A 50,422-nucleotide genomic window follows, 5' to 3' on the forward strand; every position below is an offset into this window, starting at 1 on the left:
GGCCAGTCTAAACCACAAATGCGTGGGTTCCTTTCATAAAATAGCCTACGATCTGATCAAGGGCAATCGGGATTTTGTCAACGTGGAAAAAAGTCTGGATACCCTTGGAATACCACAGGGTGTCATTTTTGTCGTAAAAGAAAACGGTGCGCGGGTGGGTGCCGTGGGTGTTTCCGGTCCCCCCGACAGCATACACTCCGTCGCTGAAGTAGTAAAGCTCACGCTGGAGACAATGCTGGCGTACGAGTCCCAGTACGAAAGCTTTCAAAAGTACAACAACAGCCGGGACATTTTTTGCCAGGCGCTCATGTATGGTGAACACATCTCCAAGGAGGTGCTGATCTCCCGGGCAGAGAAGCTGGGCATACAGGCCGACTGTCTGCAGATTTCTATTTTTATTGTTACGGAGCCCAAAAGTGATTTTACCCAACTCGTCCAGCGCAGTGCATCCAACCCCCTGGCCAGTGAGCAGGATATCGTGGCCATCAGCCGTAGCAACCGAATTGCGGTCTTTAAACACTTGGAGCGTGACAAGGGCCTTTTGGCTAATTACCGCTATATGGTGGAGGAATACTTAAAGTGGTGGCGCAGGGAGCTGATGGATATGGGGGTCCGGGTGCAGTTCAACATTGGGACCATTCAGGACAAGCTGATCCGTTACCGGGAGGCCTACCAGCACGCGGTATGGCTGGTGACATCCGCAAAGTGTCGGGAGGAGCTGAATTGGTTTTATGATTTCACGGACCAATATCTGCGCAGCCTTGTCCCCAACGAGGTACACCGCAGCGTATTCCAGACCTACGCAGAGCTGATCGACGCCAATACGCTGGAGTATTTCCCCGATCTGATCGGCACTCTGGAGTCGTGTAATTATAACTTTATTCAAGCTAGTCAGAAGCTGTTTATCCACAAAAACACAACCGCCTTCCGGTTGGATAAAATTAAAACATCTCTCAATATAAATCCTGTAAAAAATCCAAAAGATCGTGATTTTGTTAACAATCTTCTCTACTATCTCCAACAGTGCCAGTAATACCGCATTGTTTAATTGCCCAAATTTATTCTTTTAAAACTGGTTATAATAGAAAGAATACCCAAAACCTTGTGCTACTGGCACAAGGTTTTGGGTATTCTTTTGAGCTACCGGACATAGGAGTGCCCGACTGTTCCATGCTATGATTAATTAAGATACGCAGAAGTTCAATTCTGGAAGATGCATCACAAGGAAAAAGAAAAGGAGTAAAAAAGATGAAAAGAATGACCGCACTTGTATTGGCACTGTCCCTGGCACTGTCTTTGACGGCCTGCAGCCCCAAGGAGCCCTCAGGCTCCGACTCAAAATCCGAGCAGCCCGGCTCAGCTTCCAGCGCCTCTACCTCCAACCCCGGTACTGCCAGCGAGTTTGACCAGGACGTGGAAATCAATATCGCCCTGCATACGGCTGACGGAATTCACGACGAGGCTGTCAAGCTGTTCAAGACCAAGATTGAAGAGGCCAGCGGCAGCGCAATTACCGTCAATGTCTTTGAGAACAGCACCTTGGGCACCGAAGCGGAAAATGTGACCCAGCTGAGCACCGGTGAAATTGAATGCGCCATTTTGTCCACCCTGTACTCTGGCAATATCCTTGCCGAGTGGGATGCCACCGCCATTCCCTTCCTGTTCAAAAGCATGGAGGATGTAGAGGCGTACTGGTATAAATACTGGGATGAGATGCAGGAGCTGTCCATCTCCACCTCCAACATCCGCATGATTGATCTGCTGACACGAGGTAGCCGCTGTCTGTCCGCCGACTATGAGATTTCCGAGCCCTCCCAGCTAAATGGCTTCAAGCTGCGTCTGCCCGAGACCACCTCCTGGCTCACAGTATGGAAATCCCTGGGCGCTAACTGCACCGCGATCAACTGGAACGAGACCTACACCGCCCTGCAAAACGGCGTTGTGGACGGCCAGGAGAATCCAGCGGCTACCGCTTACACCGCCAACATCCAGGAAGTCAACTCCTATATGATGAAGACAAACCATGTATACCAGTATTTCTATTGGTGCTTCAACGAAGACTTCTGGCAGAGCCTGCCTCAGAGCTACCGGGACCTTATCCAGTCAACGGCCGATGAGTGCTCTGATTACTGTGCTGAAATTGCGGAGGAAAAAACCGCCTACTATGAGCAGGAGCTGGCCGCCGGCGGGATGACAATCGTGGACGTGGACTTTGACGCTTGGCAGCAGGCCGCCATCCCCGGCATCCAGCTTGCGGCCGAGCCGCTGAATGACACCGCCAAGGATTACGTCTACTCCCTGCTGGAAGGCTGATTGCGATAATTGGGGGTCCCTGTCTGCCGATGTCTCTCACGGTATGCGGGCAGGGGCCCTCTTCCGGACATGAATGAGGATAAAATTATGTTAGACAAGCTATCCAAACAGTTGATTAAGCCCATTAGACTGGGCGTCTTTTTAGTTATGCTGATCATGGTGGCTCTGGTGGTAACCCAGATCTTCTGTCGGTTTGTTATCAACATCAGTGTGCCCTGGACCGAGGAGATGGCCCGGCTTTGCTTTGTGTGGATTATTTTTTTGGGTTCTGCCATCGTGGAGTGTGAGGGCGGCCAAGTATCCACCACCATTTTTATCCAGCGGATGAGAAATACTCCCCGGTTTATACTGCTCACAGTCATCCATGCAGTCGAAATTCTGTTTAACCTGTGCCTGTTCGTCGGCTGCATTCAGTCCTGGAACACAGTGAAAATGATGACCTTTTCCACTGTGCCCATCTGGAATTACCAGCTTTTGTACATTCCTCTCATCCTTGCGGCCCCCGTAATGATCTTTTATCTTGTCGTCCAGAACATTGAGTTCTATCATACGATGTTTCCCAAGAAAGGAGTTGCCGGCTGAGCTATGGCGTTAAAACTTTTTGTCTTTGTCGTGCTGTTGATCCTGCTGTTCTGCCTGGGGTTCGGCGTGCCCTACGCCATCGGTACGGTATGCATGGTCGTGCTGGTAATGAACAACGGCTTCGCCGACTTCCCCTTCCACACCTTGGCTCAAAAGGTGGTCAATTCGGGAAACAGCTTTGTGCTCATGGCTATCCCCTTTTCCTGCTGGCTGGAAAGCTCATGAACACCGGCGGGATCACCAACCGCATCTTTCGCTTCTGCAACACCGTCATCGGCTGGATTCCCGGCGGGCTGGGCCATGCCAATGTACTGGCCAGCGTGGTATTCGCTGGCATGAGCGGCTCCGCCGTGGCGGACGCAGCCGGGCTTGGCAGCATTGAGATCAAGGCCATGGAGGACGCCGGGTTTGACAAAGGCTTTTCCGCCGCTGTTACCGCCGCCTCCTCTACCATCGGACCCATCATCCCGCCCAGCATTCCCCTTATCGTTTACGCCTGCGTGGCCAGCAACGTGTCTGTATCCAATCTGCTGATTGCTGGAATTGTACCGGGTATTTTGATGGCCATCGGACTGAGCATAGCCGTCTACATCATCTCCGTACGGCGACACTATCCAAAGATGCCTTTCCCCACGTTGCGTCAGATCTGGGATGATTTTCGCAAGGCGGTGCTCTCTCTGTTAACTCCAGTCATCCTGATTGGCGGGATGCTCTCCGGCGTGTTTACCGCCACCGAGGCCGCCGTTGTATCTGCTGTCTACGCCTTTATTCTGACGGTGTTCATCTACCGGGAGGTGAAGCTTTCCCAGCTATGGGGCATCATCATAGAGACGGCCCGGGAGTCAGCCGGTATCCTGTTTATCGTCTGTATCTCAAATATGTACGGCTATCTGCTTACCCGGGCCCAAATCCCCGCTCTGCTGGTCAAAGCGGTGTCCGGCTTTACCACCAGCCCCGTAGTAGTCTTGTTGATCTTAAACGTGATTTTTCTTATCATTGGCTGCTTCATGGATGCAAACGCGGCCATTTTATAATCCTGACCCCGGCCATCTGGCCTCTGATTACGGCAGTTGGCATCGATCCCACCCACCTGGGCCTCGTGATGGTGCTGAACTTAATGATTGGCCTGCTGACGCCTCCTGTTGGCATGTGCCTGTTCACTGTATCCAGGGTTGCCAACCTGCCGTTGGAGCAGATGATTAAATCGGTGCTGCCCTTCTATATCCCGCTGCTGGCCTGCCTACTGCTCGTGACCCTGTTCCCGTCCTTGGTGTTGTTCGTACCTGGACTGCTGGCGTAATCATCCCAAACGGCCCGTTCTGACGCCCATACCCGCATCAGCGGTCCGGTATTGATAAAGGAGCGTTTATTATGAGTGAACAAGTATTGTATCAAGAAGAACATCTGGCCCGTCTCTCCCTGGTCCAATGGGGCAAAGAGCTCTATGATCAGGGCCTGGTCAAAGGGAGCGGGGGGAATCTGTCCATCCGGCTTTCAGACGGTACAGTGCTGCTTACCCCCACCGGATTTTTCTTGGGCCATATGACGCCGGAGTGTATCAGCCGGTGTGACATGCAGGGCAACCTGCTCAGCGGCAACAAGCCTACCAAGGAAGTCCCGCTCCATTTGGCAGTCTACCGAACCCGGCCTAATGTGCACGCCGTGTGCCACACTCACTCCGTCTACGCAGTGGCCTATGCCAGCACCGTGGAGCCGGGCACCGTAATGCCTATCTGCACCCCCAGTGTGGCAGCCAAAGTGGGCCTGGTGGAGGTCAAGGGCTATGCCCACCCTGGCTCAGAGCAGCTGGGCCGCTTTGTGGAGGAGGGGCTCCAGCGCTCCAACGCCGTCCTGCTAGCCAACCATGGCGTGGTTGCGGTTGGAAAGGATATGGAGGCGGCTGTGTCTATGGCCAATGAGGTAGAGAACAACGCCATTCTGCTCGCCCTAGGCGCAGGCAGGCTGCATATCCTCTCGGAGGAGAACGTAGCGCATCTGCTGAAGAAAATCGCCCTATAATTGAAACACGTTTATTTAAAAGGAGGCAGCGGCATGGAGGCGAACTTTATGAAGGCCCTGGTTTTTCAAGGTCCTAAGCAATTTGAGGTGAAGGAGGTCCCCATCCCCCAATGTGGTGCAGACGAGATGCTTGTCAGAGTCCGCTTTGCCGGCGTATGCGGCACGGACAACCGAATCTATCAGGGAACGAAGGTAATTGCCGCGCCGCGGATCACCGGGCACGAGTTTTCCGGAACCATTAAGCGGCTGGGCAGCCATGTGAAGGGCTATCAGCTGGGGCAGCGTGTCAGCGTATATCCCATGCTTTACTGTGGCCACTGCTACTGCTGTCGGGAGGGCAGAACAAATATCTGCGTCAACCGCACCACCATCGGCTATGAGATCGATGGCGGCTTTGCTCAGTATGTCAAAATCCCCAAGCGGGCCATTGAGTGCGGAAATGTGGTGCCCATCCCGGACAACGTCTCGGACGAAATCGCCGCCATCTCGGAGCCCATCGCCGCCTCCTATCATGGGATGCAGCAGGCCGGTCTGCGGGATGGAGAGACGTTTGTCATCATCGGCGCAGGTCCTATAGGCCTGTTTCACACCCAGTTGTCCAGGAGTGTGAATCTGGCCCGCCGGATCGTCATTGAACCTATTCCGGAAAAGCGCAAAATGGCGCTGGAGATGGGGGCGGACTTTGTTATCCACCCTGCCGTCCAAGACGCCAAGGCAGTCATCTTTGAACAGACTGGTGGGCAGGGTGCCGACGCCGTCATCGTGGATGTAGGAGTAACCAGCGCCTTGGAGCAGTCCCTGGATTACGTCAAGAAGGGGGGGCGGGTGGTCATCTTTGCCGGTATGCCCGTAGGCAGCAAGATCACCATCGACCCTAACACCATCCACTACAAGGAGATCATACTCACCGGGTCTTCCTCCTCCTCTGCCATCAATCAGGCCGAGGTGTTCCGGCTGCTATCCTCCGGTAAGGTGAGCACCGACGGGATGATCTCCGGCTGCTTCCCCCTAGAGGAGTGGCGCACCGCATTTGAAATGAAGGCCAACTATGTCGGCGTAAAAACTATAATGGATCCCTGGGCCTAAGCCGGGGAAAAGGAGAGTATAATCTGTGAAAGCATTCGTTTCTGCACAGCTGACTCAGGAGGGGCTGGATCAGCTCGCCCAGTACGCCCAAATCAAACTGGGGGGATGGGGGCATACCGGAAAAAAGCTGACACCGGAGGAACTGGTGAAGGCCGCCTCCGACTGCGAGATCATGGTCATATGCTACTAGGAAATCAACGATTATGTCCTGGATCATATGCCCAACCTGAAGCTGATCGCCTGCTCCCGCGGGGGCGTGGAGAACATCGACCGGCAGGCCGTCCGGCGCCACAGCGTCTGGGTCACCAGCGCTCCGGGCCGGAACGCCAACGCGGTGGCGGAGCTGGCGGTTGGCCTGATGATCTCCGCTTTGCGTCATATCCCCAAGACCCATCACTACATTATGTCCCAGCAGTGGGACAGGGTCCCCTGGGACATCGCCGGCAACACGTCCTTCAAAACCTTCGACGGATACGAGCTGTGCGGCAAAACCATAGGTCTGGTGGGTTATGGGGCCATCGCCCGCCGGGTGGCTAAGCTTTTGTCCGGCTTCGACGTGAAGCTCATTGCTTATGACCCCTTCCTCACTCAGTGGCCAGAGGGCGTGACCAGTGTCGACTGGGAGAAGCTGTTCTCCACCGCCGATGTGGTCAGTCTGCACTGTAAGCTGTCCGATACCACACGGGGGATGGTAAACCGGGCCGCCCTGCAGCACATGAAACCTACCAGTATTTTCATCAATACAGCCCGGGGCGCCCTGGTGGACGAGGATGCCTTGTATGAGGCTCTCGCCGGCGGCCAAATTGCCTGCGCCGCCCTGGACGCCCAGGTCCATGAGCCTATGTTCCACGACTCTAAATTCCTGACCCTGGACAACATCATTCTGACCCCCCACATCGGTGGGGCCTCACGGGATATTATTGCCCAGCAGACCCGCATCGTGATGGAGGACGTAACCGCCTACTTTGAAACGGGGAAACCGATCCATGTCATCCAATGAGCCGACCTTCCTGGGCATCGACGTCGGGACAAGCAGCGTAAAGGCCGGCTTCGTCTCTTCCGACGGCCGAGGTCTGCTGCAGACCTCGGCCGAGTACCCCACCTTCTACGGCCAGGACGGAGAGGTGGAGCAGAATGCCTTCGACTGGTGGAACGCGGCCACTCGGGCGGTGCAGACGCTGGTCAAGCAGGCGCCTCATCTCGCCCGGGCGGTACAAGCCGTCTCTGTGAGCTGTCAGGCCCCCACCCTGTTTGGAGTGGACCGCCACGGGCGTCCAGTGGGGCGAGGCCTGATCTGGATGGACCGTCAAGCGGAACCGGTGTGCCGCAGGGTGCTACGGGAGCATGCGGAATATGTCCATCATTACTCCTGCAATCGGATCGACCCCTACTATATGCTCTCCAAACTGGTGTGGCAGAAGCAGTATCATCCCCAGGATTACACCCGGACGGACAGCTACCTTTCGATCAACGGCTGGCTCGTTTATCAGCTGACGGGAAGCCGGCTGATGGATGTAACCAACGCCAACCTGACGCAGCTTTTGAACGTCTACACCCTTAACTGGGATCGCGGCATCTTTAACCGTCTGGATCTCAATCTAGATAAGATGCCGCCGGTCGTCTCCTGCGGCACAGCGGCGGGCATCATACGCCCCGAGCTCGCCCGGCTGTGGGGGCTTCCGCCCCAGACCGTAGTAGCCTCCGGCTGTGTGGACGGGTCGGCCGCCCCGCTTGGGTTGGGCCTGTCCGCTGAGGGGGATGTCTTTGAGATGTCCGGCACCTCCTCTGGCATCGGCGTGATTCTCTCCAACCCCCGGTTTTGCCCCAACCTGTCTCTTATGAAGCACGTACGGGAGGACAAGTGGTTCTTAAAGGGGAGCACCTCCTGCTCAGGAGGTGCCCTGAAGTGGTACCGGGATCAGGTGGACCAGCTGGCGGACCCGGATTGCTTTCAAACCTACAGCCTTCTGGCTCAGGAATCCCCACCGGGTGCGGGCGGCGTACTGTTTCTGCCTTATCTCAACGGCGAACGTGCCCCCCTGTGGGACAGCCGCCTGTGGGGCGTGTGTCTGGGTTTTTCCAGCGCCACCAGGAAGAAAGACCTGCTGCGCGCCATTCTGGAGGGGACCGCCTACGCCCTGCGCACAATTTTGGAGGAGTTTCCAGCGAATCAAAAGCAGTCTGACGTTATTCTGGGAACCGGCGGAGGTTACAGCAGCGCACTCTGGTCTCAAATCAAGGCGGATGTTCTGGGACGGACCATCTGTGCCAGAAAAACCACCTTCGACGCAGCCGTGCTGGGCTCCGCTTATATAGCCATGGAGGCCGTCGGGGTCCCGGTACCGAAACCTCCCAGGGACACGGAGGAGGTTCTTTATCACCCGGACTCGGCGCTGAGCTCTGTTTACGGACGGAACTACCGGCAATTCCAAAAGGCGTATCAGGCCACCCGTGTACTGTTTCATGAGGAGGACGAACCATGATACTTTTAGCGGGCGTTGACGTGGGCTCCACCGGGCTGAAGGTTGCCCTCTATGTCCCTGATGGCCGCCGAGTGGGCTACGCCTATCGTGAATATGCCATCGACTATGGACCAAACGGGCAGGCCACTCTGAACCCTATGATTTGGTGGCAGAGTCTACAAAGCTGTTTTAAGGAGCTGTCCGCCCAGTTTGAGTTGAAACAGGTTGCCTGTCTGGGTATCAGCAGCGCCAATGCCATGGTTCTCACTGATGAACACTTTTCCGCCGTATTTCCGGCCATTATGCAGCTTGACAAGCGCGGGGCGGAGATGGTCGCCCAGGTAGGGCGGGAACTGGGTGACGACTGGCTGTTCTCCAGAACGGGCAACCGAAACGCCCCTGGCTATCAGTGGGGGCCAACGCTGAAATGGCTCCAGACGTACGAGGGTGAACGCCTAGCACAGGCCAAGCGCCTGTGTAATCCCACCAGTTACCTAGCGGCGCGTCTTACCGGAAAATATACCATGGACATAACTCGTGCGGCCACCACGCTATTGTATTGTCCAGAGACCGGGGTCTGGGATGGTGAGCTCTGGCGGTACTTCGGCCTGCTTGAAGTAGAGCAGCCTGCCCTGCTTCCCCCCCACGCTCTGCTGGGGCATACCCTCGATGGCTGCGGCCTGCCCCAGGGTATCCCTGTGGCAACAGGCGGAATCGACACTATTTGCGCCATGCTAGGACTCTCTGGCGGGACTCCGGGCGATGTCCTCATCATGGGAAGCGTGGGGCGGTTCGCCGCCGCAGTGTCCCAATGGGACTGCCGCTTTTTAAACACGCTCTCCTGGGACGGACACCAAAAAATAAGCATGACTCCGGTCAACAATGCGGGCACCGCTTTGAAATGGGTCCGCAGCCTCCTTCTTTCCGGCAGGGACATCCAGGACGTCAGCTACGACCAGCTCAACCGCTTGGCGGAACAGGTACCTCCCGGCAGCGAGGGGCTGCGTTTTTTCCCGTTCCTCAACGGAGCTAGCTGCCCCCACTGGAGTGAGGCTGTGCGGGGCACCTTTCTGGGGCTGGAGGCCTACCACACGCCGGGCCACCTGATCCGGGCCGTGATGGAGGGGGTCGCCCTGTCCCTGGGAGAAAATCAGGCTTTACTCGCTCAATGCGGCGGTCTGTGTGAAGACCCTGTGTATCTGGGCGGCGGCGGGGCAAAAAGTCTCGTTTGGAGTCAAATTCTCTGTGACGTGCTGGGGCGGGAGCTGCTACTTCCAGAGCAGGTGGAAACAGAGACTATCGGCAGCGCCCTCCTGGGAGGCATGGCCTGTGGCCTTCTCCGCCGGGAAGATGCCGCTCAATGGAATCAGGTGCGTAGCCGCTTGACCCCTGACTCCTCCCGCAAGGTGGAATACGCCGGCCTCCAGGCCCGTTTTTCTGCCGATTATGCGCTTTTGGAACGGCTCTACAAAGGCGGCGGCTGATCCGTCCCTTCCTTGCGCAGCCGGTATCCGCCCGGGACACATCGATGCCGGGGCATTTTTCTGTAGAGTCTCTCATAAAATACCCCACAGCCGAGGCTGTGGGGTATTTTGTGTCTCTCTGTGCCCTGCGCGTACGTCGCATCCTCTATGCGGCGGTGGGCGGAAAACCGCCTGTACAGGTCCAGGACAGCGTTGTCCATGATATAGGGCGTACCAAAATCGGCCGACGTTCCTGCTACCCAAGTCCAAGGCCAACTTCTCCGTCAGGGAAAAGGGCCGGTCCGCCCCCGCCATCAAAATGTCCAGGCTGTCCAGCTGGCACACCCCCGGCATCGCTCCCCCTGCTCCCGGGGGAAGGGGATCCCTAGCTGGCGGACCAGTTCCTGCTAAGTGCGGAAATGATGGAGGATATCCGTGCCCACAAGCACCCCGTCCAGGCTAAACAAAATTACTTAGATCATCAGTATACGCTCTTTCGAATCGAGCCTCTGCTAAAAAATTTCGCAACGCCCGGAGGCACGAATCAGATAAAGTCCATATGCTCCGTCGCTACGGGCTTGGCAGTCTCGTCGCCCTAGCCGGCAGGTATCCTGGGTATCCCCAGAGGGGGACGCCCACCACCCGATTGAAGGTGGCGGAGAAGTGGGTGATGTTCCGGCAACTCACCAGCTCGGCCACCTCGTACACTTTGACGTACACGTCACGCAGCAACTACTTGACCATGAGGATACAACAACGTGTCAGGTAACTTAAAACGGTGTAGTCCCTCTTCTTTTTAAACGTGTGGCTCAGATACCTCAGGGGAACGAACTCGTCCGGGGAGATACAAAAGCGCAGGATGCCCACCAGGTCCGTGGACGTGAGGGCACCTGGTTGGTTTTGCTGATTCACTTCATAGTGTCCAGAGTGCTACACAAGAAGTAGGAGTTGAGCTAGGCCTGGAGCATCCGAATCTAGGCCTGGTTCAGCTCCTGTTGATTTTCGATCATCGCCTGTTGGTCTCCTTCAGGGTGACCGCCATACTGTTGAAGTGCCAGGCCAGCTCCCCCCAGTTCGTCGTCCCAAACCCGACAGACGTACACAGACCGATTGTCCTGCACCACCTTCCCAATGTGCTGGCGCTCCCGCTCGATAGGCCAAACATCCGTCTGCTGAGCCGCAGACTCATGAGCACGGAGATGACCATGCGGCACCGGCGCCAGCCCAACGGTCAGCCCGGGCCGTGAGCAGTACACTCCCCGCCAGTAAGGAGTGGCTAGTAAATAAGTTTTTTAAGATTGGTCAGCAGCGTTTGTGAATATGCGACACGTTCCTAACTGAAAAGGTTAGGCGTTAAGCTGAAATCTAATAAAGAATAGGAAGGAGCTTTACAGATAAATCAGTTTCATAGAACTGATATTCCGACAAGTGGAATGACGGGGTAACGCCCGGAAACGCCTATTCTAAGACCACGTCGGGCATGGCGCAAGCGCAAAGACACATTAGTAGAGAAGTAGGCGGAAGTCCACCCTAACGGTCCACATCGAGGAAAGTGTCTCAGCGGTGGGGGTACGGATGATACGCTGGAGGTCTATAAAATCCCGATGGTGAAAATGCACGGTGGAATGCACTCAGGAAGCCATGAATGTACGGGTCAAGATGAACGAGTTGCAGAAATGCGGCTGCCTCTGTAATGGAAAAAGACAATTTTACTCATAACGAAAGGAAATCAACCGCGAATTGCGCCAGAGCAGAAACTCCATATGGCAACGTCTCAGAAGGAAATATATTTTCAGCCACATGCAGTCCGAGTGATGTATTAGGCTTGCTCTCTATAGCTGTTCCAAGCAGAAATTGTGCCCCATGATTGTTACAGGCATTCAACAGACAGGAAAAGTCGTCGGAGCCCATTGATGGTTTTAAATTTTTATTTATTTTTTTTGCTCCCAACACACGCTTTACGGATGACTCCAACTGTTCGCAAATCTTGGGTTCATTGATTAAAGGTGGCATCCCTTTCTCTATAGCTACTGTACACTGTCCACCCATTGCCACACAAAAGTCTCGACTTAGTTGACAGATACGATTTAGATGAGCGTGACGGACAGAATCATCAAAGGTCCGAAGCGTGCCACACAATGTGACCGTATTTGGAATGATATTTGGAGCTGTTCCTCCACTAATCGTACCAAAAGTTAGAACTGAGGGATCTGTTGCACAATTATTACGGCTAATCACAGTCTGCAGTTGCATTAACAGTCCTGCGCTCATCACAATAGGATCCACACAATCCTCTGGATGTGCTCCATGTCCCCCTGTCCCACTCACTGTTATTGTAATAGTATCACAGCTTGCATTACAGATACCTGGTAAAATCCCTATCGTTCCAAGAGGAAGCGCTGGTGCGCAGTGAAAGCCAATAATACCATCCGGAATTGGGGAAAAGATTCCTTTTTTCAACATGCTCTGTGCGCCATCGCAAGTTTCTTCAGCACATTGAAAAATAAGAAGGACTTCGCCATGCAATTGGTGCCGCTGTTGCGCAAGGTACTGCGCGCAGCCTAACAGCGCCGTAGTATGGATATCATGACCGCAGGCATGACTAATTCCAGTAGCTTGGGAGGAAAATGACAATCCTGTAGCTTCTTGAATTGGCAGCGCATCGATATCCTCCCGTATAGCCAACAACTTTCCGGGATGGTCCCCGCTTATTTTTGCTGCCACACCTGTCGACAGGCCCAGGTCTAAAATCGGAATATCATAAGATCTCAACATTTCACAAATAAAAGATGTGGTTTGTTGTTCCTGATGCCCCAATTCTGGATGCCGGTGCAAGTACTCTCTTACCGAACATAACTCTGGATAAGCAGCAACCGCCCAATCCATGACTCCAGTGCAGGTATTACTCATAATCAGCCTCCACCATCATACGAATGATTACTCGGTCAGTTTCCTTCATGCCAACTCGGCCAAGACGACTGATATTGTCAATGGTATTTTCTACTCCTTTAGCAACTAGCCCTTCACCGTTATAAAATTGCTGTCCCTGTTGGTACATTTCAAAACCTAAAATGCCCGCCTCTACTGCCGTTGCAATTTTTGCCGCACAGGAAGCTTTTGCTCCATCGCATACCATTCCAGACGCAATAGCCAACGCATTAACGATTGTGTGCACTATACAATCATAGGTACCTCCATGCAGATAGGCAATTCCCGCTCCCGCTCCCGCCCCTGCGCTGACAGCACCGCAGTATGCCGACAAGCGGCCAATCCCAGCCTTTTCATGCAATGTAACTAAATTAGCTAACAGGAGAGCACGATAAAGCTTCTCCTTACCCACACCCAAGTTCTCCGCATATTCAATAACAGGCAGTGAAACAGCAAGCCCTTGGTTCCCACTGCCCGAATTGATTACAACGGGCAGCTCGCATCCATTCATTCTGGCATCTGAGCCAGCAGCCGCCCTGGCTTTTGCCCGAGTTCGTACATCATTTCCATGAGCTTTCAGCAATACTTTTCCAATATTGGCACCATAGTTTCTCTGCAATCCCTCTTGGGAGATATTGGTATTCATTTGAATTTGCCGTTCCAACACTTCCTGTACATCGTTTAGATCACAAATCTCTACAAATTTATATATATCTTTGATGTTTAATACTGTTAGATTAGATTCATGTGCTTCTTCAGAAACAATAGGTGCAGAAAACAGAACTGTTCCGTTTTTCTCTTTCAGCACAATGTTTGTGTGAGTCTGTGCAATACGAACTTTTGCCCATTCCTTTTTATAAAAGGCAGTTACAATAATATCCAGTACCAGATTGGAAGCAGCTGGTGAAACGGTAATCTTAGTGTTGTCAAGATATCCCGTTTTTTTCAAAATGTTTTCCTCGCCAATATTAGAGATAACCTCCAACCCTGCGTTTTCGTCGCCTGCTAGTGCACCAATAGCCGCAGCTGTTTCGATTCCTTTCAGGCCTCCAGTATTGGGGACCACTACACTTTTCACATTTTTTATAATATTGCCGCTGGCCTCTACATGAATTCTATCCGGTACATGCCCCAATACCGAGCGTGCAACGGCTGAACAGTACGCAATGGCAATTGGCTCCGTGCATCCTAGAGAAGGAACCAATTCACGGGTTAGTATCTCTACATATTCTTGATAAATTGCATCTTGCCTATCCACATCAACCCCTCCTTCAATTTGATTCTTTCGATATCATACATAAGAAAATAAGAGCATCCGTGCAGAGGAATCAGAAAAAACTTATCTCCGCACGGATGCTCGTCATGGTCTCCCGATTCTAATCATCTTCACGCTGGTTGTATGTTAATTGCATTGGGGGGCGAGTCCTAGCTCTTGGAATAGCGGTTGGTAAAAGAAACAGTCCATAGCTTCTTTCAGCCCATTTTTTCCATAAATATCCCACATAGGCTCCTTAGAAGAATCTGCTTCCAGCGGGTAATTTCTGGAAAAGAAATCAATTGTGAGCGGTTGGCCTTGCTCTTTTGCAGACTGTTTCAACCGTTCCGCTGCATCTTTTTCCATATTTTGTAAGCCCTCACGTATGGCATCCATAGCCTGCTCTCCCAGTTGTGCAAGTGCTGTAGTGGCAATATGAGAATAGAGTTTAATGAATAGCGTACCAAATCCGGCCTTTCCATATGCCTGCTTCAGTTCACTCGTAGGTCCGGTATAACAGGGATCATACTCCTCAAAGCAAACAGGCTTTAAGTCTTCCGGGAGATTCTCTGGGCGCAGAATGACATTGAATGCACAATACTCATCTTCGGGTTGAGTCTGTGTTTTGGCGAGGTTTACCTTTGAATAGCCATATGCATAATGACTATAACTAGCATTATGAAACTCTTCACAATAAATCCTTCCAAGTTCAAGTACGCCATATCGCTTCCAAATATCAGCCATAGGGCAAAACAGCGTATGAGATACCCTCTCCTGTGCATTCAGAGTCTGCAGTTCCCGACGAAAGCGGGGATCAGGCGGCAAATCGGGTCCTACTGCAAACAAACTGTGCATATTGATTTTCACGTTGGCTTTCAGATGCCTTTCCCGCAAGCTTTCTGCCCGATCGCGACCAAATTTTCGCGTTCCTTCTCTCAGTGCTCGCTCTCCCTCCACGCCAAACTGTGCCAACAGCGGACCAGCTAAAAAAGAGTACAGCAATGTGTAACTATCGGCTAAGTTCATGATTTCCATTTCTTCTCGCGTATACATAGACCTGCCCTCATTTCTACAGCGCAAAAGTCGCTTGGATTTGTTCTACTACATTAATCCAAAAAATTTCCTTTTCTGCGTCTTCTAAAAAAGAAGTTGCACTGGTAAAAGTTTTTTGGTTGTAGGGCATTGGAAGAAACGCATTCATAAATACCGTGTCAAGCGCCCACCCCGCACGGTTCGCCTGGTCTGGAACGGCACATATTATGTCTTTTGCAAATGCCCTAAGTCCGCGGGCTAAAGCGGCAACCCCATCCACTCCCTGATTCTTTACATTTTGATAAAAGGCATCATAAAGATGAAGGAGGTTGCGTCCGGTGCTCCACGCCGGCGATGCCTCTGTCCCATTTTCGAATGCTTCCTGTTGCTGGGGCGTCATGTTAGCTGTTCGGTAATAAAATGCCAGCACACAACGATTATCTCTAGGACAAGTCAAAGAATTGGATACATTGGCCTGTCCTTTCCCTGATGTGTAGCCCTGAATAAGCGCATGGGCATATTCTTCGCAATACAATGACCCGGCAAACGTCTCATCCAGCGCTGACCACTGTTTTGCCAGGGGACAACTGTATACCTCTTGTAACTGTGCTTGTTTTGTATCTCGGAGAGTCACCCGGTAAAATCTAGGGTCCGCTCCGCAGCAGGGCTCTTCAGCAAACAGGTTTTTCAGGTTAATAGATATGCCAGCCTCTACCTGATGCCGCCGGATCCGCTCTCCCTTTTCCTGAGCATACTGCACAACAGACTGCCGCACAAGACGTTCTCCCTTTACCCCTCCCCAATGTATCAGTGACGAGGACAGGTAGGCATACAACTTTCCAAAGCAGTTAAACTGAAATTGTGCTTTGATTTCCTCTTGCGTATTCATGTTCAAACTCCTTTTGTGTCCACAATTACTCACTCTTGATAACATCTATACAAATCGGTTTTCCGCTAAATCCAGCATTATTTTCCCCTATCTTTTTTCTTCTCGTCAAAAAAGATCCAAATCATCCAAACCATAAAGAAAATAAGCGCAAAAATGTGCAAATAAATCAAAATTTCCATACAATTTTCTCCTTTCCACTCTTACCCATCACAGGCTCTTCACTGTCGCCTTAGGATCAAGAAGAGTAATCAGGGAAAACACTATAAAGTTAGCCAGTGTCCCAACCGCGGCTCCCGGCAAACCCAAGAAGGTAATCCCTGTTACCTCAAATACCACCGCTGTCACAGAACCAACGACCATAGCACAATTTGCGGCCAAGGCAGACTTTTTACAGTTATTAAAGAACAAGGCATACAGCATGGGAATGAAACATCCACCAACATAGGCCGCAGAAGCCAAGTTCCAGATACTCATAATACTCTGCATCCAAATGGCAACAACCAAACCGCCTAATCCCAATACCAGTGTGGTGCGCTTGGTAATCTTCAGCATTTTCTGATCATCGCACTCCGGGTTAATCACATTTTTATAAATATCGTTGGAATAATTGGTTGCAGCAACCAACAAATAGGAGTCTGATGTAGACAGAATGGCGGCCAATAATGCCGCAAAAACCAGTCCCCGTAGGACAGGGGGCAGTTCATACAGAAGCAGGCTGGAAAATGCTGCATCCGGCTTAATGTTAGGAATCAAAATATAGGCGCAGGTACCCAGCAGTAGGATTACCATATAAAAGGTATGCAAAGGAATCAGGGAAAGCAAAGTGCCTTTTTTGGCCGTTTTTGCGTCCTTACAGGCAAAAAATCTCTGATATCGGTTTCCATCAATTAGCGTGGTTAAAGATGTCGTAAAAATCAAACGTATAATGGCGGTGATATCATTGGGAACAGTTAGGTGACTTTGGGGAACAGCAGCGACAATCCCTTCCCAGCCCCCTACATTCTCAAAGCAGAGCCATGCAGCAAACGCAACGCCGAATCCCATAATAATGAATTGGACATAATCCGTTACCGCTACGCCCCAAAAGCCACTAAAATAAGTAAAGAGGAGAATGACGACTGTGCTGATGATAGCTCCGTAAACAAAAGGAATTCCAGTGACAACATTGATTACAGTACCAAAGGTCACAGTCTGCATGGCAGGACCAGTTCCCATCAGATACAGGAAACTGCACAATCCACCATATGCCTGTGCCGGTTTTCCGTACATCCGACCTAATACATCTGGCGCAGTAAATCCACCAAAGTTGCGAAGCTTCGTTGCCAAAAATAATCCTGTCACAATTGTGGCAATGTAAATCGCAATCATGGAGGGAAGGATAGTCAAACCTGACTCATATACATTTCCCACCCAACCATTAAGCACACCTCCGCCAATAGCAGTTGCCAAATAGGTTCCCATAAAGATGGAAATACCTAGCTTGCGGTCTGCTACCATGTAGTCTGCAGATGACTTAGTTTTCTCTTTACATTTAAGGCCCACTAATACGACGCTAACCAAATAAACCAGGATTACAATATAATCAATTCCACTCATCTGTTCCTCTCACTCCTTCTTGTAATAATCGCCTTGAATCTAAAGGTGCGGCCACATCCTTTTATGTGAATATTATATAATCTCTCCGCCTTTTACAGGTAGTATGAAAAAGCGACAACTGTTTAATAAAAAAGGAGAAGCTCAAGGCAGCTTCTCCTTTTTTAAACTAAGGAATATAATTTATGTCTCAGACCCGGGAAAGTATTCCTTCAAACCACGAACAAATTCTTTAGCGATGTCTGACAAAATATAGTCCTGGTGCTTCATCCAGCCAATTTCTGAGCGAATATTACAGTTTTCTAAACGGAGCGTTCTACGATTAGTGGCTGTTTCTGGTGAGGATTGATAAATATTATCACTATAAATAGAGTTTAAATAGTAGCCATGTGTTGTATTCAGGTGTTCAAAAATAGCTGATCGGGATGTTGTAGCAATCCGCTGCCGCGCACGTGGAATTCCCAATTTTCGGAAGATATCAGAGTATGGTCCGGATGCCTGTCCTGAATAAAGAATAACAGGATACCCTGCTAAAGCATCAGGAGAAACACTGCTTTGTTCTTGATGAAACAAAGGATTCGAACGCCCCACAGTAATACCAACTTCTAAGCTGGCCAGAGAATAGAATTGTATCTTTTGGGCTTTAAACTTCTGTTCTTCAGCAGGCAAATAGCAGCTCCAAGTACGATATACTCCTATCTCCGCAATCCTATCTGCCACCAAAGTAGGAACATCAGGTTCATACTCTTCATACTGCTGGATACATACACATTCATTTTTATACTTTTCCAGCAGCTTCCCACATAGAGCAGACACAAAAGGGAAACCCATACTTGCTACAGAAAAGCAAACTTCATTACGCTTGTTTTCTTCAAAAAACATATCCAATTGATCTAACTGAATTTGCAGGGGTTTTAGATATGCTACAACGCGATGTCCAAAGGGTGTTAACTTAACACCTTTAGGCGTTCTAATAAATATTTCATTTCCTAATTCCCTCTCCAAATTTTGAATTGCATTTGACAAAGCTGAGTGTGGGATAAACAAATTTTGTGCTGCTTTATTAATTGAAGATGTTTTTGCAATCTCTAATATATATTTCAGTTGTGCAATAGTCATTTTCTCCGCACTCCTCACATGAACATTCGTTAATATATACTTCACTTTTCTACAGCACATAAAGTTTAAATTAAATTTACATGATTATAGGCAGCTTGTCCATACTAAATAGTAGATTCATCTTCAGGTGGATGTAATGTTCAACATAGGAAGGTCTGTAAGGAATTGATAGGGATTTTATGGAACTGTTCCTGCTTGGATACATCTCTCTGAAGCGATTTGTAATGCGAAGAACGATTTAATTTCAGAATTCCGCATAGTTCCGCAATTGGATATTTCTTTTCGTGATGGATCACCTGAATAACAAGATATTCTCTTTCCTGCCAGACTCGGCTCAACCTCTTTTCCTCCCCTTTCCAGCTCCTTCTTTTCCCGCTCTGCGATTTCTTGATAGCTCTTTCCTTCCGCCAGACAAGCTCTAACAATTTCGACCCATTCGTCCAACATTGTATCCCGTTTGGCCATTTGAATCCCTCCGGCTTTTAAGAGGTCTTTGAATTTTCTATGGTCATTATAGCATTTGATCTATCCGCAGGGAACAGAGGGGCTTACAATTTTGTATTTCAAGCATAGATTCGTATAACTAATGTCCCCGTTCAGATATTCCTTTACTGCCTGTAGTTTTACCTGTACTGGATATTTTTTGTTCTTTTACATAGGATATAGCCCCTCTCCCCTGTACATCTCATACAGTCGCATTCAATTAATTTGAGAGACAATACACTTTCGATACACAGTAGCTATTGCTTTCTCCTCGCATAATATTTTCAACTACTCAAATTTTCTTTTCTACTGGCAGTTTCCCCTTATGCGGCCCCCTTTCGCTCTACTTTTTTACTTGTCTACTTTATTGGGCGTATATCACCGTGAGATTTATTTTTAATGTACCAGGGCCCCGCCGTATGGTGGGGCCCTGACTGTTCGACCCTGTTTCTGCTACGGCACCATTGTGCGAGGTTAGGTGGATGCGTACCTCTCACAGAAGGAAACGCCCTCACCGCTGGAGTGGTTTGGCACAGCGGTGTGTGGGGAGGTTTTTCTCCTTTTTGGGAGTGGGCAATAACTTGTGAATTTTTAGCCGGATGTTGGGGGCCTCTACTTCAATCCGGGCGCATATCCGTAACTCCCACCTGTACGTTTGGATTGATTGATGGATTGAACGCAGAGAGAGGGTTTCGTTTTGGAGCTCTCGCCGCTTTTGGCGGTAGAGTCCTTTCCGCTGGCCGGAAGGTCTCTCTCTATTTCCCCCTGTATCGCCCCGGTCAGTGTGTGCAACCCCTCCCAGATGCCCACTTTGTACTTCATCAGCAGCTTGGCCTGCACCACGTAGCGGTCAAATTTAATAACCTCCGCCATATTATACCGCCGTTTCTTGGGTGGGGCCGTATGCTTTCGCAGTTTACCCAGCAGATACAGGCAACGGAACTGCTGGCGCAGATTGAAAGTAGGCTCGCCACTATAGCGTGGCTGGGGCGGGCCTTTGGTGTCCACCTCATTCTTGCCACCCAGCGCCCACATGCCAACATCATCCCAGGACAAATCAAGAATAACCTGGACTTCCGTGTGTGCGGCAGAGCGGACAATGTACTCTCTCAGATCATTCTGGACAACACCAGCGCCGCCGATCAGATCCCCAAGGACGCAAGGGGCCGTTTCATCACCGGGAACGGCACTGTATTCCAGGGCTATTTGTTTGACGAGGGTCAGCTTTAAGACTGGGGGGCGGCTCCTGTGGCAAGGAAAAAGAAGTTCAACCACTACGGTACCGGGATACCCTATCACGAGGTGGAAGCCCTGGCCCGTGTCCTGCTCCCGGAGATACAGGCGTTTTTCGAGAGCGAGGAAGGACAGCGGGAGTTTGCCGAGTAGAAAGCACAACAGGGGAAGGACAAAAAGAAACAGAACTAATACATAAGGCGGGAACATCTGAAATGATGTTCCCGCCTTTTCTCAACGCCTCGACAAACTGGAATTTGTCAAAGAGGATCGTTCCAGTATTCCACGATATTTCCGTTCACATCATAAAAAGTAATGGTACCAGCATTTATAGGCAAGACAATCGCAAAAGGTTTATTGCTATCAATATAAATCCCCTGAATGGAGTTACCATCATCTATTTGTAGTTGTGTTACCTGCTGCTGATTCATAGAAATAAATGCTCGTTCTTTATATTCCTCTACTGTGAACTCTACAATTTCCCTTTCAACTCCTGAAAGGCTCCCACCGCCACGAAAGAAATATCCAAAGGAGAGCCCTGGACGATTAACATAGACAGAAAAAGTGTGGTCACTCATATCCTGGGGATAAGAAATATACGCAGCCATTGTGCCGGAAACATTTCCCTCGACTGTCCAATCATCCTTAATCTTCTGCGACGAACGAATATCCGCTTCTAAATTGGTTGAAGCCACCCCAATATCATTGTTGACATAGAGAAATCCAACAAACAAAATGCAAACGAGAACAACCCCCAGCGTTATCTTTAGAAAAACTTTTTTCATATAATAACCCACCCCTGCAACTTCCGATTTGTTCTATAAAAATATGATAACAGCAGGGAAAATAAAAAGCAAGGGCAGGAATGTTTCTCCTGCCCTTGCTTGTCATATTACATTGTCGAAAGAAATGATAAATCCGAACACATTACCCGCCTGGATAATGTAGTTCGGATCATCATTGTTTGGTCCGAGTGCCGAGATTCGAACTCGGGGCCTCTTGAACCCCATTCAAGCGCGATACCAAACTTCGCCACACCCGGAAAGAGCTGCCAGAATTTTCATCAGTCAGACAGCTTGTATATATTAGCATACCGGAGAAAAAAAAGCAAGCCCCTTTTTCAACTTTTTTCATTTTATTTTTTGGGCAGGGAGCTCACCCCCTGCCCTGATAGCGGCTGCTGTCCTGCTGTTTTCTCTCTTTGACCACAAACATCTCGTACAGGCGGCCCAGCAATTCCCAGGTCTGCCGGTCCATGATCCCGCTCTCCTCTAGCCCCGCCGCCCTCTGGAGCCAGCGGGTATTGGCCACCGAAGCAGGCCCATGAAGCCCGTCTGCCTGATCTGCCGTAATCCCATCGAAATATCGGGCCAGTATTCGGAGCATCGCCTGTGGAATGATTAGGAACTCCTGCTCATTTCCTGGATAGACCCGGGCTTCCTGTCCGGGGAACAGGCGCACCGGCCGGGGCTCTGCCAGCTTCCGCTCGAGAAGGATCCACCGCTCCCGGATGTCGTTCCAAGTTTCCTCGTCCACCATGCCGGTCACTGGAGGATGGAGCTCCCGTTGAAAGAGCATCACCGCCTCCAGAGTCCGTTCGCCAAACACACCATCCGCCACAATCTCAGGCAGGAAGGGATATTGCAGCGACAGCCTCCGCAGCATATACTGCAGACTTCTGACCGGCTGTGCCAGCAATTCCCGCTCCAGTTCATCTCGTGTCATACCAACACCTCTCCTCTCCGGTCCGTCTGGCCAAACCGCACAGTTTCCCCTGGAAATTGCCCGACCCGTGGGGTGTCGGCATAGCTGCTGGCATCCGAGCCTACATTGATAACCGAGACCGGCATAATCTCAGTGGCTGTTCTGGGGAAACGGACCATATCCCGGCGCATGAACTGGTCCGCCAGAGCAAAGTGGCCATAGATGGAGTTCCAAGTGACCTCCCCAACCACCCCATCAATCGTAAGCCCAACCAGGCCCTGGTATTGCCGGACAGCCTGGGTTGTGTTGTGTCCAAAGTCCCCGTCTACCTCGATGGGCAGCAACGCCTCGTCGAACTGCGCCATCACGGCCAGCATATATTGCAGGACTCGGACCTCAGGACCAGTATCCCCCTCCCGCAGAGTCCCAGGGAACTGGAACTCGATCCCATAAAAGGTCTGGCCCTCGCTGATAAGTTCAGCCAGTTTGGTGACACCCACATAGAGAGAGACCATTTTATACCAGGTTGCCTTTCCCACGATTCCGTCCGCGGTTAGATTGAATATCCGCTGGAATTTTCTGACGGCCTCCTCTGTCTTCTCATTAAAAGCGCCGGTAACCGGCCTAATTTTGGGAATCGCGGGATAATTTTGCGAGATGCGGTTAATCATGGTCTGGATCGCTACGACCTCCTCCCCCGCTGACCCCAACCGCAGGGGGTAGCCGGGATAGGAGCGAGTCATATCCTGGATCGGCGCTTCCACCACCAGCTCGATATCGTCGCCGTAGTAGCGGTAGAGGATCTCCATAGAGTTTGCTCCCTGCTTCGCCATGTCCTGGCTGCCCCATTGGGACAGTCCGTCGCAGGTGCTGGTGGTCCCATTGCAAAATTTGGCGGCCAAAGGCTCTACAAACCCCCGACGGCGGATATAGTCGTTAAAGATCTCATCCACTACCCGGCTGATGCTGTCAAAGAAGTTGCGCCCCCGGATGAATTTCTGGTCGTACTGGGTGGTGGAGGTAATATCAAACTCATAGCCCCGGCTACGGTAGTACTCCGTGTACACCCGGTTGAGAGCAAAGGAGATGATTGCCAACACATTGGCCCGGATGGCCGACAGCTCCCAGGTAGGGTATATCTCGCTGGAGGCCACATTTTTCACATAGTCCGGGAAGCTGACCGTAATGTTTTCCGCCCACTGGCTGGGCAGCCCCAGATGGACCGTAATGTTGGTTGGGATATAAGGAGTGATGATGACCGGCATTGTTCCACCTCACAGGCTCTGGGCGGTGATCTCCCGCTGGTCCCTTACCTGGAGGCTGGACTGGCCCTCGGCCAGCGGAATCAGCTCCATGTCCTGGGTCGTTTCCACCCCTGGGAATATCTGGACTCCATCTACCTGGAGCATAGCGTATCCGGGATGCTCCGCCCACACGCTGCATATGGCAAATGGAACGGGGCCATCTGTATGCGGGGCGGTACTCTCTCCCAGCAGCGGAGTCGATATCTGGAGCGGAAGAATGGCTCCGCTGCTGTCCGTGACCTGGAGGGAGAGCAGCTCCCGCCTGCCCCCCTTCCCCTCATGGGTGACCACCACGGTGGCTCCGCTAATTGGAATCTGTGCCCGCGAGGTATAAACCCTGATAATCAATGTACCAATATCGTCCATATGCGCCCTCCTGTCCGCGGGTTCTGCCCGCTTCTGTTTTCCCCATACTATGTCGGCGTACAGGTTGTTGTGCTTCGGGGTGGTAAAAAAAGCCGCCTGTTATAAAAACAGGCGGCTTTTAGCTTTTGATCTTAGCTCCAGCTCTCATCCAGTTCGGACCGCTTGGCGCGGCCCATCAGGTCCGTGATGACCGCGTGGACATCTCGGCCCTGGTAGAGCACCTCATAGGCGGCTTGGGCAATCGGCATCTCCACTCCGGCCTTTTCCGCCAGGGCCTGGGCATTAGCAGCAGCGTAGTAGCCCTCCACCACGGCGCCCACCTCCTGCATGGCCTCATGAATCTCTTTGCCCTGGCCCAACAGGATACCGCACCGGCGGTTCCTGGAGTGCATGGAGGTACAGGTGACGATGAGATCGCCTACGCCAGCCAGGCCGGTAAACGTCTCCTTTCTGCCCCCCAGGGCCACGCCCAGCCGGGCCATCTCGGCCAGTCCCCTTGTCATAAGCAGGGCCTTGGTGTTGTCCCCATAGCCCATCCCGTCACAGCAGCCAGCGCACAGGGCGATGACGTTCTTCAGGGCGGCGCAGATCTCGGTGCCCACCTTATCGTCGCTGGTATAGACACGGAAGCGGGAGTTCATGAACAGGTCCTGGACCTTTTGGGCTACAGACAGCTCGTCCGCCGCCGCCACCACGCCGGTAGGAATACGGCGCCCCACCTCCTCTGCGTGGGAGGGGCCAGACAGCACTACCACAGGGCATTTACCCTGAAGCTCCTCTTCGATGACCTGGCTTAGGCGGAGCGAGGTATCCTTTTCAATTCCCTTGGACACTGATACAACAATGGTCCCTGGGTCCACCAGCTCCCGCAACTGGGCTGCGGTGGTTCGAACAGCGAAGGAGGGCGTCGCCAGCACCACCAGACCACATCCCTTGACCGAGGATAGGTCGGTGGTCAGTTTCAGTTCCTCCGGCAGAGGCACTCCCTTGAGCATGGGGTTCTCATGGGTGTCCCGCATCCGGTTAGACTCCTCCTGGTGATAAGACCAGAGAGTGACATCGTTTCCGTTTTCCAGTAACAGCAGGGCCAGGGCAGTCCCCCAGGCGCCGCTGCCTACTACGGTGATCTTCATCAGAGTTTACCTCCCAATGTAATATTGTAGGGGCCAGTGTCCACGACGGCCCTCCAGTTCACGGTCTCATTTCGTAGGGGCACAGCACGATGCGCCCCCGGGCGGGCAGCTCCATGGGGCCGCCCCCGCGGTCATATCATTTCTTTTTACGCAGAGAAAACTTATTTTCCGTTCCGGAGAGCAGCCGCTTGATATTGGCCCGGTGCATATAGACCACCAGCCCGCCGAGCAGCAGCCCCAACAGGGTGATGACCCAGTCTTGGTAAACAAACCAAGTGGCCACAGGGAAGGAGGCCCCAGCCCACACCGAACCCAGGGACACATATCGAGTGAGGACGGCCAGGATGAGAAAGCCGCCCCACACGACCAGAGCGATCCGCCAGTCGATCATGATGGCGATGGTTCCTCCGGACAGGATGCCCTTACCCCCCTTGAAGTGGAACATACAGGGAAACATATGGCCCAACAGGCAGAACAGGCCCGCCCAATACTTGAACAGGACTACATAATAGGCGGCCGTAGCACCATCCAAAGGGAAGTCCGGCATGATGCGCGGGTCATATCCGCCGCCAATTTTAACCGCGATCAGAATGGCCACCACTGCCTTTAGCACATCGGTGAGAATAACCACAAAGGTCAATGGGCCGCCGAAGGTACGGTAGAAATTGGTCAGCCCCGCGTTGCCGCTTCCGTGGTTTCGCACGTCGTCCCGCAGGATATATTTGGATACGATCACCGCCCCGTTGAAGCAGCCGCAGAAATAAGAGATGACTGCCACGATCCAAAAATCCATCCGAGTGAGGAAAAATAAAATTGCGGAGCCCATTATCACTCCTCCTTATCGCTGCGCTGCCGCACGGTCAGCCGGACAGGGGTGCCCTCCAGGCCGAAGGTGGAGCGGATCTGATTTTCCAGATATCGCTGATAGGAGAAGTGGAACAGCCGGGCGTCGTTGCAGAAGCAGACGAAGTGGGGCGGACGGATGCCCACCTGTGTCATATAATAGATCTTCAACCTCCGCCCCTTGTCTGTGGGAGGCTGGACCCGGGCGGTGGCGTCGGCCAGGACCGAGTTGAGCATTCCAGTAGTGATGCGCATGGCGGACTGGTCGTTGACATAGTTAATAAGCTCAAAGAGCCGGTCCACCCGCTGGCCGGTCAATGCGGAAATAAAGACAATAGGGGCGTAGGTCATATAAGACAGGTCCCGCATGACCTCCTGGCGCATCTTGTCCATGGTCTTGCCGTCCTTCTCGATGGCGTCCCACTTGTTGACCACAATAATGCACGCCTTACCCGCCTCGTGGGCCAGTCCGGCCACCTTGGTATCCTGCTCAGTGACTCCCTCTTGGGCGTCGATCATGATCAGGCACACATCGCTGCGCTCGATGGCCATGGTGGAGCGCAGAACGGAGAACTTCTCGATCCGGTCATCCACCCTGGACTTCTTCCGCATCCCGGCGGTGTCGATAAAGAGATATTTTCCGTGCTGGTTCTCAAACGCGCTGTCCACAGCATCCCGGGTGGTGCCTGCCACGTTGGATACAATGACCCGCTCCTCTCCCAAAATGCGGTTGACCAGAGAGGATTTTCCCACGTTGGGCTTTCCGATAACTGCCACCTTGATGACGTCGTCGTCCTCCTCCTCGTCCTCCTCCTCGGGGAAGAACTGGAAGCAGGCGTCCAGCAGATCGCCGGTGCCGTGGCCATGGAGGGCGGACACGGCAATGGGATCGCCCAGCCCAAGGTTATAAAATTCATAGATATCCGGGTTCTCCCGCCCGGTCTGGTCTGCCTTATTGACTGCCAAGATCACCGGCTTGCCCGATCGGAGGAGCATATTGGCCACCTCCTGATCGGAGGCGGTCATTCCGGTCTTGATGTCGCACACAAAGACAATGACCGTGGCGGTGGAGATGGCGATCTCCGCCTGCTCCCGCATGAAGGCCAGGATCTGGTCGTCGGTGCCCGGCTCGATGCCGCCGGTATCCACAATATCAAAGGTGCGATTTCTCCACTCACACTGGGCGTACAGCCGGTCCCGGGTGACGCCGGGGGTGTCCTCCACGATAGACAGCCGCTGGCCGCACAACTTGTTAAAGAGCATGGACTTACCGACATTTGGTCTGCCTACAATAGCAACAAGAGGTTTCATGTAATCATCCTTTCATATGCCCTTATCAAAGCCCAGCAAAGCGGGTTTGATGTGGGGAGGAGGCGCAAGAGAATGCAGCAAAAAATGCCCAGACGTCGTTATGGGAGAAGCGGCCTTCGCGGCGGCGAGGGGCGGCCTGAAATATGCCGGTCTTTCCACATTCGGCTCCCCGCTATACTCTTTGATTGTATTGATAGTATTCTGTTTCTTCCTGGCTCTGGCGTTGGGCCATAGGGGTAATCTCCAGTCCGCAGATTGCGTCGCACAGCTCATAGCCGTCCTGCTCCACTGCCGTCACAGGAACACCAAGTTCCCGCTCCACATCGTCCACCGACACGTCGTCCAGAAAGACCCGCTCCCCGGAGCGGAGCATATTGGCCGGGATCAGCAGGCGCTCTCCCAGCTCCCGCCCCTTGAGCTGATGGATCAGATCGCCTCCGGTGACCAGTCCGGCCACCGTGATGGTCTCTCCAAAGAAGTGGTTGACGATGGGATAGACCCTGCCCTCTATTGTACCACATTTCTCCCTGGCCTGGGAAATCAATCTCTCCAAATATGGGGCGGCGGACACCCCGGTGGCGATGGAAAACGGGGTGGCGCCCGCCATCTCCTCCGGCTCCATCAGGTCCAGCGCCCGGCCAAACTCCCGGGAGAGCAGGGTGAGCATCCCCACCCCGTTGTCCAGCTGGGTAAACTCCTCAAAATACTCCTCCGGCGGGAGCTCCCGGCCAGCCAGGAGATAAAACTCATCCGAGCACCACGCCAGCCTGGTCCCCGCCCTCTCCAGATGGTGGGCGGCAAAGCCCTCCACCTGGTCGATGACCACTCCGGCGGTCTCTGTGTTGTAAATGGACAGGGGATACAGCCCCTCCCGGTATTTCGTCACGCCTACGGGGACCACCGAGATGCTGTTCACCGCCGGATACATCCCCGCCAAGTCATGCAATGTCTTATCCAGAGCGGGGCCGTCGTTGATGCCGGGGCAGGATACGATCTGGCAGTTCATGGTGATGTGGTTTTGGGCAAACCGCTCCATGATATCGATGCTCTCCCCCGCCCGCCGGTTCTTCAGCATCTCCGCCCGGAGCGCCCGGTCTGTGGTGTGGACGGACACGTTGATGGGGGAGATCCGCAGGTCGATAATCCGCTGCACCTCCCGAGGGGACAGGTTCGTTAAGGTGAGGTAATTGCCCATCAGGAAGGACAGCCGGGCATCGTCGTCCTTAAAATAGAGAGAGGGTCGCATCCCAGGGGGCATCTGGTCCACAAAGCAGAAGATACAGTTGTTGGCACAGGAGCGGGCCCGGTCCATCAGATAGGTCTCAAATTCCAGCCCCAGGTCCTCCCCCTCCCCCTTGCGGATCCGCAGGGTGCGGGTGGAGCCGTCTCGCTCCCGGAGGGTCACTTCCAGCCTGGGATCATAGCTGTAAAATTTATAGTCCAGCACGTCCACGATCATGTGGCCGTTGATGTGGGTCAGCGTTTCGCCCACCCGGATACCCGCCCGGTGGGCCGGACTTCTAGGGTCTACTGACTTCACAGCCGTCATGCTCATGGATGCTCACCTTCCTTATGGGGTCTATCGTAGGGCGTTCGAATCATTTTACAATAGGTTGCCCGGTATTGCAAGATTTTCAGCTCTTTCTCCGCCGCCTGCGCCCGGAAAATTCCTTGGACAGATAGAGCCAGCCCATTAGCTCCTCATCCAGCTCGCCAAGATCGGCCACCGAGGTGTGGTGGGTCCAGCGGTTGGGGTAGGGCTCTGTCGAGTAGGGAATGCGGGGGCTTTCCACCTGAAATTCCAGAAAAAAAGACAGCCCCACATAGATCCGCCCGTCCGGCCTTTTCCACCGGGGCAGCCATAGGGCGGCGAAAGAGCCTGGGCCTTTCCAGGTGATCTGGCTCTTCTGTACCACCACTTCAAAGTCACCCAGCCTATCCCGGACAGCCCTCTCAATCTCCAAATAGAGGAGCAGCAACTCAGGCTGTTTCATAAAAAACAGGTCCACCGAGAGGTCGTTCACCGCTCCATCCTCCGTTCTCTCAATTTGGGCACCTTTTACTTCCATCCTATCCCAATCCCTCCCCTCTGTCAACGAAAATTCACCCCTTTGTTTTTTTCCTATAATATGGTATGCTTACATCTGCGCAGGACCTTCCCTGTCAAAAAGAGAGAGGCGTGATCGAACATCCATGAAACATGAGAAGAAACGAGATTCCTGGGGCTCTAAGTGGGGCTTCATTCTGGCCTGTATCGGCTCCGCGGTCGGCATGGGCAACATCTGGCTCTTTCCGGCTCGGGTGTCAAAATACGGCGGAGCCACCTTCCTGATCCCCTATCTGATCTTTGTGGTTATCATCGGCTCCACCGGCGTCATCGGGGAGATGGCCTTCGGCCGGGCCACCCGGTCCGGTCCTGTCCACGCCTTTGGCGAGGCCACCAAGCTGCGCTTCGGCACCGATAAGCCTGGCAAGCTACTGGGCCTTATCCCGGTCCTGGGATCCCTGGCCCTGGCCATCGGTTACTCTGTGGTCACCGGCTGGATCTTCAAGTACACCGCCCAGTCCATCACCGGCGCTCTGTCCGCCCTGGACGGAGTAGACGCCTTCAGCGCCAATTTTGGCGCCACCGCCTCTGGAAACCTGGGCTGGCAGATCGCCGGCATGGCGGTCACCATCGCCATCATGGCCTTCGGCGTGGGACGAGGCATCGAGAAGGCCAATAAAGTCATGACGCCCCTGTTCTTTCTACTGTTTATCGGTCTGGCCGTCTACCTGGTCACTCTGCCCGGCTCCTCCGCCGGCTATCAGTACATCTTCGTCCTCCGCCCTGAAGGGCTCCTGGACCCCTGGGTATGGGTCTATGCCCTGGGCCAGGCATTTTTCTCCTTGTCCATTGCCGGCAATGGAACACTGATCTACGGCTCCTACTTGAGCCCTGACTCCGACATCCCCTCTGACGCCAAGATGGTGGCCCTCTTTGACACCTGTGCCGCCCTGTTGGCCGCTCTGGTCATCATTCCCGCAATGGCGGTGGCGGGCCAGCAGCTCAACGAGAGCGGTCCGGGCCTAATGTTCATCTACCTCCCCAATGTGATCCGCGGAATCCCCGGCGGGCCAGTCATCCTGGTGGTATTCTTTGTCGCGGTGGTTTTCGCTGCTCTGACCTCTCTGGTCAATCTGTTTGAGGCCCCCACCGCCACCCTCCAGGAGCTGTTCCACCTGCCAAGGCCCGCTGCCGTCGGCATCATCGGGGCCATCGGCATTGGAGTGGGCCTGCTCATCGCCCCTATCGTCTCCCAGTGGATGGACGTGTGCTCCATCTATATCTGCCCCATCGGCGCCCTGCTGGCCGCGGTCATGTTCTTCTGGATATGCGGCAAGGACTATGTACTCAAGCAGGTAAACCTGGCCCGCCACAAGCCTCTTGGGTCCTGGTTCTATCCAATGGCAAAATATCTGTTCTGCGGCGTTACCCTGCTGGTTCTGGTTTTGGGGGCTGTCTTCGGCAGTATTGGTTGAACGCTCTCCCCACTCACAAATACAGAGAGCCGGAACACAGGCTTGTGTCCCGGCTCTCTGACCAAATGGGGAAAACAAATGTGGAGGCCGCTTCTTTAACGAGCAGCAGTCTTACTCCTGTCCCAGGAATATGCCTTTACAGACTTCTTATGGGCGGCAGACCGGACTATCCTAGATACCAGCTTCACGGACAGAGCCAGAACAGACGCTACTAAAATAACGATAGCGGCAATCACCAGTCGAAGCAACATATAATCAGCTATCATAACGACTCACCTCTGTACTTTATTATCCGAATCCTGCCCTTTCGGATGAGCCTATCCTATTCCATTTCATAAAAAAATGGGATTAAGCAAAATGCCGCCGCATTAAATCCGCATTAAACTTTCCTGCCGCCCACCTGAAATCATATTCTCAAACGAAACATCTTTCCAATTTGCCTTTCCACCCCCAGTGTGCTATGATACAAAAAATATAGAGAGAGGACATGACCATGGAAAAGCTCTACGAACAAGACCCATTTCTGACCCGATTCTCCGCCCATGTAGAGTCCTGCATACAGGGCAAGCGAGGCTATGACGTAATACTGGACCAGACCGCTTTCTACCCCGAGGGGGGCGGTCAGCCCTATGACCTGGGCGTCCTTGGGCCGGTCCAGGTATTGGAGGTCCACGAGCGTGAGGGCCGGGTAGTCCACACCTGTGACGGCCCTTTGGAGCCCGGCGCTCAGGTGGAGGGGCAGATCGACTGGGAACGCCGCTTCGATTTGATGCAGCACCACTCCGGCGAGCATATCGTGTCCGGCATCGCCCACGCTAAGTGGGGGTGCGACAATGTTGGTTTTCATATGGGGAACGACTTCATTACCATCGATTTAAACGTACTGCTGGACGGAGACCAGCTCCAGGAGCTGGAGGAGGCGGCCAACCGCTATATCTGGGAAGACCACCCCATCTCCATCACCTTCCCTTCTCCGGAACAGCTGGCAACACTGGAATACCGGAGCAAAAAGGCGCTGACTGGCCGGGTAAGAATCGTTTCTTTCCCCGGCGCTGATACCTGCGCCTGCTGCGGCACCCATGTGGCCTCCTCCGGCCAGGTGGGCTTTGTGAAGCTCCTGTCCGTTCAGAAGTTTCGTGAGGGGGTACGCATCGAACTGGTGTGCGGCAGTCGGGCCTTGCGTTATGTAAACAGTATTTTAGCGCAGAACCACCAGGTGTCTACCCTTCTGTCTGCCAAGGCCTTTGAAACTGGGGCAGCGGTCCAGCGGCTGACCGAGGAGAACGCCGCTCTGAAGTCCCGGCTTCTATCCATGGAGGAGGATCGCTTTGCTTCCCTGGCCCGTCAGCTCACTGGGGCAGGAGATGTGCTTCTCTTTGAGGAGGGCCTGACCCCTGATAGTCTGCGCCGCCTGTGCGACGCCGTCCTCCAGACTTGTGGCGGGCGGTGCGCCTGCTTCTCCGGCGTGGATGGTCAGGGCTACAAGTACGCCGTTGGCCAACTGGAGGGCGACCTGCGTACCTTTGCCAAGGAGATGAACCAAAGCCTCAACGGCCGTGGGGGCGGCAAGCCCGGCTTTGTCCAGGGCTCGGTCCAGGCGGATCATGGGGCTATCCAGGCATTCTTTTCCGCCGCTGGATAAGGAGTTTCTATGGAATATACAGTATATCAGCTTCTCTGGTTCTTTCTGGCCTACTCCTTTTTGGGGTGGCTGGGTGAAACCGCTCTGGCGGCCGCCAAACGGCGGCGGCTTATCAATCGGGGTTTTTTGAATGTCCCCTTCTCCCCGGTTTACGGCCTGGCGGCTGTGTTGTTCGCCATCTTTCTGCCCGAACTGAAAAATACGCCCTTTTTTCTCTTTCTCTTTGGCCTGATTATTGCCACCGGCCTTGAACTGTTCACCGGCATCCTACTGGAACATCTCTCCGGCCAGAAGTGGTGGGACTACTCCAGATACCGCTTTCAATTCGAGGGTCACATCTGTTTGGGATACTCCCTTCTCTGGGGCGGGATGGCCCTTTTGTGCCTCTATTTTGGCAACCCCCTGCTGGTCAGGCTGGCCGGACTGATTCCCCGCTCTGTCGGTCAGCTCATCCTGCTGGTCCTGTTCTGTCTGCTGGCCGGCGACCTGCTTACCTCTCTGGCCGCCCTGCTCCAGCTCAATACCAGTCTGAAGGAGCCCAGTGAGCTCTCCCTCCGGCTCCGTCGTCTCACCGACCATCTGGATAACGCCGTCACCCGGTATATCCAGCGCCGTATGGCCAGGGCCTACGGCCTACGGCGGGAGCGGCTGGAGGAACAGGCCCGCCGCAGAGCCGCCAAAAAAGGAACGTCCGGAGTCTTTGCCCAGGGCTGCTGCTTTTACAAGCTGTTGTGGCTGTTTTTGATCGGCGCCTTTCTGGGCGACATGATTGAAACCATCTTCTGCCGTATCACGGCCGGGGTGTGGATGAGCCGAAGCAGCGTGGTCTACGGCCCCTTCTCCATTGTCTGGGGGCTGGGGGCCGTCCTGCTCACCGCTGTTCTGTACAAGTACCGGCACAAGAGCGACAGCTACGTCTTTCTTGTTGGAACCGTGGTGGGCGGCGTCTATGAGTATCTCTGCTCCGTTTTTACCGAGTTGGTCTTCGGCACGGTGTTTTGGGATTACAGCCACCTGCCCTTCAATCTGGGCGGACGCATCAATCTGTTATACTGTTTTTTCTGGGGCATCGCCGCTGTCGTGTGGCTCAAGTCCATCTACCCCCGGCTCTCCCAGTGGATCGAGCGGCTCCCTCTCCGGATCGGCCGGGTCCTCTCCTGGGTCCTCATCCTCTTTATGGTGGTCAACATCGCCGTGTCCTGTCTGGCCATGGGACGGTACACCCAGCGTCAGACTATGGACGCTCCGCCCGACACCGCGCTGGGACAGCTTCTGGACCGCCGTTTCCCAGACAGCCGCATGGAGCGCATCTATCCCAATGCTATTTTGGTGGACTGAGGTCCTCTAAACTCCTTGCGCCCCAATGGATTCCGGAGAATGTAAACCGCTGGTTAGCAGGATTCAAACCGCGAGGAGGTGGTCTTTTTCTCCCCTTTTTGCTAGGGTGAATGCAAAGGAGGCCGATGACCGTGACGACCGGACAACGTATCGCCGCCAAGCGCCGGGAGCTGGATCTGTCCCAGGAGGGGCTGGGCGAGGCTCTCGGCGTATCCCGACAGTCTATTTATAAATGGGAATCTGATTCCAGTCTGCCCGATGTGGACAAACTGGTGGCTCTCAGCCGCCTGTTCCATGTATCCGTCGGCTGGCTGCTCGGTGTGGAGGAGGACCAGGAGGAGCGCATCTCCAACGATCTTTCCCCTGCCCAGTTGAAACTGGTCGAGGAGATCCTGTCCCGCTATCAGCAGTCCAGCCAGCTCACCGCGGAACAGCAGGAGCGGGTGTCGGAATTGGTGGAGCAGAAGGTTCGGGAAAGCCGCTCCCCCCGCCACAGGCGCTTGCGTTACGGCGCCGCCTGTCTGGCCCTGCTGCTTGTCCTTCTGGCCGGGCGCTCCCTATTCGCCCGGTTGAAGGAGCTGGACCGCCAATACACCGACCTGGCCAATTCCGTGGGCAATATTACCTACTCGGTCAATAGTCAAATCGGCTCCATTACCAGCAGGGTGGAGGAGATCCTGAAATCCCAGAACAGTCTGGTGGCCGACTACGCTACCAATATCCAGTCGGCCGACCTGGCGTCCAATACTGTCACCTTTTCGGTCCGTGTGGTGCCCAAGACCTATACTGAGGGGCTGGAGATCCTTCTCCATGCTGATACCGGGGATGGGTTGGTGGACGTTCCCGCCGTTCCTGGACCGGGGCAGGAGTTCTCCGGCCAGATCACCTGCCCTCTGACAGACAGCATCACCTTATCCGCGGTCCTGGTGGACCAGGGAACACGCCAGACTCAACTACTGGGTAACTATTCCTCTCTCTACGGCAGCAGTCTACCAGTGGTAGATATCTCTCTTTTGGAGAGTGCCCTGTTAAATATTCCCCGTGGAGAGGACGGCCTGTTCCATGTGAGAGAGAATTATGGCTTCCTCACAGGGCTGTCCGCCTCCGTCTCTGCGGTCAACGAGGATATTGGTCAATCCCAGGTCAAGCAGGTCCAGCTCGGACTGTTCCGAAACCGAGCACTGCTCTTTTGGCTGGAGCCATGTAGCCGTCCAGACAATCATCACGGCTTTGAGGAGGCGGAGCAGTGGTTCCACCTTCCCTCCGTGGAGCTGGATCTCCAGGAGGGGGATGAACTGGTCTTCGCCGCCCTGGTCACCGACCAGTACGGCCGGCAGATAGTCACCCCCTCTCTCCCCGCTTCCCGAGTAGAGGGGGATGAGATCACCTGGTTCAGCACCAGCTTTGACTTCCCCAGCGAGCCGGACGGCTGGGGGCTTGCGGGATAAAAAGACAGCGGACTGGTCACAGTCCGCTGTCTTTTCCTATTCCTCTGTCTCCACCCGCCGGACCGCCAGATAGTAGTGCTCCTCCTCCGGATTCAGCTCCACGGTCCGTATCCCGCTCTCCGGCTCAAACCCAAAGTTTTGCCGAACGATCTCGATCTGCTCCCGGTCCTCCAGAACGGCGCTCTGGCCGGTAAAGGTGAGGGCGGAGCCCAGCCTGGTCACCAGGTCATAGCCGTATACGCCCTCGTTTTCGGTGTGGGCACAATAGAAATCGAAGCTGGCATTCTTGACCAGTTGGGCAGTCACTTCCACTGTCCCGCCAGCGGGGATAGTCACTTCCCCCTCCAGATAACATACACGGTCTGCCACTTCAAAGTCCACCTCTTCCAGCCAGCCGGTTTCATACCGCTCCGCCGGGTCCTCTGACAGCAGGCCGTAGCTCATCAGATAGCCGCACAGCAGGCCGTAGTACATCTCAAAGTCCACCGTGGCCTGGACGGGGTGGCGCAGGCCCCACAGGTCCTCGCTCCACCGCTCCATATCCGTCTCATAGAGCAGGGCGGCCACCTCCCGAAGGGCGGTATCCAGATCTCTCTCATACCGCTGGATATCCACCCCGGCCTCTATCTTTTTGTCCGTGTCCCAGCCCCCGGTGTTATAGCCCTGGGTGGTCATATTGGCCACGTCGTCCCCCAGGACAATTAAATAATAGGGTCGGTCGTGATCCCGTTCCCATTCCTGAGGAATGGAGAAGCTCTGGCCCATGATCCCCGCCTCCCGGTCGTAGAAGCCGCCATGGAAGCCGTAGGAGAGAACAGTGGTCCTGTCATAGTCCAGCTCGAACTCCACCCGGAGGGTGGGGTTTGGAAGGTCGGCCTTCTCGTCCTGCTCCGGCCCCCAGGGATCGGTGAATCGATAGACCGTCACCGGCACGCCTGTCAGGTCCGGGTAATCCCCCAGGGCTCCCTCCAGATAGGAGCCGTCGGACAGAAGATCCCGGTACGCCTCCCAGGAGTCCAGCCCCCGCAGGTTCAGCCGCTCCCCATCTGTCTGTCCCTCGGTGTCCTGAAAGCCGCCGGAGTATCCGCCGGGGTGAAGGACAGTTTCCAGTTCTTCGCCGTCCGCAGACAGGGTTGGCATCCGCTTCGTCAGGTCCCTCAGGGAGCTGACAAAGGGGTAGAGCACCTGGACCCTCTGCTCCTGGTCGGAGTGATTGGTCAGTACATAGCGGTCGCGGATCAGAAGATCCGTGGACCGGCTGGAGTAACCCCCATCGGGGAAGCTCTCCCGGAGATCACTTAGGATCTTATCGTAGCTCTCCTCCCCCCAGGCCGCTTCTTCGGCGGCCATCTCCTCATTAGAGATCCACCGGGGCACCCAGGGTTGAAAGTCCAGAGTAATCTCCCGCTGGGCGGTGACAGCCCCGTTTTCCTCCGCCAAGGTCAGGGGAAACACCGGGCCTGCATAGGACATGAAATTGGTCACCCCGTCCGCTCCGCTCCCGCCCAGGCCGTTGTTGGATGAGCTCCCCCCCATCCGGGGCAGATACCACACTGCCGCCCCCGCCACCAGGCACAGACAGGCGGCCAGGGCGGTCCACCGCCTCCAACGGGGGGCGGGCCGCTTTCCGGCCGGTCTCCGGGCCGCCTCATCTACCTTCTGGTCTGAAATGTCGCTCAGAGATTGAAAGATCCTCTCACTCTTGTCACTCACAGCACTACCCCCTCTCGCTCCAGATACCGCTTCAGACCCGTCCGCAGGCGGAGCAGCCGCTGGCTCACCCGGTTTGGGGACCAGCCCAGCTGACCGGACAGCTCATCCAGCCGCTGTCCGTACCAGTACCGGCGGACAAACAGAACTCTGTCCTCTCTCGGCAGACCGTCCAGCCAGCGGTCAATGGTCCGGGAGAGCTCCCGCGCCTCTGTCTCCTCCTCGGCGCTGGGGACGGCTGGCACACAGTCCTCCAGCTCCAGTACCAGCGCCTCCAGCCCTTCTCCCCGCTTCTGGCTCTTCCGGGCCCGCCAGCGATCGATGGACAAATTGCGGACCAATCGGACCAGATAGGCCCGCAGGGAGGCAGGCCGCTGGGGAGGCATGGTATTCCAAGCCCGGTGCCAGGTGTCGTTGACACACTCCTCCGCGTCCTCCCGGCTGGCCAGGATATTGTGGGACAGAGAGCGGCACAGCGTGCCGTATTTTTCGTCGGTGGCCGCAATGGCCCCCTCGTCCCGGGCCCAATACAGCTGGATGATGTCTGTGTCCTCCACGGCCGCACCTCCTTCCAAAATCCTATTCATCCTTCTAGACGTAAAAGAACGCGCGATATGACATCGGATTGATTTTTTATTTTATCATGGGCCGGTGAAAAAAGCTACGAGGGGCGGACCTCAGGTGCCGGTCCTCTGGCTGTATTTTTTTGTTTACTTTCACATGGTAGCCTGTTAAAATATAGAAGTATGGAGATATCCCCCACCCTTGGAATCATCGGGAGAAAGGAGCCTGTTATGTCAAAATTTTTGGATAAAGAGGCCAGCGATACCCTATATCGCGCCATTTTGACCCTGAAGGACGAGGACGAGTGCCGCCGCTTTCTCCAGGACCTGTGTACCGTGTCCGAGCTGAAGGCCATGGAGCAGCGGATGGAAGTGGCCATGCTGCTGGATGAGGGCCTGATTTACAGCGACATTCTGGAAAAGACTGGGGCCTCCAGCGCCACCATCAGCCGGGTGAACCGGTGCCTCCACTACGGGGCAGAGGGCTATCAGCGGGTCATCCCCCGCCTGAAGGAGCGGCGGTGATGAACAGCTACCGCTTTCTGGCCGGCTGCTATGACCAGCTGACCTATGATGTCCGCTATCCCGCCTGGGCCGACTATATCGAAAAGCACTTCCGCCGCCAGCCCCTGCCAGGCAGGACGGTGCTGGACCTGGCCTGCGGCACGGGCTCCCTCACCCGGGAGCTGGCCTTGCGGGGCTATGAGATGATCGGAGTGGACCAGTCGCCGGAGATGCTGGCCGAGGCGGCGGAGAAAAACCGGGGCGCCGCCCCCATTGAGCCCATCTTCCTGTGCCAGCCCATGGAGAGGCTGGACCTGTACGGCACCATCGACGCCTGTGTGTGTTGCCTGGACAGCGTCAACTATGTTACCGACCCGAAAAAGCTCCAGCGGGCCTTTGAGCGGGTCCACCTGTTTCTCATGCCTGGGGGTCTGTTTCTCTTTGACGTAAACACGGTGGAAAAGCTGGAGGGGCTGGATGGTCAGGTCTTTTTGGATGAAACCGAGGACGCCTACTGCGTCTGGCGGGCGGAGTACTCCCGGCGCGGCCGCATCTGTTCCTATTTCATGGATATTTTCCAGTTGGACGAAAGGACCGGCCAGTGGGAGCGGGGGGAGGAGCTCCACCGGGAGCGGGCCTACACCACGGAGGAGCTGACGGCCATGCTCCGGCAGGCGGGTTTTTCCCAAATCAGGATATTCGGAGAATTGAAAATGCGTCCCCCCGTGGACGGGGAACAGCGCGTTTTTTTCACCGCGAGAAAGGACAAGTAATACCTATGCGCGACGAAATCGTAAGAGCAATAACCGGCGACGGCCTGGTCAAAGCTGTCGCTGTCACTGGACGGGACGTGGTGGAGCGGGCTCGAAACATCCACAAGCTGCTGCCCATGTCCACCGCCGCCCTGGGGCGGGCTCTGCTGGGGGCCTCTATGATGGGCGACATGCTCAAGGAGGAGCAGGGCTCCCTCACCCTTCAAATCAAAGGGGGCGGCCCCCTGGGCACCATTTTGGCGGTGTCCGACTATGAGGGCAACGTCCGGGGCTATGTCCAGCACCCCCAGGTGGACCTGATGGAGAAGTACCGGGGCAAGCTGGACGTGGGGGCCGCGGTGGGAACCGACGGCACCCTTACCGTCATCAAAGACATCGGACTGAAGGAGCCCTATGTGGGGTCTATCGGTCTGTTTTCCGGTGAGATCGCTGACGACTTGGCCATGTACTTTGTGGAGAGCGAGCAGATCCCAACCGCCTGTGCCCTGGGTGTACTGGTAGGGTTGGACCAGTCTGTCACCGCTGCCGGCGGCTATCTCATCCAGCTTCTGCCTGGCGCCGACGAGGAGATGATATCCAAGATAGAGGCCGGGGTCCATGCCATGGGCTCGGTCAGCCACGCTCTAGCCGATGGACTGGACGGCGAGGGATTGCTGAAAGCGGTACTGAAGGACTTTGAGCTGGAGATCCTGGAGAAGCATCCGGTGGAGTACCGGTGCTACTGCTCCCGAGACCGGGTGACCCGCGCCCTCATCAGCATGGGGCGGCAAGAGCTGTCCGGACTGATCGCCGAGCAGGGCCAGGCGGAGCTGTCCTGCCAGTTTTGCGACAAAGTGTACCGCTACTCCAGGGAGGAACTGGAGGACATTTTGGCCAATATGTGAGCATCAGGGCTGGCCCAGGCGGGTCAGCCCTGATCTTCTCTTTTCGTAAACAGCTTGTGAGGCTCCAGGACTCTGTTTTAATTTTAGAAGATGCCGGAAGGATATCCTTCCGGCATCTCTCTTTTCAGCAGGGCAGTTGGCGGTGCCGGGGCATCGGGCCCTGGCACCAGGGCCTCCACACCACCGTGGCCGCCGATGCCTCGTTGTCCTCGGGCCTCAACTCCAGGGACAGAGCAGTTACCGCCGCCCGGTTGACAAGGACGCCCTGGGCACAGGCATCCACCTGCCCGGCCAGCAGCAAGGACCGGGATTGCCCGGAGGGGATATCCCCCAGCTCGTAGCTGCCAATCCAGGGCTGCCAGGTGCCGCCGCCGTCGGGTGACACCATCACCCCATTCAACTCCGCCGGCAGTTGGTCTGTCACTACCGCTTGCAGCGCCGTTTCTGGCCCCAGGTTGGTCACCTGAAGCACATAGACCAGCGTCTGACAAGGCTGGACGTAACCTGGCGCCCACTTGCTCAACTGTAGATCCGTGCCGCCCGCGATGGGTACCACGCTGGTGGATGAGTTATTTGTGGGATCTGGATCCGGCGTAGTGCTGGACACGACGGCCGTGTTGGTGACACTGGTTCGGGCCTCCACCGCCAATCCACCCTGGATCAGGAAGGACCGCGCCCCACCCTCCGGCAGTTCTCCAATAGGATAGCTCCCGCTCCAGGGGCCCCAGGTGGCTCCGCCATCCAGGGAGAACTCTACATTGGACAGCTCCGGCGGAGTGATATCCGCCAATATTACCCCTTGGGCAGTGCTCGGCCCCCGGTTGGTCACCAAGATAGTATAGGTCAAGCTCTGACCGGGCTGGACCGGGTCCACGGGCCCCGTCTTGACCACCGCCAGGTCAGCCGTCTGGAGCACCGGAGTCACATCAGTGGAACTGTTGTTGCTGGGGTCCGGGTCCGGGGTAGTAGAGGCCACCACCGCTGTGTTGACCAGGGTATCTCCCGCAGTTGTGCTTACAGTGCCCCGCAGCAGGACCGAGCGGCTCTGTCCGGCGGGCAGGATGCCCAACCCATAGGGGCTGGACCAGGGTGCCCAGGTGGCCCCGTTATCCAACGAGAACTCCTGTCCCAGCAGGGCGGCCGGAACCGAGTCGGTCAGAATCACATTCTGTCCGTCCGAGGGGCCGCTGTTTCCCACCGTGATGGTGTACTGGAACTGCTGGCCGGGCACCGCGGGAGAGGTCCCGCCCTCCTTTACCACACTCAGATTGGCGGACTGCTCCACCTCCACCGGTGCGGTATCCGTGTTGTTGTCCGGATTTGGGTCCGGTGTAGTGCTGGATACTACCGCGGTGTTGGACAGGGGGCCAGCCTGGGCCGAGGGGGACACTGTCCCTCGGATAAGGACTGTCCTGTTGTCCCCCGGCAGCAGGGTACGCAGCGGATAGGGGCTGGACCAGGGTGCCCAAGTGATCCCTCCGTCCACGGAGAGCTCGGGCCCCAGAAGGGCACCCGGCGTCTGGTCCGCCAGTTCCACGTTCTGGGCAGCGGAGGGGCCCGCATTGGTCACTATCATGGTATAGACCAGGGGCTCCCCCGCCCGCACCGCCACCGGTAGCCCCGTCTTGACCACCGCCAGGTCAGCGGAAACGTCTACCGGGATCCGTACCGTGTCACTGTTGTTGCCGGGGTCCGGGTCCGGGGTGCTGCTGGACACGGTCGCGGTGTTTTCCACCAGGCCCTCCGCGTCCATGCTCACCGTCCCCCGGATGAGCACCTGTATCTGCCGCCCATTGGCGATGGTCCCCAGGGCATAGCTTCCCGTCCACGGCTGCCAGCTGGCCCCGTTGTCCAGAGAGAACTCCTGCCCCAGCAGAAGGGCGGGCAGCATATCGGTCATCTGGCCATCCACCGCCGGGTCCGGGCCCAGATTTTGGACCAGGATAGAATAAGTCAGCAACTGACCATGGATAGCCGGATTCGGGGAAGCGATCTTAGTTACTGCCAAGTCGGCGGCAGTGTTTACTGGGGTCAGCTCCGTGGCTGTGTTGTTGGTGGGATCTGGGTCTGGAGTGTCGCTGGTAATGGTCACGGTGTTCTGGATGGTCTCAGCGGCATCCGCTCTCACCGTCCCCCGGAGGACAACGGTCCGTGCGCCGCCCGCCGGCAGGGTGCCCAGGGACAGAGACCCGGTCCAGGATCGGAAGGTCACACTATCCAGAGAATACTCCCCGTTGGACAGCTGGTCAGGTAGGGGGTCGGTAAGGCGGACGTTCTGTCCGTCCGCCGGCCCCAGATTGGAAACTTCCACGGTATAGGTCAGTACCCCGCCCGCAGATACCGGACTGGGCGCCCCGGTCTTGGTAACCGCCAGGTCGGCGGCCAGGTCAACGGGTGTAATATCCGTGGAGGTATTGTTACTGGGGGCCGGGTCCGGGGTGGGACTGGTCACGGCAGCCGTGTTGACAATGGTCTGGCCGGCCGCAGGGCTGACTACGCCCCGCAGCAGCACCACTCTGGCCACCCCTGGTATCAAAGTCCCCAGGGGGAGAGTTGGGCTCCACGGCTGCCAAGTGGCTCCGTTGTCCAGCGACCACTCCAGGCCGTCCAGTCCAGCGGGCTGCTGATCCTCTAAGGTGACATCTACCGCGCTGGAGGGGCCGGCGTTGCCCACCGCGAAAGTATAGGTCACCCGGTCCCCCGGACGGGCGGGTTTGGGAGCGCCCAGCTTCAGCAGAGACAGGTCCGCCTCCTCCCCCACCGGCACCTCCACGGTGTCTGTGTTATTGGACAGGTCCGGATCAAAGGTAGGGGAGCTAACTACGGCGGTATTGACGATGCTCCCCGTGGCCGCTGGGTCCACGGTCCCACGGATCAACACTGTGACGCTGTCCCCTGACGGGATGTCACCCAGAGGGGTCGAGCCGGCCCAGGGCTGCCAGGTGCTTCCCCCATCCAGGGAGAACTGGGGGGACAGCATCTCTGGGGGAACTGTGTCAGTGAGTTGGGCATCCTGTGCCGGGTCGGGGCCATTGTTATAGTTTTTGATGCTGTACGTCAGCGGCCCCCCCGCAGTAGCGGGATTGGGGTCCGCCGTCTTGGTCACCTGCAAGTCCGCTGTGGGCTCCACCACCGCCCGGGGGCAGATGGCCCCGTCGTTAAAGGAGGCAAAAAAGGTGGTGGAGAAGGGCACTCCTACGGCAGTGTTGCCACTGTGGGTATAGCGGTATACCGTTCCGTCGTTGTTGGCGATGGCGTAGACAGTCCCGGTGCTGTCTATGACCACCGCGCCGAAAGACGCATTTGGATTGGGGGCGGTGGTGGACAGGGCCGTGACCTGGCCAGTGGTGGGGACGATTCGAGTGAGCACCCCGTTGCGCTGCACACCGTACAGGTTTCCGTCCGCCGGGTCGTAGGCCCAGTCACTGATGTTGACCGCGGAGGACAGGGGCGTGCCATAGTTTGCCGTCTGCTCCACATGGCCCGCTCTGGGGTCTACCAGCTTCAAATAGGTGGCCGAACCGGGACGCAGATCCACTGTGTAGTAGCGGGCCGCGTCATTGATATACAGGTAAAAGAATCCGGCCGCGTCAAAGGTCCCGGTGTTGTAGCCGGCAGCCGGCAGTCCGTTAGGGCGAGTCAGTTGGGTCAGGGTCCCGTCCCCATCTACACGCACCAGGTTGTTGGTCGTCTGGTCATAGCCATAGAGATAGTTATCCAGGGGACTGTACCCAATGGCGTTTACATCGTGGGCTGGGTCTACCGCCCCGCGCAGCACCGACTGCCCCGTGACCAGATCGATGTCGTACCAGTTGGTGGGCCGCCCTACAAACTGAATCATCCGGCTGGAGCAGGGCAGCGGCGCGCTCAGGGCGTCGTGTCCGAAGTTCTGTCCGGAGAGCTCCGCATTGGATTCCACTTGAGCGGCAGTCACGGTAACATCCGCTTTGCGCGGAGTATTGGAGTGGAGATAGCCCGCCGGCTGTGGAAAAGCTGAGGGCGGACATGAGGTGGGTTGGACCACCGGCTCATATATCGTATAACTGCCGGCGGCCGCCACAGAGAAGGAATAGCGGCCAAAGGCGTCGGTCTGCACAGTAGTACAGCTGCCTACGGCCCTGTATAATGTCATGGAAACGCCGGGGATCCCCGGTTCGCCCCCGTCAAACTGACCATTTCGGTCCAGGTCGTCATAGACGACCCCGGTGATGGTGGCTGGCATTTGAAATACATCTCCCTGTTAAAATTGGCGGCTGAAAATTGGCCTACGCCGCCACTCCATATTATGCCATGCCGCCTTCTTAGGGCACTTGGACCGGGTATTCGAAGGCTCCCGCCTCAGAAACGGCTTCAAAAGGAGCGATCTTTTTTCCTGCCAGCAATAGCCCAGGCTCTATTTTCTCCTGAGCAATACACGATGGATGAAATGCCCTCTCACATGGAAACATCTTTTCATGTAAGAGAGCGTTTTGTCGTTCCAGGGCACAAGGTTCCTGTCCCTTTGGTAAGTTTGGTATCAATTTGCAACATAAGCCCTGCAAAAGAGGATACGAGCCGACCCTGAACGGTTACACTAAGAGGAAACATGGAAAGGAGCGGGACATGAAAAACAGGAGTATCAGCGGAGAGCATCTGATCCGGTTTCGGAAGCGGCTGGAAGATGAGGAGCGAAGCGCGGCGACGGTAGAGAAATACCTGCGGGATGTGGCGCAGTTCGCGTCCTTTCTGGCGGGCGGCGTAGTAACCAAGGCCTCCGTTGCCCGGTGGAAGGAGCGCTTGCTAGAGGAGGGCCAGTCTCCCTCTACGGTGAACGGCAAGCTGACGGCGCTGGACCGCTTTCTGGCCTTTGCCGGCTGGGCGGACTGCCGGGTGCGTCACCTGAAGCTGCAGCGGCGGCTGTTCCGGGACTCGGACCGGGAGCTGACACGGGAGGAGTACGGCCGTCTTGTAGCGGCGGCGGGCGCGGCCGGAAAGGAGCGGCTGGAGCTGCTGCTGGAGAGCGTCTGTGCCACCGGGGTCCGGGTGTCCGAGGTAAGATATCTCACTGTGGAGGCCGCCCAGCGGGGCAGAACAGAGATATCTCTCAAGGGCAAGATCCGTGCCATTCTCATCCCTGGCAAGCTGTGCCGCAAGCTGCTGAAATACGCCAGGAAACAAAAAATCGCCTCCGGTGAGATATTCCTCACCAGAGGCGGAAAGAGCTTATCCAGGAAACAGATCTGGGCGGAGATGAAGGGGCTCTGCCAGAAAGCTGGGGTAGCCTCCTCCAAGGTCTTTCCCCATAATCTGCGCCACCTATTCGCCCGAACCTTCTACCGGGCATGCCGGGACGTGGCCAAGCTGGCCGATGTGTTGGGCCACTCCTCCATTGAAACGACCCGTATCTACCTCATCTCTACTGGCGCCGAGCACGCCCGCGCCTTGGAGCGGTTGAGGCTGGTGTCCTAGCCTTATAGACAGAATCAGCCTTCTGTCCCAAAAAATTGAGAGGAAAAGGCTGATACATCCATTACATAACAATAATCATATCAGGGGAAGGCCGAAAAAGCAAGTGTTTTTGCCTTCCAAGGCATGAAAATCAGGACCGACGAATCCATTTTTTCGCCGGCCTGTGTTTCCATGCCCATGATTTGACAAAAAGTCGCTCTCCAGAGCGGCTTTTTTATTTTTTCCGCCCTATGAAGCGGCTATTGAGGACAAAAGGGCCGCTCTCCCCGACCTTATCCAGAACAGAAGGCTGATTTTGTCATCCTTCCAAGTGTTAATGGACAAGGCAGCATTTTTAACACCTTATCCTATTATGACAGAAGGCTGATTCTGTCCTGAAGGCCGAGAAGGTTCTTGTAGGCTGGGCCTTTTTGTCCCGTGCGGAAAGGGGATGAGGATATTCGGAAAACGATGTATCAGTTGTGTCGGCAAACGGGCCGTGAGGAACTACTGGATCAGTGGCACCCCACGAAAAACTTGCCGCTGACGCCGGACACAGTAAGTGGCGGGAGCAGCCGCCGGGTCTGGTGGCGGTGCGGGAAGGGGCATGAGTGGCAGAGCGCCGTGTACGCCCGGGTGAGCGCGGGGGCCGGGTGCCCCTATTGCTCTGGGAAGCTGGCCGTCCCCGGCCAGACCGACCTGGCATCCCGCTTTCCGGAGGTGGCTTTCCAATGGCACCCCACGAAAAACGCCCCTCTCACCCCGGACCAGGTGCTCCCCGGCAGCCACAGGCTGGTCTGGTGGCTATGCAAAAAAGGGCACGAGTGGCAGGCCGTGGTCAAGTCCCGGACAGCCGGCAGCGGCTGTCCGGTGTGCAGCAACCGGGTAACTGCCCCTGGGGAGAACGATCTGGCTGTCACCCACCCGGAGCTGGCCGCCCAATGGCACCCCACGAGGAACGGGTCGCTGAAGCCTCAGGAGGTGACGGCTGGGAGCCGCCGAAGGGTATGGTGGAAATGCTGTCGGGGGCATGAGTGGCAAGCCAGAGTCCTGTCTCGATCCTTTGGGGGCACAGGCTGCCCCTACTGTGCGGGCAAGCGGGTAATCCCTGGGGAGAACGACCTGGCCAGCCTCTACCCGGAGGTAGCCGCCCAGTGGCACCCAATGCGGAACGGCGCTCTGGCCCCAACTCAGGTGTCGCCGTACAGCAACCGGAAGGTGTGGTGGCGGTGCGAAAAGGGCCACGACTACCAGGCGGTGGTGGCGGCCCGGACCATGGGTGGGAGCGGCTGCCCCTACTGTGCAGGGCGGAAGGCGCTGGCGGGCTTCAACGACCTGGCTACTCTGGCGCCGGAGGTGGCGGCCCAGTGGTACTGGACGCTCAACGGCAGCCTAACGCCGGAGCAGGTTACGGCCGGGAGCCGGCGGAAGGTATGGTGGGAGTGCCCCTATGGCCACGTGTGGAAGGCGGCCATCTACTCCCGGACGGGAGAGCAGCACAGCGGCTGTCCCGTCTGCGCGGGCAAAGCCCGAAGCCGGCGGGCCCCAGCCCCAGCCGCCTGGGCGGCCAATCAGTCAAACAGCGGTATAGGCCGCATTTGAACCTATGAAACACCTTAATACGCAAGGAGGAAATGAGTACATGAAGAAACGATTGACAGCGATCCTGCTCACTCTGGCGCTGGTCCTCTCCCTGGGTCCGGTGTCCGTCTGGGCGGCAGGCGGGAGCGGGCTCTCGCCGGATGATCCTATGGCGGTGCCGGAGGATGGCATGGTCATCAAGGGCGGGACCTACTACGGTATTTCCTACGAATGGTTTAAAGGCATCAACCCTAACAAAGACACCATGTATTTTTCTATTCCATTGCCTGAAAAAGTTACCACTGTCATTGCTGATGGGTTCCGGGATTCATGGAGTTCAGAGAAAGAAAACAATGGCGCCGCCACCTATTATAGCGGCAGTCGGAAAACTGACTGGGCGCACTACAACGTAGTCACCATTGACTTCTCCGAAGCCGCCAATTTGACCACCATCAAAAGTCAGGCGGCGATGGGTGCGCCCCTCACCGGCGTGCTGGATCTGTCCAATACAAAGGTACAGACGATAGAAAAGAGCGCCTTCAGCGGGTGTACAGGCCTGACCGGCGTGATCCTGCCCGATACCCTTGAGGTCCTGGGGGCGGCTGACGGCAGCAGCGGCAGTGTTTTCAATGGGTGTTCAGGGCTGGAGTTTGTCCGCACAGCGAACAGCGAGGAGAGTACGGTCTTTGAACTGCCGGCCGGCCTGAAAGCCATCGGAAAGCAGACTTTTAAAAATGCATTTTCCGCCGAAATGGATGTGAAGGTCGTTATCCCAGAATCCGTGGAGACCATCGGCAGCGAGGCATTCTACAGCGGACGCATCTCCCAGATCGTGATAAAACGGCTGGGAGACGGCTGGGACTCGAACTACACCGGTTATAACAGCAAAGCCTTCCATACCGGAAACAGCAGCCTGCTGATCATCTTTAATGACGACAAGAGCTATCAGGATTACAGACTCAACCGCAGACCCACAAGCTCTTCCATTATCAATGCCATGACCCATCCCCTGACGATTCGATTTGGCGACACAGGTATTCAGCAGGAAAAGCTGAACTATCAGTCTATTCAGTATACCCGGATTGAGGGTACTGACTTTTGGGAGAAGGATACAACATATACACTCCCCACTCTGGATAATACGCCGGATGAAAAGCCTGGCTACGATATACAATGGATGTTGGGCGGCAGCGCATTGACAAACACGGGGAAAGTGGATACCAATCTGACAAACCCCCAGGCCAAGGTGTCCTATTCCCTGCAAAACCCCACAGTCCAGTTTTCGGTGGACGGCGTCGCTCAGGCAAACGGGAACCTGACCGTAGAGCTAGATGACCAGGAACATACCGCCGGGGTACTGGTGTCCCATCCGCTGCTTCTGGAAAAACAGGGCAGCACGGAAGATGAATATGTCTACTTCCAATACTGCTGGTGGGACGAGTACGACCAGACCCCAAATGGCCCGCGCAGCATTGCGGAGCCAGATATCTTCTCTAACAGCGAGGGAAGCGGCATCCTGAATCGTGTAAAGACAAAACGTTCAGAAATTCCCATTGAGAGTAAAGACCATGAGAGAATCAGCCCCAACCAGTACATGGTAGAGATTTACGGCTATATCGTCAGGAATGGTGGAGAGCCAGAACTCTTCTATAAATCACATTATAATTTTATCGACTTCGGAAGCGACAACGATTACGAGGCGACAGTAACCAATTCTTACGTTTTCCAGGTGACGGTCATAGAGCCCAAGACCATCACGATTGAATCCCAGGACATTACGGCCTATACCGGCGGCGACTCCATCAACGACGACTCCTTCCCCACGGCCCGCTACAAGGTGACGGGTGCGGAAAACGTCACCTTGGGTGAAATCGTTGTCACTGGCAAAGCGGGCGTAGAGTACGTCCTGTCTGACATTGAGGAGGGAGAAATCGTCCTTCTGCCCTGGCTGGAGGAGGGCTTTGTCCCAAAGGCAGAGGCAAACGCTCTGTCAGACGACGGCTTCGATACCGCAGATGATGACCGTGAGGCCGGCCTGTACGACATCGTCGCCACCAACCTGAACGAACTCACTGTGGAAACTAAGGACGGGGACCCGGTAGATATCGACTTCTACCCCGGCACCCTGACCGTGCGCAACGTATCCGATCCGGACAAGGTTCTGGACAACACCGTAGACATTGCCCAGCCCGTGGTCCACAGTGAGGACGACGTGGATACCGACGACGGAATCGCTGTGGCCGTGATTCCCGATGGCGCGCATTTCTATACCAACGGCCAGGAGGACCTGGGCGTGCTGGGCACGGATACAACCGATCCCGATGCCAACCCACAGATTGCCCTGCTCTTTGACGATATTCTCGAACGGGACGCTGCGGCCCAGGCCGACACGCAAGCGTTGTTGGCAGAGCGCGCGGCTGAAACGGGCCATGCCCTCACAGAAAATCAGTATGAGTTCAAGTATCTGGACCTCATCAACGAGTACGACGGCAACGCCTGGGTAAGCACAGACCGGGATATCACCATCTTCTGGCCCTACCCCGAAGCGGTCAAGAGCAGTTACAACGACTACACCTTTAGCGTCCTGCACTTCGAGGGTCTGCACCGGGAGTACCAGATCGATACAGCGGAGGACATGGAAAATCTGATCGATGCCTCCAACGTGGTTTCTATTTCCGCCGCCAAGACAGACAAGGGCGTGAAATTCAGCCTGAGCGGGGACGCTGCTAACGGCAGCTTCTCCCCCTTCGCCCTAGCCTGGACGAAGGAGAGCGGCGGCAGCTCCGGTGGAGGCGGCGGCACCACCCGTTACACCATCACGGCCAGTGCGGAGGATGGCGGCTCCATCAGCCCCAGCGGTTCCGTCCGTGTTGCCCGCGGCAGCGACAAGACCTTCACCATCCGGGCGGACAGCGGGTATGAAATCGCCGACGTGCTGGTGGACGGAGAAAGCGTGGGGGCCGTTCGCTCCTACACCTTTGAGAACGTCCGGGAGAAGCACACCATTCAGGCCCAGTTCGGGGCTGTCAAGCCGGTGGCTGACCCTGACCACACCGGCGTATCCAACTGGCTCAATGCGGAGGACCACATGGCCTATCTGACCGGCTACCCTGACGGCACCTTTGGCCCCAACCGGAGCATGACACGGGCGGAGGTGGCCCAGATGTTCTACGCCCTGCTTCTGGACCAGGATGTGAAGCTTACCGTATCCTTCTCCGACGTGCCCACCGAGGCGTGGTACGCCAAGGCGGTGAACACCCTGGCTTCCCTGGGTATGGTGGACGGCGTAGGCGGCGGCCGGTTTGACCCAGACCGGGCCATTACCCGCGCGGAGTTCACTACCATCGCCATGGGCTTCGCTCACAGAGTGAGCGAAGGAGAAGCCGGCTTCTCCGATGTGTCCGAGAGCGACTGGTTCTATCCCTATGTGATGAGCGCCTCCCAATATGGATGGATCGGCGGGTACAGCGACGGCACCTTCCGCCCCAACAACACCATCACCCGGTCGGAAGTGACCACCATCGTAAACAATATGCTGGCTCGGGCGGCAGACAAGGACTATGTGGACGCCCACGCCGACAGCCTCCGTCAGTTCCCCGACGTGGCCGAGGGCTATTGGGGTTACTACCAGATCATGGAGGCTGTCAACAGCCACAACTATACCAAGTCCGACGGCATGGAGGATTGGACTAGGTTGAAGTAACAGCGCCCATCTATCCCCTGCCCGCCTTCTAATTAAGGAGCGCAAAGGAGGGAGCCGTTCCAACTGGAACGGCTCCCTCCTAAATTTAGATAAAATTTCACTATCGCTGACTTTTGCCACAATTACTCCCACTCGGCAAATTCAGATATAGTAGGGTGTATTTGAGGTGATTTCGCAGGAAAAACTTTCGCAAATATGTTAATATTCCA

General features: G+C 55.4%; 46 protein-coding genes and 1 tRNA gene (1 of these 47 cut by a window edge). 24 read left to right on the forward strand and 23 right to left on the reverse strand.

The genetic code is table 11. From position 1 onward, the window contains the following. The 12 genes from OCV64_RS11645 to OCV64_RS11700 all read left to right on the forward strand — a co-directional run. Window positions 1–1,033, forward strand: the 3' portion of a protein-coding gene (locus OCV64_RS11645; RefSeq protein WP_262670113.1) for a sugar diacid recognition domain-containing protein. 95 nt of this gene lie to the left of the window's left edge; the window shows 1,033 of its 1,128 coding nt (coding positions 96–1,128); the start codon falls outside the window, past its left edge; it ends in the stop codon at window positions 1,031–1,033. Between the two features lie 215 nt (window positions 1,034–1,248). Further along, window positions 1,249–2,313, forward strand: coding sequence for a TRAP transporter substrate-binding protein (locus OCV64_RS11650; RefSeq protein ID WP_262670115.1), 1,065 nt, complete (start codon window positions 1,249–1,251; stop codon window positions 2,311–2,313). 87 nt (window positions 2,314–2,400) lie between these two features. Continuing rightward, window positions 2,401–2,895, forward strand: coding sequence for a TRAP transporter small permease (locus OCV64_RS11655; protein WP_262670117.1), 495 nt, complete (start codon window positions 2,401–2,403; stop codon window positions 2,893–2,895). Between the two features lie 3 nt (window positions 2,896–2,898). Continuing rightward, window positions 2,899–3,120 (forward strand): hypothetical protein, encoded by a 222-nt coding sequence (locus tag OCV64_RS11660; RefSeq protein WP_262670118.1) that lies wholly within the window; start codon window positions 2,899–2,901, stop codon window positions 3,118–3,120. Further along, window positions 3,117–3,929: a TRAP transporter large permease gene (locus OCV64_RS11665; protein ID WP_262670120.1), complete on the forward strand. Its 813-nt coding sequence runs from the start codon at window positions 3,117–3,119 to the stop codon at window positions 3,927–3,929. The genes OCV64_RS11660 and OCV64_RS11665 overlap by 4 nt, the downstream gene beginning before the upstream one ends. A 41-nt stretch (window positions 3,930–3,970) precedes the next feature. Then, window positions 3,971–4,195 (forward strand): TRAP transporter large permease subunit, encoded by a 225-nt coding sequence (locus tag OCV64_RS11670; RefSeq protein WP_262670151.1) that lies wholly within the window; start codon window positions 3,971–3,973, stop codon window positions 4,193–4,195. A 71-nt stretch (window positions 4,196–4,266) separates the two neighbouring features. Next, a complete protein-coding gene (locus OCV64_RS11675; RefSeq protein ID WP_147571364.1) occupies window positions 4,267–4,914 on the forward strand; it encodes a class II aldolase/adducin family protein in 648 nt (215 codons plus the stop codon). Between the two features lie 33 nt (window positions 4,915–4,947). Then, the gene (locus OCV64_RS11680) at window positions 4,948–6,000 is read left to right on the forward strand and encodes an alcohol dehydrogenase catalytic domain-containing protein (protein ID WP_262670122.1); all 1,053 of its coding nucleotides are present in this window, start codon (window positions 4,948–4,950) and stop codon (window positions 5,998–6,000) included. Between the two features lie 25 nt (window positions 6,001–6,025). Beyond that, a complete protein-coding gene (locus OCV64_RS11685) occupies window positions 6,026–6,190 on the forward strand; it encodes a hypothetical protein (RefSeq protein WP_262670123.1) in 165 nt (54 codons plus the stop codon). Between the two features lie 27 nt (window positions 6,191–6,217). Next, entirely contained in the window at window positions 6,218–7,000 is a 783-nt protein-coding gene (locus tag OCV64_RS11690; protein WP_262670124.1) for an NAD(P)-dependent oxidoreductase, read from the forward strand. After that, window positions 6,987–8,483 carry a xylulokinase gene (locus OCV64_RS11695; protein ID WP_262670125.1) on the forward strand — a complete coding sequence of 499 codons (1,497 nt, stop codon included), beginning with the start codon at window positions 6,987–6,989 and terminating at the stop codon, window positions 8,481–8,483. The genes OCV64_RS11690 and OCV64_RS11695 overlap by 14 nt, the downstream gene beginning before the upstream one ends. Further along, the gene (locus tag OCV64_RS11700; protein ID WP_262670126.1) at window positions 8,480–9,946 is read left to right on the forward strand and encodes a xylulokinase; all 1,467 of its coding nucleotides are present in this window, start codon (window positions 8,480–8,482) and stop codon (window positions 9,944–9,946) included. Before OCV64_RS11695 ends, OCV64_RS11700 begins: the two co-directional genes overlap by 4 nt. A gap of 953 nt (window positions 9,947–10,899) precedes the next feature. On the opposite strand, the gene OCV64_RS11705 is transcribed toward OCV64_RS11700, so the two are convergent. The 9 genes from OCV64_RS11705 to OCV64_RS11745 all read right to left on the reverse strand — a co-directional run bounded on the left by OCV64_RS11705 (window position 10,900) and on the right by OCV64_RS11745 (window position 20,097). Next, window positions 10,900–11,028 carry a hypothetical protein gene (locus OCV64_RS11705; RefSeq protein ID WP_262670127.1) on the reverse strand — a complete coding sequence of 43 codons (129 nt, stop codon included), beginning with the start codon at window positions 11,026–11,028 and terminating at the stop codon, window positions 10,900–10,902. 610 nt (window positions 11,029–11,638) lie between these two features. Continuing rightward, on the reverse strand, window positions 11,639–12,835 hold the full coding sequence (locus OCV64_RS11710; protein ID WP_147571370.1) for a M20 metallopeptidase family protein: 1,197 nt from the start codon (window positions 12,833–12,835) through the stop codon (window positions 11,639–11,641). Further along, complete coding sequence (locus tag OCV64_RS11715; RefSeq protein WP_262670128.1) at window positions 12,828–14,111, reverse strand: L-cysteine desulfidase family protein; 1,284 nt, start codon at window positions 14,109–14,111, stop codon at window positions 12,828–12,830. Before OCV64_RS11715 ends, OCV64_RS11710 begins: the two co-directional genes overlap by 8 nt. A gap of 144 nt (window positions 14,112–14,255) precedes the next feature. After that, window positions 14,256–15,161: an L-2-amino-thiazoline-4-carboxylic acid hydrolase gene (locus OCV64_RS11720; RefSeq protein ID WP_147571372.1), complete on the reverse strand. Its 906-nt coding sequence runs from the start codon at window positions 15,159–15,161 to the stop codon at window positions 14,256–14,258. Window positions 15,162–15,177: 16 nt separating this feature from the next. Continuing rightward, window positions 15,178–16,029 carry an L-2-amino-thiazoline-4-carboxylic acid hydrolase gene (locus OCV64_RS11725; protein ID WP_262670129.1) on the reverse strand — a complete coding sequence of 284 codons (852 nt, stop codon included), beginning with the start codon at window positions 16,027–16,029 and terminating at the stop codon, window positions 15,178–15,180. A gap of 207 nt (window positions 16,030–16,236) precedes the next feature. Then, entirely contained in the window at window positions 16,237–17,625 is a 1,389-nt protein-coding gene (locus tag OCV64_RS11730) for a sodium:solute symporter family protein (protein WP_147571374.1), read from the reverse strand. Window positions 17,626–17,805: 180 nt separating this feature from the next. Continuing rightward, on the reverse strand, window positions 17,806–18,741 hold the full coding sequence (locus OCV64_RS11735) for a LysR family transcriptional regulator (RefSeq protein WP_262670130.1): 936 nt from the start codon (window positions 18,739–18,741) through the stop codon (window positions 17,806–17,808). Window positions 18,742–18,918: 177 nt separating this feature from the next. Beyond that, window positions 18,919–19,206 carry a hypothetical protein gene (locus OCV64_RS11740; RefSeq protein ID WP_262670131.1) on the reverse strand — a complete coding sequence of 96 codons (288 nt, stop codon included), beginning with the start codon at window positions 19,204–19,206 and terminating at the stop codon, window positions 18,919–18,921. A gap of 630 nt (window positions 19,207–19,836) precedes the next feature. Next, window positions 19,837–20,097, reverse strand: coding sequence for a hypothetical protein (locus tag OCV64_RS11745; protein ID WP_147571401.1), 261 nt, complete (start codon window positions 20,095–20,097; stop codon window positions 19,837–19,839). A gap of 30 nt (window positions 20,098–20,127) precedes the next feature. Here OCV64_RS11745 and OCV64_RS11750 point away from each other — a divergent pair, with 30 nt between their 5' ends. Both OCV64_RS11750 and OCV64_RS11755 read left to right on the forward strand, forming a co-directional pair. After that, window positions 20,128–20,454 (forward strand): hypothetical protein, encoded by a 327-nt coding sequence (locus OCV64_RS11750; RefSeq protein ID WP_262670132.1) that lies wholly within the window; start codon window positions 20,128–20,130, stop codon window positions 20,452–20,454. Between the two features lie 18 nt (window positions 20,455–20,472). Then, window positions 20,473–20,610: a hypothetical protein gene (locus OCV64_RS11755; protein ID WP_262670134.1), complete on the forward strand. Its 138-nt coding sequence runs from the start codon at window positions 20,473–20,475 to the stop codon at window positions 20,608–20,610. Window positions 20,611–20,717: 107 nt separating this feature from the next. Here the strand turns inward: OCV64_RS11755 and OCV64_RS11760 are convergent, their stop codons facing one another. The 10 genes from OCV64_RS11760 to OCV64_RS11805 all read right to left on the reverse strand — a co-directional run bounded on the left by OCV64_RS11760 (window position 20,718) and on the right by OCV64_RS11805 (window position 29,187). Next, window positions 20,718–21,242 (reverse strand): hypothetical protein, encoded by a 525-nt coding sequence (locus OCV64_RS11760; RefSeq protein WP_262670135.1) that lies wholly within the window; start codon window positions 21,240–21,242, stop codon window positions 20,718–20,720. 180 nt (window positions 21,243–21,422) lie between these two features. After that, a tRNA-Pro gene (locus tag OCV64_RS11765) sits at window positions 21,423–21,499 on the reverse strand. Window positions 21,500–21,612: 113 nt separating this feature from the next. Next, window positions 21,613–22,182: a peptidoglycan-binding domain-containing protein gene (locus OCV64_RS11770; RefSeq protein ID WP_147571403.1), complete on the reverse strand. Its 570-nt coding sequence runs from the start codon at window positions 22,180–22,182 to the stop codon at window positions 21,613–21,615. Then, a complete protein-coding gene (locus tag OCV64_RS11775) occupies window positions 22,179–23,426 on the reverse strand; it encodes a peptidoglycan-binding protein (RefSeq protein ID WP_262670136.1) in 1,248 nt (415 codons plus the stop codon). Before OCV64_RS11775 ends, OCV64_RS11770 begins: the two co-directional genes overlap by 4 nt. Before the next feature lie 9 nt (window positions 23,427–23,435). Further along, window positions 23,436–23,831 (reverse strand): spore cortex-lytic protein, encoded by a 396-nt coding sequence (locus tag OCV64_RS11780; protein WP_147571405.1) that lies wholly within the window; start codon window positions 23,829–23,831, stop codon window positions 23,436–23,438. 131 nt (window positions 23,832–23,962) lie between these two features. Then, on the reverse strand, window positions 23,963–24,964 hold the full coding sequence (locus tag OCV64_RS11785; protein ID WP_317246517.1) for an NAD(P)H-dependent glycerol-3-phosphate dehydrogenase: 1,002 nt from the start codon (window positions 24,962–24,964) through the stop codon (window positions 23,963–23,965). Between the two features lie 136 nt (window positions 24,965–25,100). Next, window positions 25,101–25,790: a glycerol-3-phosphate acyltransferase gene (locus OCV64_RS11790; protein ID WP_262670137.1), complete on the reverse strand. Its 690-nt coding sequence runs from the start codon at window positions 25,788–25,790 to the stop codon at window positions 25,101–25,103. A gap of 2 nt (window positions 25,791–25,792) precedes the next feature. Further along, window positions 25,793–27,118 carry a ribosome biogenesis GTPase Der gene (gene der, locus OCV64_RS11795; protein ID WP_186851989.1) on the reverse strand — a complete coding sequence of 442 codons (1,326 nt, stop codon included), beginning with the start codon at window positions 27,116–27,118 and terminating at the stop codon, window positions 25,793–25,795. Window positions 27,119–27,290: 172 nt separating this feature from the next. After that, a complete protein-coding gene (locus OCV64_RS11800; RefSeq protein ID WP_262670138.1) occupies window positions 27,291–28,673 on the reverse strand; it encodes a DUF512 domain-containing protein in 1,383 nt (460 codons plus the stop codon). A gap of 79 nt (window positions 28,674–28,752) precedes the next feature. Then, complete coding sequence (locus OCV64_RS11805; RefSeq protein WP_262670139.1) at window positions 28,753–29,187, reverse strand: DUF5655 domain-containing protein; 435 nt, start codon at window positions 29,185–29,187, stop codon at window positions 28,753–28,755. Window positions 29,188–29,311: 124 nt separating this feature from the next. Between OCV64_RS11805 and OCV64_RS11810 the strand changes: the two genes are divergently transcribed. Beyond that, window positions 29,312–30,640, forward strand: coding sequence for a sodium-dependent transporter (locus tag OCV64_RS11810; RefSeq protein WP_147571411.1), 1,329 nt, complete (start codon window positions 29,312–29,314; stop codon window positions 30,638–30,640). Window positions 30,641–30,735: 95 nt separating this feature from the next. Here the strand turns inward: OCV64_RS11810 and OCV64_RS11815 are convergent, their stop codons facing one another. Then, complete coding sequence (locus tag OCV64_RS11815; RefSeq protein WP_262670140.1) at window positions 30,736–30,906, reverse strand: hypothetical protein; 171 nt, start codon at window positions 30,904–30,906, stop codon at window positions 30,736–30,738. A 227-nt stretch (window positions 30,907–31,133) separates the two neighbouring features. Between OCV64_RS11815 and OCV64_RS11820 the strand changes: the two genes are divergently transcribed. From OCV64_RS11820 to OCV64_RS11830, 3 genes are all read left to right on the forward strand, one after another. Then, window positions 31,134–32,282 carry an alanyl-tRNA editing protein gene (locus OCV64_RS11820; protein ID WP_317246518.1) on the forward strand — a complete coding sequence of 383 codons (1,149 nt, stop codon included), beginning with the start codon at window positions 31,134–31,136 and terminating at the stop codon, window positions 32,280–32,282. 9 nt (window positions 32,283–32,291) lie between these two features. Further along, window positions 32,292–33,620 (forward strand): putative ABC transporter permease, encoded by a 1,329-nt coding sequence (locus OCV64_RS11825; RefSeq protein ID WP_147571412.1) that lies wholly within the window; start codon window positions 32,292–32,294, stop codon window positions 33,618–33,620. Between the two features lie 131 nt (window positions 33,621–33,751). Next, window positions 33,752–35,068, forward strand: a complete 1,317-nt coding sequence (locus OCV64_RS11830) for a helix-turn-helix domain-containing protein (protein WP_262670142.1) — start codon at window positions 33,752–33,754, stop codon at window positions 35,066–35,068. Window positions 35,069–35,104: 36 nt separating this feature from the next. On the opposite strand, the gene OCV64_RS11835 is transcribed toward OCV64_RS11830, so the two are convergent. Beyond that, window positions 35,105–36,781: a hypothetical protein gene (locus OCV64_RS11835; protein ID WP_262670143.1), complete on the reverse strand. Its 1,677-nt coding sequence runs from the start codon at window positions 36,779–36,781 to the stop codon at window positions 35,105–35,107. Beyond that, a complete protein-coding gene (locus tag OCV64_RS11840) occupies window positions 36,778–37,335 on the reverse strand; it encodes an RNA polymerase sigma factor (RefSeq protein WP_186851982.1) in 558 nt (185 codons plus the stop codon). The genes OCV64_RS11835 and OCV64_RS11840 overlap by 4 nt, the downstream gene beginning before the upstream one ends. Window positions 37,336–37,572: 237 nt before the next feature. Here OCV64_RS11840 and OCV64_RS11845 point away from each other — a divergent pair, with 237 nt between their 5' ends. The 3 genes from OCV64_RS11845 to hslO are packed head-to-tail and all read left to right on the forward strand — an operon-like array spanning window position 37,573 to window position 39,502. Then, entirely contained in the window at window positions 37,573–37,866 is a 294-nt protein-coding gene (locus tag OCV64_RS11845) for a YerC/YecD family TrpR-related protein (RefSeq protein WP_147571416.1), read from the forward strand. Further along, window positions 37,866–38,618: a class I SAM-dependent DNA methyltransferase gene (locus OCV64_RS11850; RefSeq protein ID WP_262670144.1), complete on the forward strand. Its 753-nt coding sequence runs from the start codon at window positions 37,866–37,868 to the stop codon at window positions 38,616–38,618. The genes OCV64_RS11845 and OCV64_RS11850 overlap by 1 nt, the downstream gene beginning before the upstream one ends. A 5-nt stretch (window positions 38,619–38,623) precedes the next feature. Then, window positions 38,624–39,502 carry an Hsp33 family molecular chaperone HslO gene (hslO, locus tag OCV64_RS11855; protein ID WP_147571418.1) on the forward strand — a complete coding sequence of 293 codons (879 nt, stop codon included), beginning with the start codon at window positions 38,624–38,626 and terminating at the stop codon, window positions 39,500–39,502. 124 nt (window positions 39,503–39,626) lie between these two features. Here hslO and OCV64_RS11860 read toward each other — a convergent pair whose 3' ends face one another. Beyond that, entirely contained in the window at window positions 39,627–43,724 is a 4,098-nt protein-coding gene (locus OCV64_RS11860) for a DUF6923 family protein (RefSeq protein WP_262670145.1), read from the reverse strand. Between the two features lie 380 nt (window positions 43,725–44,104). On the opposite strand from OCV64_RS11860, the gene OCV64_RS11865 reads away from it, so the two are divergent. The 3 genes from OCV64_RS11865 to OCV64_RS11875 all read left to right on the forward strand — a co-directional run bounded on the left by OCV64_RS11865 (window position 44,105) and on the right by OCV64_RS11875 (window position 50,213). After that, entirely contained in the window at window positions 44,105–44,950 is an 846-nt protein-coding gene (locus tag OCV64_RS11865) for a tyrosine-type recombinase/integrase (RefSeq protein ID WP_262670146.1), read from the forward strand. 450 nt (window positions 44,951–45,400) lie between these two features. Further along, window positions 45,401–46,531, forward strand: coding sequence for a zinc-ribbon domain-containing protein (locus OCV64_RS11870; RefSeq protein ID WP_262670147.1), 1,131 nt, complete (start codon window positions 45,401–45,403; stop codon window positions 46,529–46,531). Window positions 46,532–46,571: 40 nt separating this feature from the next. After that, window positions 46,572–50,213 (forward strand): S-layer homology domain-containing protein, encoded by a 3,642-nt coding sequence (locus OCV64_RS11875; protein ID WP_262670148.1) that lies wholly within the window; start codon window positions 46,572–46,574, stop codon window positions 50,211–50,213. Window positions 50,214–50,422: the final 209 nt, after the last annotated feature.

Source organism: Muriventricola aceti (genome assembly GCF_025567565.1).
Classification (GTDB): Bacteria; Bacillota; Clostridia; order Oscillospirales; family Oscillospiraceae; genus Lawsonibacter; species Lawsonibacter aceti.

Coding starts and splice junctions, on each gene's coding strand:
- OCV64_RS11665 (WP_262670120.1), top strand. CDS start 3,117: ATGAACACCGGCGGGATCACCAACCGCATCTTTCGCTTCTGCAACACC.
- OCV64_RS11660 (WP_262670118.1), top strand. CDS start 2,899: ATGGCGTTAAAACTTTTTGTCTTTGTCGTGCTGTTGATCCTGCTGTTC.
- OCV64_RS11845 (WP_147571416.1), top strand. CDS start 37,573: ATGTCAAAATTTTTGGATAAAGAGGCCAGCGATACCCTATATCGCGCC.
- OCV64_RS11700 (WP_262670126.1), top strand. CDS start 8,480: ATGATACTTTTAGCGGGCGTTGACGTGGGCTCCACCGGGCTGAAGGTT.
- OCV64_RS11690 (WP_262670124.1), top strand. CDS start 6,218: ATGCCCAACCTGAAGCTGATCGCCTGCTCCCGCGGGGGCGTGGAGAAC.
- OCV64_RS11825 (WP_147571412.1), top strand. CDS start 32,292: ATGGAATATACAGTATATCAGCTTCTCTGGTTCTTTCTGGCCTACTCC.
- OCV64_RS11730 (WP_147571374.1), bottom strand. CDS start 17,625: ATGAGTGGAATTGATTATATTGTAATCCTGGTTTATTTGGTTAGCGTC.
- OCV64_RS11860 (WP_262670145.1), bottom strand. CDS start 43,724: ATGCCAGCCACCATCACCGGGGTCGTCTATGACGACCTGGACCGAAAT.
- OCV64_RS11745 (WP_147571401.1), bottom strand. CDS start 20,097: ATGGCGGAGGTTATTAAATTTGACCGCTACGTGGTGCAGGCCAAGCTG.
- OCV64_RS11655 (WP_262670117.1), top strand. CDS start 2,401: ATGTTAGACAAGCTATCCAAACAGTTGATTAAGCCCATTAGACTGGGC.
- OCV64_RS11810 (WP_147571411.1), top strand. CDS start 29,312: ATGAAACATGAGAAGAAACGAGATTCCTGGGGCTCTAAGTGGGGCTTC.
- OCV64_RS11815 (WP_262670140.1), bottom strand. CDS start 30,906: ATGATAGCTGATTATATGTTGCTTCGACTGGTGATTGCCGCTATCGTT.
- OCV64_RS11675 (WP_147571364.1), top strand. CDS start 4,267: ATGAGTGAACAAGTATTGTATCAAGAAGAACATCTGGCCCGTCTCTCC.
- OCV64_RS11820 (WP_317246518.1), top strand. CDS start 31,134: ATGGAAAAGCTCTACGAACAAGACCCATTTCTGACCCGATTCTCCGCC.
- OCV64_RS11800 (WP_262670138.1), bottom strand. CDS start 28,673: ATGAGCATGACGGCTGTGAAGTCAGTAGACCCTAGAAGTCCGGCCCAC.
- OCV64_RS11750 (WP_262670132.1), top strand. CDS start 20,128: ATGCTTTCGCAGTTTACCCAGCAGATACAGGCAACGGAACTGCTGGCG.
- OCV64_RS11710 (WP_147571370.1), bottom strand. CDS start 12,835: ATGAGTAATACCTGCACTGGAGTCATGGATTGGGCGGTTGCTGCTTAT.
- OCV64_RS11785 (WP_317246517.1), bottom strand. CDS start 24,964: ATGAAGATCACCGTAGTAGGCAGCGGCGCCTGGGGGACTGCCCTGGCC.
- hslO (WP_147571418.1), top strand. CDS start 38,624: ATGCGCGACGAAATCGTAAGAGCAATAACCGGCGACGGCCTGGTCAAA.
- OCV64_RS11875 (WP_262670148.1), top strand. CDS start 46,572: ATGAAGAAACGATTGACAGCGATCCTGCTCACTCTGGCGCTGGTCCTC.
- OCV64_RS11740 (WP_262670131.1), bottom strand. CDS start 19,206: ATGGCCAAACGGGATACAATGTTGGACGAATGGGTCGAAATTGTTAGA.
- OCV64_RS11735 (WP_262670130.1), bottom strand. CDS start 18,741: ATGACTATTGCACAACTGAAATATATATTAGAGATTGCAAAAACATCT.
- OCV64_RS11720 (WP_147571372.1), bottom strand. CDS start 15,161: ATGTATACGCGAGAAGAAATGGAAATCATGAACTTAGCCGATAGTTAC.
- OCV64_RS11870 (WP_262670147.1), top strand. CDS start 45,401: ATGTATCAGTTGTGTCGGCAAACGGGCCGTGAGGAACTACTGGATCAG.
- OCV64_RS11770 (WP_147571403.1), bottom strand. CDS start 22,182: ATGACACGAGATGAACTGGAGCGGGAATTGCTGGCACAGCCGGTCAGA.
- OCV64_RS11850 (WP_262670144.1), top strand. CDS start 37,866: ATGAACAGCTACCGCTTTCTGGCCGGCTGCTATGACCAGCTGACCTAT.
- OCV64_RS11775 (WP_262670136.1), bottom strand. CDS start 23,426: ATGCCGGTCATCATCACTCCTTATATCCCAACCAACATTACGGTCCAT.
- OCV64_RS11695 (WP_262670125.1), top strand. CDS start 6,987: ATGTCATCCAATGAGCCGACCTTCCTGGGCATCGACGTCGGGACAAGC.
- OCV64_RS11805 (WP_262670139.1), bottom strand. CDS start 29,187: ATGGAAGTAAAAGGTGCCCAAATTGAGAGAACGGAGGATGGAGCGGTG.
- OCV64_RS11865 (WP_262670146.1), top strand. CDS start 44,105: ATGAAAAACAGGAGTATCAGCGGAGAGCATCTGATCCGGTTTCGGAAG.
- OCV64_RS11650 (WP_262670115.1), top strand. CDS start 1,249: ATGAAAAGAATGACCGCACTTGTATTGGCACTGTCCCTGGCACTGTCT.
- OCV64_RS11760 (WP_262670135.1), bottom strand. CDS start 21,242: ATGAAAAAAGTTTTTCTAAAGATAACGCTGGGGGTTGTTCTCGTTTGC.
- OCV64_RS11725 (WP_262670129.1), bottom strand. CDS start 16,029: ATGAATACGCAAGAGGAAATCAAAGCACAATTTCAGTTTAACTGCTTT.
- OCV64_RS11790 (WP_262670137.1), bottom strand. CDS start 25,790: ATGGGCTCCGCAATTTTATTTTTCCTCACTCGGATGGATTTTTGGATC.
- OCV64_RS11680 (WP_262670122.1), top strand. CDS start 4,948: ATGGAGGCGAACTTTATGAAGGCCCTGGTTTTTCAAGGTCCTAAGCAA.
- der (WP_186851989.1), bottom strand. CDS start 27,118: ATGAAACCTCTTGTTGCTATTGTAGGCAGACCAAATGTCGGTAAGTCC.
- OCV64_RS11780 (WP_147571405.1), bottom strand. CDS start 23,831: ATGGACGATATTGGTACATTGATTATCAGGGTTTATACCTCGCGGGCA.